Origin of the sequence: Christensenella intestinihominis, assembly GCF_001678845.1 — a bacterium.
Taxonomy (GTDB): Bacteria; Bacillota; Clostridia; order Christensenellales; family Christensenellaceae; genus Christensenella; species Christensenella intestinihominis.
Genome location: NZ_MAIQ01000004.1, coordinates 171362 through 229032, shown reverse-complemented (window position 1 = coordinate 229032; position 57671 = coordinate 171362). Strand labels below are relative to the sequence as shown.

Annotated in this window: 52 protein-coding genes and 1 tRNA gene (1 of these 53 cut by a window edge); 43 read left to right on the top strand and 10 right to left on the bottom strand. The window is 46.4% G+C overall.

The window, feature by feature from the left end; translation table 11 throughout:
* Positions 1 to 401 precede the first annotated feature (401 nt).
* The 10 genes from BBD38_RS07500 to BBD38_RS07455 all read left to right on the top strand — a co-directional run bounded on the left by BBD38_RS07500 (position 402) and on the right by BBD38_RS07455 (position 12596).
* Positions 402 to 1181, top strand: coding sequence for a glucose 1-dehydrogenase (locus BBD38_RS07500; RefSeq protein WP_066686349.1), 780 nt, complete (start codon positions 402 to 404; stop codon positions 1179 to 1181).
* A 90-nt stretch (positions 1182 to 1271) separates the two neighbouring features.
* Positions 1272 to 2267: an ABC transporter permease gene (locus BBD38_RS07495; RefSeq protein ID WP_066686348.1), complete on the top strand. Its 996-nt coding sequence runs from the start codon at positions 1272 to 1274 to the stop codon at positions 2265 to 2267.
* A gap of 70 nt (positions 2268 to 2337) precedes the next feature.
* On the top strand, positions 2338 to 3453 hold the full coding sequence (locus BBD38_RS07490) for a sugar ABC transporter substrate-binding protein (RefSeq protein ID WP_066686347.1): 1116 nt from the start codon (positions 2338 to 2340) through the stop codon (positions 3451 to 3453).
* A gap of 71 nt (positions 3454 to 3524) precedes the next feature.
* A complete protein-coding gene (locus BBD38_RS07485; protein WP_066686346.1) occupies positions 3525 to 5063 on the top strand; it encodes a sugar ABC transporter ATP-binding protein in 1539 nt (512 codons plus the stop codon).
* Positions 5064 to 5205: 142 nt separating this feature from the next.
* On the top strand, positions 5206 to 5973 hold the full coding sequence (locus BBD38_RS07480) for a GolD/DthD family dehydrogenase (protein ID WP_066686344.1): 768 nt from the start codon (positions 5206 to 5208) through the stop codon (positions 5971 to 5973).
* Positions 5974 to 5990: 17 nt separating this feature from the next.
* Complete coding sequence (gene deoC, locus BBD38_RS07475; protein WP_066686342.1) at positions 5991 to 6674, top strand: deoxyribose-phosphate aldolase; 684 nt, start codon at positions 5991 to 5993, stop codon at positions 6672 to 6674.
* Between the two features lie 127 nt (positions 6675 to 6801).
* On the top strand, positions 6802 to 7536 hold the full coding sequence (deoC, locus tag BBD38_RS07470; protein WP_066686340.1) for a deoxyribose-phosphate aldolase: 735 nt from the start codon (positions 6802 to 6804) through the stop codon (positions 7534 to 7536).
* Between the two features lie 37 nt (positions 7537 to 7573).
* Entirely contained in the window at positions 7574 to 9838 is a 2265-nt protein-coding gene (locus BBD38_RS07465) for an extracellular solute-binding protein (RefSeq protein WP_066686338.1), read from the top strand.
* 21 nt (positions 9839 to 9859) lie between these two features.
* Positions 9860 to 11392 (top strand): xylulokinase, encoded by a 1533-nt coding sequence (locus BBD38_RS07460; RefSeq protein WP_066686336.1) that lies wholly within the window; start codon positions 9860 to 9862, stop codon positions 11390 to 11392.
* Positions 11393 to 11543: 151 nt separating this feature from the next.
* A complete protein-coding gene (locus BBD38_RS07455) occupies positions 11544 to 12596 on the top strand; it encodes an aldose 1-epimerase family protein (RefSeq protein ID WP_066686335.1) in 1053 nt (350 codons plus the stop codon).
* A gap of 132 nt (positions 12597 to 12728) precedes the next feature.
* Here the strand turns inward: BBD38_RS07455 and BBD38_RS07450 are convergent, their stop codons facing one another.
* The 3 genes from BBD38_RS07450 to BBD38_RS07440 all read right to left on the bottom strand — a co-directional run bounded on the left by BBD38_RS07450 (position 12729) and on the right by BBD38_RS07440 (position 14224).
* Positions 12729 to 13085, bottom strand: a complete 357-nt coding sequence (locus BBD38_RS07450) for an Hsp20/alpha crystallin family protein (protein ID WP_207644637.1) — start codon at positions 13083 to 13085, stop codon at positions 12729 to 12731.
* 170 nt (positions 13086 to 13255) lie between these two features.
* Positions 13256 to 13939 (bottom strand): DUF2461 domain-containing protein, encoded by a 684-nt coding sequence (locus BBD38_RS07445; protein WP_066686331.1) that lies wholly within the window; start codon positions 13937 to 13939, stop codon positions 13256 to 13258.
* A gap of 93 nt (positions 13940 to 14032) precedes the next feature.
* Positions 14033 to 14224, bottom strand: coding sequence for a ferredoxin (locus BBD38_RS07440; protein WP_066686329.1), 192 nt, complete (start codon positions 14222 to 14224; stop codon positions 14033 to 14035).
* 205 nt (positions 14225 to 14429) lie between these two features.
* On the opposite strand from BBD38_RS07440, the gene BBD38_RS14495 reads away from it, so the two are divergent.
* The 26 genes from BBD38_RS14495 to BBD38_RS07315 all read left to right on the top strand — a co-directional run bounded on the left by BBD38_RS14495 (position 14430) and on the right by BBD38_RS07315 (position 42952).
* Positions 14430 to 14594 carry a hypothetical protein gene (locus BBD38_RS14495; RefSeq protein ID WP_156738177.1) on the top strand — a complete coding sequence of 55 codons (165 nt, stop codon included), beginning with the start codon at positions 14430 to 14432 and terminating at the stop codon, positions 14592 to 14594.
* 209 nt (positions 14595 to 14803) lie between these two features.
* Positions 14804 to 15406 (top strand): recombinase family protein, encoded by a 603-nt coding sequence (locus BBD38_RS07435; RefSeq protein WP_066686326.1) that lies wholly within the window; start codon positions 14804 to 14806, stop codon positions 15404 to 15406.
* A gap of 347 nt (positions 15407 to 15753) precedes the next feature.
* Positions 15754 to 16278, top strand: coding sequence for a transcription termination/antitermination NusG family protein (locus BBD38_RS07430; protein ID WP_066686324.1), 525 nt, complete (start codon positions 15754 to 15756; stop codon positions 16276 to 16278).
* Positions 16279 to 16353: 75 nt separating this feature from the next.
* Positions 16354 to 18252: a polysaccharide biosynthesis protein gene (locus BBD38_RS07425; protein WP_082989554.1), complete on the top strand. Its 1899-nt coding sequence runs from the start codon at positions 16354 to 16356 to the stop codon at positions 18250 to 18252.
* Positions 18245 to 18742, top strand: coding sequence for a VanZ family protein (locus tag BBD38_RS07420; RefSeq protein ID WP_066686322.1), 498 nt, complete (start codon positions 18245 to 18247; stop codon positions 18740 to 18742). The genes BBD38_RS07425 and BBD38_RS07420 overlap by 8 nt, the downstream gene beginning before the upstream one ends.
* Positions 18726 to 19943: a DegT/DnrJ/EryC1/StrS family aminotransferase gene (locus tag BBD38_RS07415; protein WP_066686320.1), complete on the top strand. Its 1218-nt coding sequence runs from the start codon at positions 18726 to 18728 to the stop codon at positions 19941 to 19943. Before BBD38_RS07420 ends, BBD38_RS07415 begins: the two co-directional genes overlap by 17 nt.
* Positions 19922 to 20947, top strand: a complete 1026-nt coding sequence (locus tag BBD38_RS07410; protein WP_235829112.1) for an NAD-dependent epimerase/dehydratase family protein — start codon at positions 19922 to 19924, stop codon at positions 20945 to 20947. Before BBD38_RS07415 ends, BBD38_RS07410 begins: the two co-directional genes overlap by 22 nt.
* Positions 20948 to 20959: 12 nt before the next feature.
* Entirely contained in the window at positions 20960 to 21565 is a 606-nt protein-coding gene (locus BBD38_RS07405) for a sugar transferase (protein ID WP_066686316.1), read from the top strand.
* Positions 21562 to 22743 carry an ATP-grasp domain-containing protein gene (locus BBD38_RS07400; RefSeq protein ID WP_082989552.1) on the top strand — a complete coding sequence of 394 codons (1182 nt, stop codon included), beginning with the start codon at positions 21562 to 21564 and terminating at the stop codon, positions 22741 to 22743. Before BBD38_RS07405 ends, BBD38_RS07400 begins: the two co-directional genes overlap by 4 nt.
* Before the next feature lie 18 nt (positions 22744 to 22761).
* Positions 22762 to 23982 carry a glycosyltransferase family 4 protein gene (locus BBD38_RS07395; protein WP_066686314.1) on the top strand — a complete coding sequence of 407 codons (1221 nt, stop codon included), beginning with the start codon at positions 22762 to 22764 and terminating at the stop codon, positions 23980 to 23982.
* A complete protein-coding gene (gene glf / locus BBD38_RS07390; protein ID WP_066686312.1) occupies positions 23979 to 25127 on the top strand; it encodes a UDP-galactopyranose mutase in 1149 nt (382 codons plus the stop codon). Before BBD38_RS07395 ends, glf begins: the two co-directional genes overlap by 4 nt.
* Entirely contained in the window at positions 25127 to 26293 is a 1167-nt protein-coding gene (locus tag BBD38_RS07385; RefSeq protein ID WP_082989551.1) for a glycosyltransferase family 4 protein, read from the top strand. The genes glf and BBD38_RS07385 overlap by 1 nt, the downstream gene beginning before the upstream one ends.
* Positions 26294 to 26308: 15 nt before the next feature.
* Positions 26309 to 27526, top strand: a complete 1218-nt coding sequence (locus BBD38_RS07380) for a lipopolysaccharide biosynthesis protein (protein WP_066686310.1) — start codon at positions 26309 to 26311, stop codon at positions 27524 to 27526.
* On the top strand, positions 27519 to 28787 hold the full coding sequence (locus tag BBD38_RS07375; protein ID WP_066686308.1) for an O-antigen ligase family protein: 1269 nt from the start codon (positions 27519 to 27521) through the stop codon (positions 28785 to 28787). The genes BBD38_RS07380 and BBD38_RS07375 overlap by 8 nt, the downstream gene beginning before the upstream one ends.
* Positions 28765 to 30069: a nucleotide sugar dehydrogenase gene (locus tag BBD38_RS07370; protein ID WP_066686306.1), complete on the top strand. Its 1305-nt coding sequence runs from the start codon at positions 28765 to 28767 to the stop codon at positions 30067 to 30069. Before BBD38_RS07375 ends, BBD38_RS07370 begins: the two co-directional genes overlap by 23 nt.
* 20 nt (positions 30070 to 30089) lie before the next feature.
* Positions 30090 to 30986: a DapH/DapD/GlmU-related protein gene (locus BBD38_RS07365; RefSeq protein ID WP_066686305.1), complete on the top strand. Its 897-nt coding sequence runs from the start codon at positions 30090 to 30092 to the stop codon at positions 30984 to 30986.
* Positions 30983 to 32062: a Gfo/Idh/MocA family protein gene (locus BBD38_RS07360; protein ID WP_066686304.1), complete on the top strand. Its 1080-nt coding sequence runs from the start codon at positions 30983 to 30985 to the stop codon at positions 32060 to 32062. The genes BBD38_RS07365 and BBD38_RS07360 overlap by 4 nt, the downstream gene beginning before the upstream one ends.
* Positions 32063 to 32101: 39 nt before the next feature.
* On the top strand, positions 32102 to 33202 hold the full coding sequence (locus tag BBD38_RS07355) for a DegT/DnrJ/EryC1/StrS family aminotransferase (protein ID WP_328585606.1): 1101 nt from the start codon (positions 32102 to 32104) through the stop codon (positions 33200 to 33202).
* The gene (locus BBD38_RS07350; RefSeq protein WP_066686303.1) at positions 33199 to 33897 is read left to right on the top strand and encodes a tyrosine-protein phosphatase; all 699 of its coding nucleotides are present in this window, start codon (positions 33199 to 33201) and stop codon (positions 33895 to 33897) included. Before BBD38_RS07355 ends, BBD38_RS07350 begins: the two co-directional genes overlap by 4 nt.
* A gap of 22 nt (positions 33898 to 33919) precedes the next feature.
* Positions 33920 to 34591 (top strand): YveK family protein, encoded by a 672-nt coding sequence (locus BBD38_RS07345; protein WP_066686302.1) that lies wholly within the window; start codon positions 33920 to 33922, stop codon positions 34589 to 34591.
* A 30-nt stretch (positions 34592 to 34621) separates the two neighbouring features.
* Complete coding sequence (locus tag BBD38_RS07340) at positions 34622 to 35515, top strand: CpsD/CapB family tyrosine-protein kinase (RefSeq protein WP_066686301.1); 894 nt, start codon at positions 34622 to 34624, stop codon at positions 35513 to 35515.
* 11 nt (positions 35516 to 35526) lie between these two features.
* Positions 35527 to 36816: a VanW family protein gene (locus BBD38_RS07335; RefSeq protein ID WP_066686299.1), complete on the top strand. Its 1290-nt coding sequence runs from the start codon at positions 35527 to 35529 to the stop codon at positions 36814 to 36816.
* An 18-nt stretch (positions 36817 to 36834) separates the two neighbouring features.
* A complete protein-coding gene (gene srtB / locus BBD38_RS07330; RefSeq protein WP_066686298.1) occupies positions 36835 to 37641 on the top strand; it encodes a class B sortase in 807 nt (268 codons plus the stop codon).
* Positions 37634 to 38818, top strand: coding sequence for an LCP family protein (locus BBD38_RS07325; RefSeq protein ID WP_066686297.1), 1185 nt, complete (start codon positions 37634 to 37636; stop codon positions 38816 to 38818). Before srtB ends, BBD38_RS07325 begins: the two co-directional genes overlap by 8 nt.
* A gap of 71 nt (positions 38819 to 38889) precedes the next feature.
* The gene (locus BBD38_RS07320) at positions 38890 to 39456 is read left to right on the top strand and encodes a hypothetical protein (protein ID WP_066686295.1); all 567 of its coding nucleotides are present in this window, start codon (positions 38890 to 38892) and stop codon (positions 39454 to 39456) included.
* Between the two features lie 373 nt (positions 39457 to 39829).
* Entirely contained in the window at positions 39830 to 42952 is a 3123-nt protein-coding gene (locus BBD38_RS07315; protein WP_066686293.1) for a hypothetical protein, read from the top strand.
* 155 nt (positions 42953 to 43107) lie between these two features.
* Here BBD38_RS07315 and BBD38_RS07310 read toward each other — a convergent pair whose 3' ends face one another.
* Positions 43108 to 44229, bottom strand: coding sequence for a clostripain-related cysteine peptidase (locus BBD38_RS07310; RefSeq protein ID WP_172807789.1), 1122 nt, complete (start codon positions 44227 to 44229; stop codon positions 43108 to 43110).
* A gap of 268 nt (positions 44230 to 44497) precedes the next feature.
* Between BBD38_RS07310 and BBD38_RS07305 the strand changes: the two genes are divergently transcribed.
* Positions 44498 to 45613 carry an acyltransferase family protein gene (locus tag BBD38_RS07305; protein WP_172807788.1) on the top strand — a complete coding sequence of 372 codons (1116 nt, stop codon included), beginning with the start codon at positions 44498 to 44500 and terminating at the stop codon, positions 45611 to 45613.
* Here the strand turns inward: BBD38_RS07305 and BBD38_RS07300 are convergent.
* From BBD38_RS07300 to BBD38_RS14680, 3 genes are all read right to left on the bottom strand, one after another.
* Positions 45599 to 47254 (bottom strand): recombinase family protein, encoded by a 1656-nt coding sequence (locus BBD38_RS07300; protein ID WP_066686283.1) that lies wholly within the window; start codon positions 47252 to 47254, stop codon positions 45599 to 45601. The genes BBD38_RS07305 and BBD38_RS07300 overlap by 15 nt on opposite strands.
* The gene (locus BBD38_RS07295) at positions 47251 to 47607 is read right to left on the bottom strand and encodes a helix-turn-helix domain-containing protein (RefSeq protein WP_066686281.1); all 357 of its coding nucleotides are present in this window, start codon (positions 47605 to 47607) and stop codon (positions 47251 to 47253) included. Before BBD38_RS07295 ends, BBD38_RS07300 begins: the two co-directional genes overlap by 4 nt.
* A gap of 231 nt (positions 47608 to 47838) precedes the next feature.
* Positions 47839 to 48282 (bottom strand): hypothetical protein, encoded by a 444-nt coding sequence (locus BBD38_RS14680; protein ID WP_172807787.1) that lies wholly within the window; start codon positions 48280 to 48282, stop codon positions 47839 to 47841.
* Positions 48283 to 48440: 158 nt separating this feature from the next.
* Between BBD38_RS14680 and BBD38_RS07285 the strand changes: the two genes are divergently transcribed.
* Positions 48441 to 48671, top strand: coding sequence for a helix-turn-helix domain-containing protein (locus BBD38_RS07285; protein ID WP_066686278.1), 231 nt, complete (start codon positions 48441 to 48443; stop codon positions 48669 to 48671).
* Positions 48672 to 48735: 64 nt separating this feature from the next.
* Here BBD38_RS07285 and BBD38_RS07280 read toward each other — a convergent pair whose 3' ends face one another.
* Entirely contained in the window at positions 48736 to 49374 is a 639-nt protein-coding gene (locus BBD38_RS07280; protein ID WP_066686276.1) for a helix-turn-helix domain-containing protein, read from the bottom strand.
* A 162-nt stretch (positions 49375 to 49536) separates the two neighbouring features.
* On the opposite strand from BBD38_RS07280, the gene BBD38_RS07275 reads away from it, so the two are divergent.
* The 3 genes from BBD38_RS07275 to BBD38_RS14675 all read left to right on the top strand — a co-directional run bounded on the left by BBD38_RS07275 (position 49537) and on the right by BBD38_RS14675 (position 51196).
* Complete coding sequence (locus BBD38_RS07275; protein ID WP_066686273.1) at positions 49537 to 49902, top strand: cysteine-rich VLP protein; 366 nt, start codon at positions 49537 to 49539, stop codon at positions 49900 to 49902.
* 128 nt (positions 49903 to 50030) lie between these two features.
* The gene (gene mobV / locus BBD38_RS07270) at positions 50031 to 50987 is read left to right on the top strand and encodes a MobV family relaxase (protein WP_066686271.1); all 957 of its coding nucleotides are present in this window, start codon (positions 50031 to 50033) and stop codon (positions 50985 to 50987) included.
* A 38-nt stretch (positions 50988 to 51025) separates the two neighbouring features.
* On the top strand, positions 51026 to 51196 hold the full coding sequence (locus BBD38_RS14675) for a hypothetical protein (RefSeq protein WP_172807786.1): 171 nt from the start codon (positions 51026 to 51028) through the stop codon (positions 51194 to 51196).
* 29 nt (positions 51197 to 51225) lie between these two features.
* Here BBD38_RS14675 and BBD38_RS15120 read toward each other — a convergent pair whose 3' ends face one another.
* Together BBD38_RS15120 and BBD38_RS07260 are read right to left on the bottom strand one after the other, a co-directional pair.
* Positions 51226 to 54942: a YecA family protein gene (locus BBD38_RS15120; protein WP_066686269.1), complete on the bottom strand. Its 3717-nt coding sequence runs from the start codon at positions 54940 to 54942 to the stop codon at positions 51226 to 51228.
* A 151-nt stretch (positions 54943 to 55093) separates the two neighbouring features.
* Positions 55094 to 55170 (bottom strand) — tRNA-Val (locus BBD38_RS07260).
* 133 nt (positions 55171 to 55303) lie between these two features.
* On the opposite strand from BBD38_RS07260, the gene BBD38_RS07255 reads away from it, so the two are divergent.
* A complete protein-coding gene (locus BBD38_RS07255) occupies positions 55304 to 56332 on the top strand; it encodes an aldose epimerase family protein (protein WP_066686263.1) in 1029 nt (342 codons plus the stop codon).
* A 142-nt stretch (positions 56333 to 56474) separates the two neighbouring features.
* On the top strand, positions 56475 to 57671 hold the beginning of the coding sequence (locus tag BBD38_RS07250; protein ID WP_066686260.1) for a cation-translocating P-type ATPase. It continues 1203 nt past the right edge of the window; 1197 of the gene's 2400 nt are visible here — the first part of the coding sequence; it begins with the start codon at positions 56475 to 56477; its stop codon lies beyond the right edge, outside the window.

Here is a 57671-nt window from a genome sequence, read left to right as displayed (position 1 = left end):
GCAAAAATCTATTGCTTTTAAAAAATCCGTGTGATAGAATACAACCAACAAAGCGAATGGAACGTTCCAAATAAACGGCCATTCGACAGTGAATCAGCATTTAAATTTTAAAAATTTTTATTTATAGAAAGAAACCAAGTAACAACAAACTGCATACCGGCTTTAAGGGAAAGCGAATCCGGGCCTCTTGTCCGAAGGGGCAACTGAATAATTAAGTCAATATTGTTTGCCGTGCCGAAATGCGCCGGAAACAAAAAAGGCGAATAAAAAAAGGCGAATATAAAAACGCAGGATTTTCCGCGATTCCTTATTACCCCGGAGCCTAAGGCCATGACGGCAAAAACGGTACCTTTTTGTCGGCCGGGCGGATCGCAAACGAAAACTTTTGGAGGTTTGAATCCATGAATGTAATCGATAAATTTTCAATGAACGGAAAAGCCAGCGTTGTAACCGGCGCTGCGCAGGGGCTTGGAAAGGCAATGGCGGAGGCGCTTGCTTCGGCCGGGTCGGATATCGTAATCGCTGAGATTAATACGGACCTTGCCCGGGAAACCGCAAACGAAATCGCGAAAACGTACGGTGTAAAAGCAGACGCTGTGAAGTGCGACGTCACCTCGCCGGAGGACAACCGGAAGCTGGTGGAATTCACGGTAAACACATTCGGTAAAATCGATGTGATGATTAATAATGCCGGAATTGTGAAGCATATCCCCGCCGAGGATGTAACGCCCGAGGAATGGCTTTCCGTAATCAATATTAACTTAAACGGCGTGTTCTTCGGCTCGCAGGCGGCGGGACGCGCCATGATCCGGCAGGGATACGGCAATATCATCAATACGGCGTCCATGTCCGGACTCATTGTCAATACGCCGCAGCCGCAGACTTCCTACAACGCGTCCAAAGCGGGCGTAATCCATCTTACCAAAAGCCTGGCATGCGAATGGGCGCCTTACAATATCCGCGTAAATGCAATCTGCCCCGGCTATATGCAAACGGAAATGACGAAAAAGTTTTTCGCGGACGGCGGCGAATGGGTCGATAAGTGGATGGCGATGTCGCCGATGAAACGCCCGGGCACGCCCGACGAACTGCAGGGCGTGGTTCTCTACCTTGCGAGCGACGCATCGACGTTTACCACGGGATCGGCCATTCCGGTAGACGGCGCGTATACCTGCTGGTAAGCGCGGGGATTTTATTGTTCATAATACGGCCTCGCGCCGTATATATGATAGATTGGGGCGATCTGCCCTGGCATTATAGGGAGGAAAATTATGAGTAATCAAACCGGAACGGAACTTTCCGCCAAGAAGAGCGGAAAATTCGGACAAGTAATGGCAAAGCCGGAAATGACGGCCCTTGTTGCATTGATTGCATTATGCATCGTTATGTGCATCCTGAGGCCGGAAACATTCCCGACGCCGACAAACGTATTCAATATTATGAGGCAGTTCTCACTGACGGCAATCCTCGCAGTAGGTATGGGCCTCATCATCATCACCACGGGCATCGACCTTTCGGTCGGGTCGGTCATCGCGGCTTCAGCGGCGTTCGGCACCTATATCGCACGTGCGAACGAGGGAACCCCCGGCATCATCGTGCTTCTCCTCATTCTGGGCTTCGGCGCGGGCATGGGCCTTGCGAACGGCCTGCTGGTCTCCAAGGTTGGCCTGCCGCCGTTCATCGCTACGCTCGGTACGATGAGCATCGGCAGCGGTATCGCGCTGCTGATTACCAACGGATCGCCGATCAGCTACCAGCCGACCTGGATTTCCGTATTCGGCGGCGGCTATATCGGGCCGGTTCCGATCTCCGTAATCGTCATGGCGGCGATCGTCGTACTTGGATTTATTTTTGCAAACAATACAATGACCGGGCGGAACATTTACGCGGTCGGCAACAGCGCCCCTGCGGCAAAGCTGTCCGGTATCAAGGTAGACAGGATACTGACCCTCGTATATGTGATCGAAGGTTTGCTGGCAGGCGTGTGCGCACTGCTCCTCGTGGGGCAGATGAACAGCGCGGACCCGTCCTTTGGTAAGAGTTACGAGATGGATGTTATCGCGGCGGCGGTTATCGGCGGCATCTCGATGTCGGGCGGCGAAGGAAGCATCCTCGGTACGGTGGTTGGCGCGGCGCTTATGGGCGTATTAAAGAATATGTTCGTACAGCTTGCGGTCTCCGGTTATTGGCAGACGGTTATCCTGGGCCTGATTATCATCGGCGCGGTTGCGATCGACAGTGTCCGGAAAAAACGCGCAACCCGGTAACTGCATTACTCATGTTGTATTCAAACCGGCCCAGCCGGTTGGATAATAAAAAAATCTGGGAGGAAAGATTATGTTAAAAAAGACTTTAGTAACCCTCGTTGCAGTGATTCTCTGCGTAGCGATGCTGGTTGGCTGCTCCGCACCTGCTGCGGAACCGAGCACGGAAGCATCTACGGAAGCTTCAACAGAAGCGTCCACAGAAGCATCCACGGAAGCTTCTTCCGACGCTGAACCCGCCGGCGACTTTACGCCCGCGGCGGACATCGAGATTCCCGCCGGGAAAACCCCGCTGTCCATGCCTGTAGACCAGGTTTCCGAAAAGCCCCTGAAGATCGCGACGATCATGGTGCAGAACAACCCGTTTGGCGCGGCTGTTCTCGTAGGCCAGAACTGGGCGAAGGAAGTCCTCGCCGACAGGAACTGCACGGTTGACTGCCAGTCCGTGGAAGACTTCGATCCTCAGAAATGGACGAGCATCATTGAAAACGATATCGCTGCCGGATATGATGCAATCTGCTACTTCGGTATTTCCGAAGCCCTGCAGCCGGTTACGGATAAAGGCGTTGATGCCGGTATCCTCATGTATGCGTTCAACACGGAGCCGGGCGAAAATTCCAAGCGCCAGGCGTACTATGGCCAGGATGGTACATACGGCGGCCAGGAATGCGGCAAGAAGCTCGAAGAGCTGATGGGCGGCGAAGGCAAATATGCCATCATCACCGGCGACTTCTCCGTACTCGGACATGAACTGAGAAGAAAAGGCGCGCACGAGATTCTCGACGCGAACGACAAGCTGGAGATGGTCGCTGAAGTTGAAAACAACGACAAGGCAGAGGAAGCTTACACGCAGACAGTCAATATCCTGACGGCGAACCCGGACCTCAAAGGCCTGTATGTAACGGCCGGCGGCCCGTCCGGCGCTGCGAAAGCTCTCGTAGACCAGGGTAAAGCAGACCAGGTTATGCTGGTATGCCACGACGTTCTTGCTGAAACCGCTCCGTACATTGCGGACGGCACAATCAAGGGCTGCATCGACCAGGACCCGTTCAACCAGGGTGCACAGCCGGTTATCGACGCGTTCAACCAGCTCGTCGCCGGCCAGGGACCGAAAGAAGAAATCAACTGGTACAAGGGCGTTATGGCAACGCCTGACAACGTGAAGGAACTGTTCCCGGAACTGTTCTAAGCAGAAGAGTGTTTGAGGATGGGACTGCACGCGGTGCAGTCCCCATCCTTCAAAAAACGGAGGTTATTAATATGAGCAAAGAGCTGATTTGCAGACTGAACGGCATATCTAAAATCTTCCCAGGTGTTAGAGCTCTTGACAACGTAAGCTTTGATATTTACAGCGGAGAGGTGCACGCGGTTGTCGGTGAAAACGGCGCGGGCAAATCCACGCTGATGAATATACTGTCCGGGGTTTATCCGGCAGAAGAAGGAACCGTGGAATTTGAAGGACGGGAAGTCCACTTCAAAGAACCAAAAGAGGCGCAGGAAGCGGGGATTGCGATGATCCACCAGGAGTTGTCCCTTGCGCAGCATATGACGGCTGCGGAAAATGTGTATATCGGCAGGATGCCCAAAAAAGGGATCATGATCGATCGCGCAAAAATGTATAAAGATACCCAGGATTTCCTTGACGAGCTTGGCATTGATTATATCAGTCCCAAGGCGATTGTTAAAAACCTGAGCGTATCCGAACAGCAGCTTCTCGAAATCGTTAAGGCAATGTCCTTCCGGTCCAAAATGCTGATTATGGACGAACCGACGGCGTCCCTCACGGAGGGGGAAATCAAGTTCCTGCTTAAAATTGTGGATAATCTCCGCAAGAATGGCGTTGCAATCCTGTATATTTCGCACAAGCTGGAAGAGATTATGGAAATTGCGGATAAAATTACGGTATTGCGCGACGGGAAGCATATTGATACGCGCGAAAAGAAAGACATGGACGAGCAGACGATGATTAACCTGATGGTTGGGCGCGAGTTCGACCAGTCCGCGCACCGTGAATTCATGAGCGACTACGAAACGCGCAAGCCGATCCTCGAGGTGGAGCATCTTTCCGATGCGCGCGGCCGCGTAAAGGATGTTTCCTTCAAGCTGTACGAAGGAGAGGTTCTCGGGCTTACCGGCCTTGTGGGCGCGGGGCGCAGCGAGCTTTTGGAAACGATTTTCGGCGCGCACATGAAGACAGCCGGGACCATCAAACTGGATGGAAAAGAAGTCAAAATTAAAAACACGGAAGACGCAATCAACCACGGCATGGCGCTGATTCCGGAAGGCCGTAAAATCCAGGGGCTATTCCTTAAGATGTCCGTGGAAGACAACATGACGATGGTATACCTGAAGAGGCTGAAGAGCACGCTCGGGCTCCTGAACAAAAATAAGGTAAAGGGAATCGCGGACGAATACGTCGATAAACTGAATGTTAAAACGCCGTCCCTCCAGCAATGCGTCAATAATTTGTCGGGCGGCAACCAGCAAAAAACAATTGTTGCGCGCTGGCTGATGAACGGGCCGAAAATCCTGTTCATGGACGAGCCCACGCATGGAATTGATATCGGCGCGAAATCGGAGATATACCACATTATCGACGACCTTGCAAAGGAAGGCGTATCGGTGGTGCTCCTGTCGTCGGAAATGCCGGAGGTATTGTCCCTGTGCGACCGGATTATGGTGATGCACCACGGAGAACTCCGGGGAGTTCTGGGGCATGACGAAGCAGACCAGGTAAAGATTATGTCTTATACGCTGGATTCGGCGGCAAACGACGCAAAAGAGAGTCAGACCGCTTAATCGATATAGGATTTTACAGAAAGCAAGGCGGTTCTATGACTTATTTTTCCACCGCCTTGTTTTTTTACGCCGCACGAGGCGGCGGAAAGTGAGCTTTAGCGCCTGCCTGGGGGCGGGCCGGGACCCATAAGGAGGATAACAAATGGCAAAAAGGAATTTCGATGAAAATTTTGACCTCGCGGGCAAACGGGCGATTATCACCGGCGCGGCAAGCGGCATCGGGTTTGAGATTGCGAAGATGTATGCACGCAAGGGCGCGGATATTATTGTGTTCGACCGTACGGAGTCAGATGAACTGAAAGCGTACGTGGAGGGCCTTGGACGCATATATATGGGTTACAAGGGCGACATTACCAAAGGGGAAGACCGCAGGGGCGTTACGGACGCGGCAATCGCGCGGTTTGGAAAGATTGACATCCTTGTCAACTGCGCGGGAGTCGGCCTTATTGACAAGGCGGTGGACATGACCGAGGAAATGTGGGACCTCACAATGAACGTAAACCTTAAGGGAATGTTTATGCTCAACCAGGCGGTGGGGCGGACCATGATTGAAAACGGAGGCGGGAAGATTATCAATATGGCGTCCCAGGCCGGTATCGTCGCGCTCGACAAGCACATCGCCTACGGCGTGGCCAAGGCAGGTGTGATTTATATGACAAAATTGCTGTGCTTTGAATGGGCGCAGTATAATATAAACGTAAACGCCATCTCTCCCACGGTGATCCTGACCCCTATGGGCGAAGCAGCCTGGGAAGGCGAGGTAGGGGAGGCTTTCAAAAAAACCATCCCGGCCCGCAGGTTTGGCTATCCCGAGGAAGTCGCGGCCTGCGCGGTATTCCTCGCGAGCGACGCGGCGAGCCTTATTAACGGGGAAAACCTCGTGATCGACGGCGGCTATACGATCCAGTAAAGAAAGCGGGGAAAATCATGAATAATCAGTTAACGTTTGAAACATTGCCGGGCATTGTGGATATCAGCGCCCTTTCCGTTCCTACTACGGAAGCGGATGTGGCGGAGCTTGCCCGGGCGGCGAATCAATACGGCTTTATTGCGGCGTTTGTAATGCCGTGCAATATTGAATATTTGAAGCGGGAGCTTGGGCCGGACACCAGGGTGATTATGGGCGCGCCCATCGGTTTCCCGACGGGCACGGACCTCACGCAGGACAAGGTGTTCCAGGTAAAGGAGATGAAAAAGCTTGGCTGTACCGAGTTTGATATGGTTTTAAGCGTATCGAAGCTGAAATCGGGAAAGCTTGGCTACGTGAAGGACGATATTGCAGCCGTGATTGAAGCGGCGGACGGGTTTCCGGTAAAAGTAATCCTTGAGGTGACATACCTGACGGACGACGAGATCAGGGCCGGAAGCGATATCGTGGCGGAATCGGGCGCGCAGTACGTCAAAACCGGTACGGGTTATTCCGCAAAACCCACCGAGGTGCGGCATGTGGAACTGATGAAACAGGCGGTGGGCGACCGGGTCAAGATCAAGGTGGCCGGCGGGGTACGCGATTTCGATACGCTGCAGCGGTTTTATGATGCGGGCGCACGGCGCTTTGGCATCGGCATGAAATCGGCGATCAACATTTTGGAATCTATCAGGAATCAGTAATTTTTTCATTTTTTCCTCTTTAGCGGGTGGGAGGGACGGCCCGGCCGTTCCTCCGGACCGCACATAACTTAACAGAACTATTTCCTTTTCTGAAAATTTAAAATATAATATATAGGAGAAAGATACCATGGAAAAGAAATCAATCACGGTACAGGAAATTGCAGACGCACTCGACCATTCCCTTTTGCGTCCGGACATCACGGTAAAAGAACTCAAAGAGGGCTGCGCCCTTGCAAAGCAATATCGATGCGTTTCGGTATGCGTACGGCCTTCCGACCTCCCGATTGTGGTCCGCGAGCTCGAGGGAACAAAAGTGCTTCCGACGACGGTCATCGGCTTCCCGCACGGCACATGCACAACGGAAACCAAGGTGTTTGAAACGAAGGACGCGATCGAAAAGGGCGCCGTGGAAGTGGATATGGTAATGAATATCGGCCGTTTCCTTTCCGGTGAATACGATTATGTGCTGGATGAGATCAAGCAGGTTGCAAAAGCGGCGCATGACGGCGGCGCACTGCTGAAGGTCATTTTTGAAAATTATTACCTGAATGACGACCAGATTATCAAAGCGAGCGAGCTTGCAAAGGCAGGCGGCGCAGATTTTTCCAAAACATCCACAGGATATGCGGGCGGCGGCGCAACCATCCATGACCTTAAAATCATGGTGGAGCACGCGGACGGCATGAAGGTAAAGGCCGCGGGCGGCGTAAAAACCCTGGATGCGGCATTGGCTGTCCTTGCGACGGGCACGGTGCGCATCGGCACGCGTTCCTCGAAGGATATTCTCGAGGAAGCGGTAAAACGCGCGGAAAAGGGCGAACTTTTCCTGAGCGACGAAGGAGAGCTCGGGACGGGGTATTAAAGCCCAAATAAATAATATAGGTTGGTGAAGAGGATTTATGGCAACGATGAAGGATGTTGCGAAGCTGGCAGGGGTTTCCCACGGTACGGTTTCCAATATTATTAATGGGGCAAAAGGGGTAAGCCTCGACAAGGTGAAGCGTGTCGAAAAGGCAATGAAAGAACTGGCTTACGAGCCAAACGCTATTGCACGCAGCCTGAAGCTGAGTAAATCCATGCAGATCGACGTGATTTTGCCAAATGTCGTTGCGGCGGCAATGGCCCAGATGTATACGAACCTGTCCGCACTGTTCGCGGAAAAAGGATATGTCACAAACCTGCATATTACCAACGAAGATTCCGAACTGGAAACACGGCTTTTAAATATGGCGCTCATGCACAATGTGGACGGCGTGATGCTGTCGACCTGCCAGCCCCAGAATACGGAGCTGTTTAACAGGCTGCGCCAAAGCGGGCTGAAGATCGTTTTTTTGCAGCGCGAGCCGGATGACGAAAAATGCCACTACGTGGGGCTTGACGCCCGGGAACAGGCCAAGAGCACGGTTTCACAGCTGCTGAAGGCGGGATACGAGGACATTGGAATCCTGCTGAGCCCTATCCAGTATACGCTTGAGCAGCAGACGTTCAACGGGTATGTGGAGGCGCACCGCAGCTACGGCCTGACGGTGCAGCAGCACCTGTGCGCGGTATCGAGCTACGACAGGGAAGGACTTTTAAAGGAAGCGCTGCGCCTCGTTGCGTCGGCGCGGCCGCCCCAGGTGATCCTGGTGATTTGTTCCCAGGCGATGGAGTCGATCCTGAAGGCCTGCGAAGTGCTTCACATCCCCAAGGAAGCCCGGCCGCTTGTGGTGGCCAATATGCCCACCTCGTGGACGCTTACCTCGCGCGAGGGTGTGATCTATGTGCCGCATCCTTACATCGAGCTGGTGGAAACGGCGTTCCAGATGATGCTGGATTATATCGACAAAGGGCCGAAATTTTCGGGCCGCACCGTTTTTTTGAAGGTAAAACCGGAGCATTTAAAGGAGCTCGACCCCAAACCGGAAATCAAGGTGACGGAGCCGCGGAGGAAGCTGCGGGTGCTGCTGACCATCGACAGGGCGCGGTATGCGATGGAGACGCTGAAGTCCGATTTCGAGAAAAAGACCGGATTTGAGCTTGAAATTGACGCCAAGGCCTATCCGAAAATGTATTGGGCAATCCGGGATGAATGGTATAAGGATAATTATGATGTGTTCGATGTGGACATCCCGTGGCTTGCGGAGCTCGCGCAAAAGAAGGTTGTAGAGAATCTGGACCGCTATATCGCGCGGGACCCGGATTATTACGACGATATGCTGCCCAATATTTTTGAAAAATATTCCGTCAGGCAGGATTCCGTTTACGCAATTCCCTTCACGTTTTGCACACAGCTGCTTTTCTACCGCAAGGATTGCTTCGCGGATATCCGCATGCAGCGTATGTTTTACGAGCAGTACAAAAAAGAGCTGCAGCCGCCCCACACGTGGGAAGAGTTCAACATGGTCGCCCAGTTCTTTACACGCAAATTCAATCCGGATTCCCCCACGGAATTCGGGACGACGCTCGGCAGCCGTATGTCGTCGGGCGGCGTGTGCGAATATTTGCCGCGGCTGTGGGCGTTCGGCGGGGACGTGCACGACGGCGCCCGGTTCACGCTCGACAGCGAGGAAGCCGTCTGCGCGCTGGAAAATTACAAGGAAAGCTTTCATTATGCCTCGGCAGAATCGTGCGACAACTGGTGGGGAGAGCAGGCGGTGGAATTCCGCAGCGGCAAAGCCGCCATGATTACCCTGTTTACGGACAATATGTTCACCGTAACGGAGTGGAGCAAGTCCAAGGTCAACGGAAAGATCGGCTTCGGCTTCATGCCGGGCAAGGTCAGCGTGGACGGCGGATGGGCGCTTGCCGTGAACGCCAGCAGCAGGCAGAAGGATGCGGCGTTTGAATTTATTAAATGGGCGACAGACCGGGAGATTTCGGTTTTGAGCACCATTCTCGGCGGCTTCGTACCCCGCCGGACGGCGGTGGAGAACCTCGAGGTGGCAAACGTTTATCCGTGGCTCCACAGGACGGCGGAGGCGAGTGAATTTGGCCGCATGAGGGAACTCCCGCTGAGGGAGGACGGCACCTGCCTTTCGGAGCAGATGTTCGAGGATATCCTCGGGAAAGCGGTATATGATACCGTAACAGGGCAGGCGGATGCGCGTACGGCGCTTACGGATGCAACCGACAGGCTGAACAGGCTGCTGCTCACGGAAGACGAGCTGAAGAAAGCAGAATAGGAAACAAAGGAGCCTAGAAAAATGGAACAGAAAATAATTGCATGGGACCTTGGAACCGGCGGAAACAAGGCGTCTCTTTATGATAGCGATGGAAACTGCATCGCGGCCGCTTTTATGTCTTATAATACGGCTTACCCGGCGCATGGCTGGCATGAGCAGAAGCCGGAGGACTGGTGGGATGCGATCGTAAAAAGTACGCGCCTCCTGCTGGAAAAAACGAAGGTAGATAAAAACGATATTACATGCTGCGGTATTTCGGGCCATAGCCTTGGCGCGGTGCCGATTGGCAGGGACGGCGCGCTCCTGCGGGAGTTTACGCCGATCTGGTCCGACGGCCGCGCGACAAAGCAGGTTGCCGGCGTTTTTAAAAATTACAGCGAAGAAAAATGGTATATGACAACGGGAAACGGCTTTACCCCAATGTTTTATTCCGCGTTTAAAATTTTATGGTACAAAGACAACGAGCCGGATGTGTACCGGAATATCGGCAAGGTAATCGGCACGAAGGATTATGTCAACTATAAGCTGACGGGCCGTTTGTGCACGGACCCCTCGTATGCCTCGGGAAGCGGCGTATGGGACCTTGAAAAATGGGAATATTCCCCCGAGCTGATGGATGCGATGGGACTGCCGGCAGAAATTTTCCCGGAGGTCGTGGCCTCTACGGATGTGATTGGGCAGATATCAAAAGAAGCGGCCGATGAGCTCGGCCTGACGACTAATGTCAAGGTTGTTTCGGGCGGCGTGGATAATTCCTGTATGGCGCTCGGGGCAAAGGCGTTTAAGGAAGGCAGGGTGTATAACTCCCTGGGCTCGTCCTCGTGGATTGCGGTTTCCTCGCAGAAGCCGCTGCTGGAAGCAAATTCCCGGCCATATGTGTTCTCGCACGTGGTCCCCGGCTATTTTGCCTCCGCCCTGTGCCTTACGGCGGGCGGTACCTGCTTCCGCTGGATGCGTGACCAGATGTGCCGGGAATTTGCGGAAGAGGCGGAAAAAACAGGGGAAGACGCCTACGACCTGATGACACGGGAAGCGGCGAAATCCCCGGTTGGCTCCAACAAGCTGCTCTTCAATCCGAGTCTTGGCGGCGGAATGCCGATGGACAGGAGCTATAACCTGCGCGGCGCGTTTATGGGCCTCGACCTGATCCACACGCGTGCGGATGTGATCCGCGCCTCGATGGAGGGAATTTCCATGGGTCTTCGCGCGTGCCTCGATAAGCTGCGCGGAATGACGGATATCGCGGACGAAATGCTCCTCGTGGGCGGCGGCAGCAAGAGCGCGCTGTGGCGGCAGATTTATGCGGATGTTTATAAAATGCACGTCCTAAAGTCCAACATCGACGAGCAGGCTGCGGCGCTTGGGGCGGCGGCTTGCGCGGCAGTCGGGACAGGAATCTGGCCTGATTTTGATAAGATTGACTCGCTGCATAAGATTGAGGAAAATGTTGCTCCCATTCCGGAGAACATGGAGTATTACGACAGGATGATGAAGGTATACCATAAAGCCTCGGACAGCCTTTCCGATATCGGCGATATGCTTATGGAGGTTTAGGCCCCGGGATTTATGCCGGGAACAGGCTGGCGGCGTAAATAAAGGCTTATCCATATGTGCCGGTACAAAGCACAATGCTGCCGCCTTGCAGGGCTTCCGCCCGGGCTGGAACAAATTGTACCCATAAAAAGTTTGGAGGAGACGACGGGCAATGGAATTGTTTGGAAAGAAAGTGACGAAAAAGGAACTGACCAAATATGTGGGCGATATGTCACAGATTGCGGATGCGCGCGAGGGCATGCTGACTGCGGGCAAGGCGGACGGCGTCCGCGTAATTGACGTAAAGACGGGCGGGGGCTTTTCCTTCTCGATCCTTCCCTCGCGGGGCATGGATATTGCGTGGGCGGAATACAAGGGAACGCCGGTCGCGTATATCGGAAAACCGGGGGTTGTAAGCCCGGCATATTTTGAAAAAGACGGGCTCGGCTTCTTTCGCGGATTTTTTGCAGGCCTGATGACCACGTGCGGCCTCACCTATATGGGCGCGCCGTGTACGGACGCGGGCGAGACCCTCGGGCTGCACGGAAGGATCAGCAATACGCCCGCCTATGATGTGGGCGTGAGCAAAGAATGGGAAGGGGACGATTATGTAATCCGCATTCGCGGGAAGGTTGCCGAAAGCGCGGTGTTTGGCGAAAATATGGTCCTCACCCGTGAATTTACGGTGAAATTGGGCGAACCGTGCGTCCACATCCACGACCGTGTGGAAAATTGCGGGCATACGCAAGCGCCGTTGATGCTGTTGTACCACTGCAATTTTGGCTATCCGCTCATAAGCGAAGACACTGTGCTGGTTGAACCGGAAGGAACAAAGGTGCGGGCGCGCGATGCGGAAGGCGAAAAGGGCATCGACCGCTATATGGAGTTTGAGCCTCCTGTGCATGGCTATAACGAGCAGGTGTTTTACCACGAGCTTCCGAGGGTAAAGGGCGATGAAAGCTATTCCTGCCTCTATAATGAAAAACTTGGGCTGGGAGGATATGTAAAGTTTAGCCGCGAACAGTTCACTTATTTCGGCGAATGGAAAATGATGGGCGAGGGAGATTATGTGGTCGGCCTCGAGCCGACGAACAGCCTGCCGGAAGGCCGGGCGGCGGCACGCGAGCGCGGACAGCTGGTAATGCTTGCGCCCGGGGAAACAAAAGATTTCGGGCTTACGATCGGCGTTGTCGAGGGCCGGGACGGAATCGCAAAAATTTTGTAAAAAGACAAGGTTGTTCGAGGCGGGGCGAATACCGCATAATGAATATGGCACGCCCCCAATCAAGAACCTTTTGTATCGCCTGATGTAAAAAAAGACCTGCATCACATTCGTGATGCAGGTCTTTTTTGTTTGTCACCTGATGTCGATCTTTTTGGATTTTTTCTTTTCCTCGCCGCTCTTCGGGAGAACGACCTTCAATACGCCGTCTTTGTATTCCGCGGAAATTTCGTTTTCCTTTACGTCGTTTACCGAAAACGAACGGGAAACGCGGCCCATACGGCGCTCATTCACCACATAATTGTCTTTTTCCGTCCTGGATTCCTCATTCATATCCGCACTGATCGTAAGGATTCCGTCGTCATAAGAAACGTCGATCATCTCCCGGTGAAGCCCCGGAAGATCGGCGTCAACCTCATAGCGGTCGTCCAAATCCCTGACGTCCACCTTGAAGTTGGTGAATCCATCCGATCCGTTCAAAAAATTGCGCATGAAACTGCCATCCCAGAAGCCGAGATCATCAAACCCTCTCGAAAGACCATGACGGTGACCAAATGGAATTAATCCTGCCATTTTTATCCATCTCCTTTTCTTACTTTATATTTAACTAATACCAACGCGGCAGGTTTTTAAACATATGAAATTGTAAAAAAAATATGAATTCAGGCTTCGGTTAAAAGCCGTTCCTCCACCTTGCATAGAAAGGCATAAAAAGGCGCGAGGAGCGTAAATCCTTCGGCAAGCGTTTTAAACAGGTCCGGTGAAAACAGGAGTCCGGCGTCCGTGCTGTTCCTCATCCAGTCAAGGTTTTTGCGGTCAAGCCAATTACGCAGGTCTTCCGGCGCATCGGGGCATTTGCTCCGCTTATAGAAATCTCCTTCCAGGACAAAAACATCCTGCTTTTTCATAACCTGGAAAGCCTTTTTAAAGCTTTTGTCCCCCTGGAGGGCCATTTTCCGAATCATTTCCATAGTACGCGGCGGTGCGCCATAGTATCCGCAGCCATAGCGGAAACCCTGGGGCGAAAACTCGAGGACAAACCCGGGCGGACACCCGAATTCCTTTTTTCCGCGCGAAAAGACGATCCACATCACCTCGCGGTACAGGGACTTATCGTGGGAAAACCGCGTGTCGCGGTAGATACGCGAAATCGCCTTGCCAACCTTTGGCTCAGTGATCAGGCGCGGATCGATTTTCAACATGGCCGGCGCGAGAAGCTCTACCAGTTCCGCCATGGGCGCAAGCACATATTCCTGATATTCCGGCTTATGCGCATGGAACCATTCGCGGCTGTTATTAAATTTATTTTGCGCTAAGAAGTCAAGCGTCTGTTTTGAAATCGGCATAAAAATTTCCTCCCATACCTATTTTAGCACAGGAATGGGCAAAACCGCAAAAGCCTGCCTGGAAGCGGCAGGCTTTTGCAGGGGTTCCCGGGTTTAATTGCCGCTGATGGAAATGACGCCGACCGGGCAGCTGCTCTCCGCCTCGGAAGCGCTCTCCTCGTTTTCCGGCGTAATCCCGCCGTAGACCTCCGCAACGTTACAATCCGTCATGCGGAATACTTCCGGGCATATGCCTTCGCAAAGGCCGCAGCCGATACAGCCGTCCTTGATTACCGCTTCTTTCATTTTTTTTGACCTCCTTATTATTATATTCCTTTCTCCGGGAATTCTGATGGCAGGAAACTGCCATCATCGATGCATGTTTCAGCTTCATTTTATTCCCTTTCTTTTGATAAGCCTTTTTTGACGGCGCAAACCGGACATTTTGTTAACCGGTTTAACGGTGCGAAATCCGTTTAACAATATACCACAATCAAAGGAGGTAATGATTATGGATAAAAGAGATATTAATCCCGGTGAATTCGTGGAAGAAGATGATGTTGTAATGACGGATACAAAGCCTGCGGATGTGGAAGAATTTAAAGATGACGGCGTATCGGCAGCTTTTTTGCGCTTTGACGATATTGATGAAGACAAAACAAAAGCCGACCAATAAAGCATTATTACCCGGAGACCGGTCCGAAGCTTCAAGCGGACCGGCCTTTTTTTTGTTCGGAATTTGTATAATTCCATCCGTTTTCCTGCATATTCATAAATTTTAATCTAATTAAAACCATTTTTAATTAGATAGGGGGCGATGTTCCTCTACAATAAATATATGTGAAAAAATATCAAAAAATACAAATTCGTAAACGGGGGTACAGAATGAAGGAAAAAGTGTATGGATATGCACGCGTATCGACAAAAGAGCAGCATGAGGACAGGCAGATTTCCGCCTTGCTGAAGGCGGGTATTGAGAAAGAAGATATCTTTATTGATAAGCAAAGCGGAAAGGATTTTAACCGGCCAAAATATAAGAAGCTCTTAAGGCGGCTGAAAAAGGGGGATGCGGTTTTTATCAGCTCTATCGACCGGCTGGGAAGGAACTACGCCGAAATTATGGACCAGTGGCGCATTATGACGCGTGAAAAAGAGGTGGACGTTGTGGTGCTGGATATGCCTCTTCTGGATACGCGCCAAAAGGGAGACGACCTGACGGGAATCTTTATTGCCGACCTGGTCCTGCAAATTTTATCTTATGTTGCACAAAAAGAGAGGGAAAATATCCGGGCCCGCCAAGCGGAGGGAATCGCAGCCGCTAAGGCTCGGGGCGTAAAATTCGGCAGACAAAAAATGGCGGTTCCGCCGAATTTCCGGAAAGTGGCAATTCGCTGGAGGAGAAAGGAAATTACGCTCAAAGAAGCACTGGAAGAACTGAAAGTAGGGCGCACTTATTTTTTCAAAAAAATAAAAGAATTAGGAATATAATCAATCACGGAATAAAAAAATAGCGTGATATTAAATGCTGGCAAGTCACGAAATAATACCTAAAACTATACTTTAACGTACTGCCAATATCACGGTTGATTAGCGCGCCACTTTCGCATAAAAAGCGGCTTTGCTTATATTCTATTATAACGAAAATGTTTAAAAATACAAGTATGTATGTCTATACTTTTATGTACGGACAATACCAGACAATAGGTACTCATCAGGGGAATTTACAGAAGTTTGTGAGGTTGATAAATTACGGTACAATCCATGTGAGGGAGCGTACAACGCAGACAGCGTGGCGTGGTCCCTGCACGGACTTATAGGCGGTGTAGGCTAGGGTTATGGAATATCCCTATTGTTATTGCGTATCCTGTTATGCGGGGGAAGAAGAGAAAGTGGCGACTAAAATCAGCCGTGTTTGCGGCTGTTATTCGCTTGTCCCGAAGTATGAACGGGAGGAGAAAAAGAAGAGTACATGGATGAAATACCAGCATGTACTTTTACCGGGATATATTTTCCTGTATTCGGAAGCTCCTTTGAATTTCGGATTGTTTTATGGAATCAGCCAGCTAACCGGCTGTTTAAAATACGACGACGGGTTCGAACTGCGCGGGGAAGACTTGAAGTTTGCCAGATGGGTATTGCGTTATCATGGGGTGATTCGCTTATCCCAGGCCGTAATGGAAGGCGACCGTATTAAAATTATCGACGGTCCGCTTCAGGATTATGAGGGTGTGATCAGAAAGGTAAATAAACACAGGCGCAGCGCCATGGTGGAAATTAAAGTCGGGAGCCATGTCAAGGAAGTCTGGATGTCGTTCCAGTGGTTCGACGCACCGCAACAGATACAAAAGAAGGAAAGCTGAAGAAAGCTGAACGCAGGTTCGGCTTTTTGTTTGGCTGAAAATATTAATAAATTGTAGACAGGGGGTGAGGCCATAATGAAGGCAGCGGAACACGAAGAAGAACACGGCGCATCTAAAAAGCGTAATTCAGTGATTGTATTCCTGGTCCTTTGTGATATTGTTTCCGTGTTTTTGTCGCTTTATTTCGCGGTATGTATTCGTTTTGAAAGCCTCGTCCCAACCCCGGCGGTTTCCAATATGATGTGGGCGGCATGGCCGGTTATGTCCGTGCTGTTCTGCGTCCTGTTCTACCTGCTGCGGCTCTATCACAGCATGTGGAGGTACAGCGGCATTTCAGAGGGGCTGCGTATCCTTGCGAGCGTGGCGATTGGCTGCGCAATTTGTTTCGCATGCAACGCGGTGTTTGGCCTTGGCATACCGCTTTCCATACAGGCGCTTTTTTGCCTGCTGATGCTGATGTTTTTATGCGCTTCACGGTTTGGATACCGGACGATCCGTTATCTTTCCATCAGAAAGAGCGGCAAAAAGGGTCCGGCGCACGCCGGATTGCTCATTGTGGGGGCTGGGTCCGGCGCGGCAATGATTATTGCGCAAATACGCGGGTCCGGCAGGTACCGCAGCATTGTCGCGGTGGATGATGATCCCAATAAGCAAAAAATGCGCATTCAGGGGGTAGAAGTCATCGGTCTCACTAAGGATATCCCCAAAATTGCTACGCAGCGGAGTATATCGGATATCATTGTAGCAATTCCTTCCGTTAAGGGGGAAAAGCTGTCGGAAATTTTGGATATATGCCACCAGACCGGGTGCCGGGTCAGGATACTTCCGCTTATCCAGGAGATGGATGTAGAAAAGAAAAAGGGTGCGCCAGCGCTGCGGGAAGTGCAGGTGAACGATATTCTCCAGCGCGATGAAGTGAAACTGGATGTCGGCGGAATCGGGGCGTACCTCAACGGCAAAGATATTCTTGTAACGGGCGGAGGCGGCTCCATTGGCTCCGAGATATGCCGCCAGGTATCGCGTTTTGATATCAGGAGCCTGACAATTTTCGATATTTATGAGAACACTGCGTATGAATTGTATTGCGAGCTAAGGCAGCAGTACGGCGACCAGCTAAACATACAGATACGGATTGGCTCCGTGCGGGAAAAGGAACGGCTGGAACAGGTGTTTCGTGAGGTGTGCCCGCAGATCGTATTCCATGCGGCGGCGCATAAGCATGTGCCGCTGATGGAGGACAGCCCGCTCGAAGCGATTAAGAACAACGTGATGGGGACGGTCAATACCCTTCAGGTGGCAAGCGATATGGGGGTGGAGCGCTTTGTGAACCTTTCTACGGACAAAGCCGTCAATCCCACCAACATCATGGGGGCGACCAAGCGGCTTACCGAACTCGCGGTACAGTCGTTTGCGGGAAGGACGCAGATGAAATGTATGAGCGTGCGGTTTGGAAATGTTTTGGGCTCGCACGGCAGCGTTATTCCGCTGATGGAAAAGCAGATCAAGAATGGCGGTCCCGTGGCTGTGACGCATCCGGACATTGTCCGGTACTTCATGACAATTCCGGAAGCCGCCCAGTTGGTGTTGCAGGCGGGAGCCCTCGCCGACAGCGGCGCGGTTTACGTACTCGACATGGGAAAGCCGGTTAAAATTATGGAGCTGGCAAAAACGCTGATTCATTTTTACGGATATGAACCGGACGTGGATATCCCGATTGAAATTATCGGCTTGCGGCCGGGAGAAAAGCTGTACGAGGAACTCGCGATGGCCGAGGAAAAGGAACGGCTTGACACCACGACGCACGAGCGCATTTTCAAGGTCGATCCGCCGGTAAATACGGATTTTGCGGAAGTGCGCAAGCTGACGCTGGAAATGATAGAGCTGGCCCGCCGGAATGACAGCAGTGCGCTGACGCTGCTTTATGAGGCGGTTCCCAATTATAAACCGTGGACAGCGGCCGGGCAAGATGAATAATGGAAGCATTTCAAAAAAACGCGGTATCTGTCTGGTATTACTGATTGCATGGATGATATTTATTTTCAGTATGTCGTCGATGAATTCGGATGATTCAGCCGGTTTAAGCGGGGAAATTACAAGGACCGTTGTCCGTATTACGACGCCGGATTTCGACACGTTGTCGCCGGAACGGCAAACGGAAGTGTGGGCCAGTACGGAAACGGCCGTGCGCAAGACGGCGCATGCGGCAGAATACCTGATATTGGGTATCCTTGCCATGCTTCTATTGTCCACCTTCCGGCGAAAGGCACAGATACAGGTTGTGCTGGCGATCTTACTCTGCGCGGCATATGCGGCGACAGACGAGTTTCACCAGTTGTTCAGCGCGGGGCGCAGCTGCCAGGCGACGGATGTGCTGATCGATACGGCGGGCGCGGCGGCAGGCGTGCTGGCTACGGCAGGAATTTTGAAAACAAGAAAAGGGAAAAAGAGTGCGGCAGGAGTTTAAAATACCGTTTTCACCACCGGATATCACGCAGGAAGAAATAGATGCGGTTGCGGAAACGTTGCGGTCGGGATGGATAACGACCGGGCCCAAAACAAAGCAATTTGAATATAGAATCGCCGAATACTGCGGGACGAAAAAGTCGGCGTGCCTGGGATCGGCGACGGCGGCGCTGGAGCTCACGCTTAGGGTGCTTGGAATCGGTCCCGGCGACGAAGTTATTACCAGTGCATATACCTACACGGCAAGCGCAAGCGTCATCGCCCATGTTGGCGCCAAAATTGTGTTGGTGGATACGGCGAAAGATTCATTCCATATGAATTATGAAGCGCTTGCAGACGCAGTCAGTGAAAAAACAAAGGCGGTTATCCCGGTGGATATCGCCGGAGTAATGTGTGATTACGACAAAATTTTCCAAATTGTCAACGAGAAAAAAAGTCGATTCCATGCGGCAAACGAAATGCAGGAAAGGATTGGCCGGGTTGCCGTTGTTGCCGATGCGGCGCACTCGTTTGGGGCGGAATATAAAGGCCGCAAAAGCGGAAGCGTTGCGGATTTCACCTGTTTTTCTTTCCATGCCGTCAAGAATTTGACCACCGGGGAAGGCGGCGCGGTTACGTGGCGGGAAATTCCGCAGATTGATGACAATGAATTATACAAGCAATACATGCTGTTATCCCTGCATGGGCAGTCGAAGGATGCGCTGGCGAAAACGACGGCCGGCGGCTGGGAATACGATATCTTATGTCCGGCATATAAGTATAATATGACGGATATTTGCGCGTCTATCGGGTTGGCGCAATTAGACCGTTATGGCGCGTTGCTGGATAAACGCAGGGAAGTGATCGGGTATTATGACCGCGCGCTTTCGCAGCTTCCTGTGACGATGCTCAGGCATTTTACACCGGAATATACCTCGAGCGGCCATTTATACCTGATGAGGCTTGATGGAAAAAGTGAACAGGAACGGAATGCATTTATCCGCAGGATGTCAGAAGCCGGGATTGCAACAAATGTACATTACAAGCCGCTTCCCATGCATACCGCTTACCGGAATATGGGATTTGATATCAAAGATTTTCCGAACGCATATGAAATGTATGAGAATGAAGTGACGCTCCCGTTGCATACGCTATTGGATGATATGCAGGTCAAGTATGTAACAAATAGTATATTGAAAATATGGAGAGAAAACTGGCGATGATATTGGTTATTGGCGGATCGAGTTTTATTGGGGTGCATGTAATTGAACGGCTGCGGAAGGATGGATTCGAGGTCGCAACGACTGGAAGGCGGGATACATTTAAGGATTACTATAGTCGACTGAATGTACCGTATTACAAAATAGATATTACAGATAAAGAAGCATTTAATTCTTTGCCGCAAAAGGATATTGATGCGGTAATCTTATTAGCGGCCTTACTGCCCGCCAATACATGTGCGGATTTACAAACCGTTGATAATGCTGCCGATTATTTTGAAGTAAATACGATAGGGACAATCAACGTCCTGGAATATTGCAGGAAAAACCGAATCGGGCGGATGATTTCGACTTCTTCCTATGCCGATGTATCTAAAGCATGGAAAAAGAACGTTCCCCTAACGGAGGAGGAACCAAGAAATTATGGTTATTTGGGAGACCACGCAGCCTATGTTTTTTCAAAGAATGCAGCTTCGGATATAATGGAATATTACAATCAACAGCATGGCATGAGTAATGCCGTTTTCCGTTTGCCGCCTGTTTTCGGCGTCGGGCCTCATGGGTCACTGCATGTGAATGGAAAATTAGTTAAATCAGGAATACAAATATTTATCGACAACGCCATAAAGGGAGACGATATATGTATTCATGGGGATAAAACCCTTAGCAGGGATATTGTATATGTAAAGGACGTGGCCCAAGCTTTTTCCAAGGCTTTAAAAAGCGACGAGACCCGTGGGTTATATAATATAACCTCGGGGAATGCCGTTACCTTGGAAGAACAGGCGAGCGCAGCGATTGAGGTTTTTTCAAAGCCCTCTAAAAAATCGCAAATCACATATGCGCCGGATATTAAAAACAGTACGCCTTCATTTTTATTCAGTATAGAAAAAGCGCATCACGATTTTGGATATACCCCAGATTACCCTTATTTCAAGGATATGCTTCAAGATTATAAAAATGAGTTGGGGAATAAAAAGTATCGTGAAATATTTGGACTGCTTTAAGGATTGAATAATATGTATAAAGCTGTAAAAAGATTTTTAGATATTCTTTTTTCCCTGTTGCTCTTTCCTGTTTTGGCGATCCTTTGCATAGTAATAGGAATCTTGATTAAACGGGAAGATAAAGGTAATTTGTTATACATTTCAAAACGCATTGGGCGTAATGGAAAAACTTTTGATATGTACAAATTTCGAACCATGAAAATGGACGCGCCGGACCTGAGAATGGCGGACGGTTCTACTTTCAATTCGGAAGACGATGAGAGGGTAACTAAAGTAGGAAGAGTATTGAGAAAAACAAGTTTGGATGAAGTGCCGCAAATAATTAACATATTGAAAGGCGAGATGAGTTTCATTGGCCCCAGGCCTGACTCGGCGATGTGGCTTGATAATTATACGGAGCAGGAAAAAGTCATATTGTCGGAGAAACCGGGAATCACCGGATACAACCAGGTGGTCAACCGGAATAACGCAACAACAAAAGAAAAGCTGAGAAACGATATTTATTATGTTCAAAACCAATGTTTCAAATTAGACTTTTGGATATTTATACAAACAATTAAAAATGTTGTGCGTAAAAAGAACGTTTATCGCAACCAAGAACGTGTGGAGAAGCAATGAAAAAATTAATGATTCTGGGGGCGGGAATATTACAATTACCAGCCATCCTCAAGGCAAAAGAGATGGGACTGGAAGTAATAGCGGTTGATCAGGATAAGGATGCGGTTGGCTTTCTTCATGCAGATGTAAAATGCGTTGTCAGTACAATCGATATTGAAGGCGTGGCAAAAGCCGCGGATCACTATGGCGTGGATGGAATCATGACCCTGGCAACCGATATGCCGGTGCGCTCTGTCGCCGCAGTCTGCGATAAAAATAATTTGCCCGGACTCCCGGGCGAGGCAGCGCTTTTAGCCACCGATAAATCATTTATGCGGGAACGGCTGCGAGAAAAAAACATTGATATTCCTGCGTTTTATACGGTTTCGGATTATGAACAATATTTACAGGCTGTTGAAGCGCTCAAAACAAAAATTATCGTAAAGCCGACGGATAATTCAGGAAGCAAGGGTATATATTTGCTGCAGTCGCTGAGTGACGCCGGGAAAGCTTACAGACATGCAATGTCTTATTCAAGATCAGGGAAAATATTAGTTGAAGAATATATGCAAGGACCGGAAGTAAGCGTTGAGGCAATTACCCAAAATAATAGGACTCATATTATAGCGATCACAGACAAAATTACAACAGGACCGCCTAATTTCGTAGAGATGGGACATTCGCAGCAATCAAGACTCGATAAGGCAACGAAAAACCAAATTGAGGCCGTTACCATAGAAACGATACAGGCAATCGGTATCAATCAAGCGGCATCACATACCGAGTTAAAGATAACAGAGAACGGTGTGAAAGTTGTAGAAATTGGAGCGCGCCTGGGCGGGGATCATATTACTACTAAATTAGTTCCCCTGTCTACGGGAATAGACCTTGTAAAAGAGTGCATTAAGCTGGCACTGGGGGAAGAAGTAGATGTGGCGAAACAATACTGCAAGGGCGCAGCCGTCAAATATATAAAAAGCAAGGTGGGAACCCTGCGGGGCGTTCATGGATACCAGCAAGCAATAAGCATCCCGGGTGTACAGGAAGTCCAAATGTATAAACGGGAAGGAGAACATATAGGGGAAATATGTTCCAGCGGAGATAGGATAGGGTGTGTAATTTCCCAGGGCTGTGATGCTGAAGAAGCCTTAAGGATATGTGATAAAGCACTTAACACCCTGGAGATAGTGACTGATTAAAAGAAATGGTGAAGATAGATGAAAAGAGTAGCACTGATCGGTAATAGCACGGCCCTGCCGGGAGAAAAGGGATATACAAGGTTTTGCTATTTGGCTAATTTTTTGGCTACCCATGGATTTGATGTGGAAATGATCACTAGTACATTCCAGCATTGGGAGAAAAAGCAACGGGATATCAGCAAAGTTTCCGATATTGAATCGACCTACAAAATAACTTGTATATATGAACCCGGATATAAGAAAAATGTAGATATTCGGCGGATTAACAGCCATAAAGTGTTTTCAAAAAATCTTGCGGAATATCTCAAAACACAAAATTACGACCTTATTTATTGTGTCATTCCTCCAAACAATATGGGAAAAGAAGCAGCGTTATATGCCAAGGCGAAAAATATTCCATTTGTCATAGATGTTGAAGATTTGTGGCCCGAGGCAATGAAAATGGTGTTGGATATTCCGGTTATAAGTTCCCTGGCTTTTGCAGGAGTGGCCAAAGATGCAAGGGAGATTTACCTTAGCGCCGACGCGGTTGTGGGCTCGTCGGATGAATATAGGGATCGGCCCCTGAAAGATAATCCTGATATTAAAGAGCATATTACCGTCTACGTTGGGAATGAGATTGACAAATTTGATGAAGGAATCCATAAATACGAAGATATGATAGAAAAAGCCCAGGATGATTTCTGGGTTACCTATGCGGGAAATTTAGGGACCAGCTACGACATAAAAACTCTTATTTTGGCGTCGGCCCAACTGAAGCGCCGGGGATATTCAAATATTAGAATTATGATTTTAGGCGGAGGTCCATTAGAAGAAGAATTTAAACAAACGGCTCGGGATTGTGATTGCAACGTAAGTTTCGAGGGATATATAGAATATCCTAAAATGGCGGCCTATCTTTCAAAATCCGATATTTTAGTGAATTCGTTTGTGAAAAAAGCGCCCCAGAGTATTGTTACTAAAATTGGAGATTATTTAGCAGCGGGAAAGCCAATGATCAATACTTGTATGAGCCCTGAATTTAGGGGGAAAGTTGACAATGACGGATTTGGCATAAATGTTGAACCGGAAGACCCGGCTGTATTAGCCGATGCGATTGAATATTTATATAAAAATCCGAATTTATGTATCGATATGGGGGCAAAAGCAAGAAATATTGCCAAGACACAGTTTGACCGAAAAGAATCAAACAAAAGAATTGTAGAGTTGCTGGAAAGACTGCTGGAGAAAGACGTATGAAAACGGCGATTGTTGTAGGAGCGGGGTTAGCCGGTATTACTGCTGCGCAAAAACTGTCTGATGATGGATATCAGGTCGAATTGTTGGAGGAACGGCCCCATATTGGGGGAAACGTATATGATTTTAAAAGTGATGCAGGAATATTAAATCAAAAATACGGAGCGCATATTTTCCATACAAAATCCAGGACGGTAATGGAATATTTGAAAAAATATTCGGATTTTTTTGAGTATCGCCATAAGGTATTGGGCGAAATTGATGGGAAATTGGTACCGATTCCCTTTAATCTGCAGTCGCTATCACTTCTTTTCCCAGAAAAAGAAGCAGCCATAATACGCGAATTATTGCTACAGTCGTATGGATATGGAGCCAAGATACCAATTAGCGATTTAAGAAAGAATATCAATTGTGAAATACAAAAGTTAGCTGACTTCATATATGAAAAAGTATTTTTGCATTATACCGAAAAACAATGGCAAATGAAGCTGGAAGAATTAGACCCTGATGTGGGAGCAAGGGTGCCTGTAGTGATATCCGATGAAACAGGATACTTTGATGACGAATACCAGTGCATGCCAATACAGGGTTTTACGGAAATGTGCAACAGGATGCTGCAATCACCGCTGATACATACAACACTTGCCTGCGATGCATTGGATTTGATATCGATGGACGCTTCCGGAAATATGTATTTCAAAGGGGAAAAATGTGAATGCCCCGTGATTTATACCGGCTGTTTGGATAGATTGTTTCGCTATCAATTGGGGACATTACCATACCGCTCGCTTGACTTCGAGTATGTGGAACTCCCGAAAGGTGAATATCAGTCCATCGGCGTAATTAATTATCCGAATGAACATCGATATACGCGCATTATTGAATTTAAGCATTTTACGGGGAAATACGATAATCAAAGCACGGACATTGCTTACGAATATCCCTGCAATTTTGATGATGGTAAAATTCCTTATTATCCTGTGCCACAAAAGAAAAATCGGGATTTATATGATAAATATGCGAAAAGAGCACAAGCGTATCCAAATCTTATCCTGCTGGGAAGACTGGCAGAGTATAAATATTATAATATGGACCAGGTTATTTCTTCCGCTCTCAAGACAATTTCGCAGCTTTTGGGGAGGAGATAATGAAAATGAAAGTATGCTATTTGTGTTTAAACGCCAATCCTTTTTTCCCAAGTTGGAGCTATCAAGAAAATTGCTTGCCGGAGCAAAATGTTAAAGATGGGCATGAAGCGGTTGTAATTGCCTGTAAACGAATAGAAAAAGAGTTTAAAAAATTTGCCGAGACAGAGAAATATATGAATGACGATATAGCTTTATTGGAAAATGGAGTCAAGCTGTATCGTGTAAAAGATAAGTATAAACTTCCGAGTGTTATCAACCGCAGAATTGGTTCGCATAGAGGGGTTTATGAAATAATTTGCCGCGAAAAACCCGACGTTATATTTGTTCATGACCCACAAGGAAAAGATACCGACTCAGCAGTACGCTATAAAAAGAAAAATCCGGATGTGCGCCTATATGTAGAAAGCCATGCAGATTATAATAATAGCGCGCATTTTTTATTAACTGAAAAAATTTTGAATCGAGGAATTTACAAGCGGCGTATTCGGAAAAATTTGCCTTATTTCGATCGCTTTTTCTATGTCTCCCGGGAAAGCGGCGAATTTACCAAGGACTTATATGGGGTTCCGGAACAGTTGATGGAATTTTACCCGCTGGGCGGCTATATCGTTGAATCGGATGAAAGGGAAAATATCCGGACAAAGTTCCGTGAAAAATACAAATTAAACGAAGACAATATTGTCATGGTTCATTCGGGAAAAATGGATGGAAAGAAACGTACGCTCGATATATTAGAAGCTTTCGAGAAGGTGCAGGATTCAAGATTTCGACTATTCATCATTGGTTCCTTTACTGAAGATGTGGAAAAAAAGGTAATGCCAATTATTAACAACGATTCAAGAATACTCTATTTGGGGTGGAAAAGCAGCGACGAACTGCACGAATATTTATGTGCTGCGGATATTTACCTGCAGCCGGGAAGCCAATCTGCAACAATGCAAAATGCCTTGTGCTGTGGCTGCCCCGTTATGCTGTTCCCTTATAAAAGTCATGAAGTATATGTAAAAAATAACGGCTTTTTTGTAGAAAACGCACAAGATATACAGGACGCTTTTGAAGAGATTGCGGATAAGCCGGAATGCCTGAAAGCAATGAGCGAAGCTTCCTATGTAATAGCGCGTGATTTGTTGGATTATAGAAAATTAGCAGCTCGCCTGTATGAATAAGGATATTGGTTAAAAGTGAAGCAGAGAAAGAAAAAAATAGTAGCGGATTTTGGCATTAATATCATTGCCTCTGGAATTTTGACTATTATGCTGCAAATAGTCATTTATCCTCTTCTTGCCAGCCGGTACTCAGACCTTGAATATGGTACGATTCTGACGATCATGGGAATCATGAATATTATTATTGTAACATTAGGAAATAGTTTAAATAATGTTCGATTGATCCAGAATAAAGAATATTTGGACAAAAATGTCACCGGGGATTTTAATCTGTTGGTGATCTTTGCCCTTATTAGCGCATCCATTGCAGCCATTATTGCAGCAGCCTTTTTTAATAGCTCTATTGACGGGGCAACTTTTAGCGCGCTGATTATTTATGTGCTATTTGGTACGCTGCGCGCGTATTATGTTGTAGCCTACCGGTTGATACTGAATTTTAAAAAATTGTTAATAAGCAACGTCATTATGTGTGGCGGTTATTTGCTGGGGATTTTTATTACGATTCAAACCGGAGTATGGCCGCTGTCTTTCGCGCTGGGGGAAATTGCCGCGAGTATTTACATTCTGACCACGACTTCATTAGTAAAGGAACCGTGCAAGAAGACAGAGCTATTTAAAACTTCCTTTAACAAGTTCATGATTTTGATTGGGACCACGCTCATTGCCAACCTTATCCAGTACCTGGACCGGTTACTGATTTATCCTGTATTAGGAGCAGATTCGGTTTCAGCCTATACGGTGGCGTCTTTTTTCGGGAAGAGCCTTGGGGTCGTTATGGTTCCCATTGCAGGCGTTTTATTGGGATATTATGCTCAGAAAGATTTTAAGATGTCTAAGAAGCGCTTCTGGAAGATAAATATTACAGTATTAATATTATCGGGTGCATTTTATGTATTTGCATTCTGGATTTCCCCGTGGTTTACAGGGCTATTATATCCAACACTGATGGAACAGGCAGGGCCCTATATTGCCTTGGCAAATTTAGCCGCCATTATCAGTGTAACCGGAAATATCACGCAGCCTGCAGTATTGCAGTATGCACAGACTTATTGGCAAATAGTAATCCAGGTTATATATGGGCTTATTTATGTAGGCGGAGGGTTGCTGGCCCTGCTTAACTATGGGTTGACGGGATTCTGCTACGCGGCAATTAGCGCAAGCCTTATAAGATTAATATTATTGTACATTATAGGGCATCGGGGAATACGCAAGATGGAGTTGGCAAATGTATAATGAAACAGTCCTTCGATCGGGGGCCTCTGAAACGATTCGAAGTGAGAGAAAAATATTTTATCCGATATTTGCTTTTTTTATTAATATAGAGATTGTTATAGAAATAATCAGGTTATTAGAAAAACAATTTTTTTCTGCAGAAACGCTGGTGTTTTATACAAGAGTCAGAATGGTATTGTATATCTGTCTGGCCGCTTATATCATTTTCTATATATTAAGAAATGAAATCAAGCTTGATATTATTTTTATCACTTTGGCATTTGTAATCCTTATAGGAATTAGTTTAATAGTCGAGCCAAAAGTTAAGTTGGTATTGCAAGACTATATATTAAATCTATTTTCGCGGATATTGCCGGCCTATTTTTTTGCAAGATATGTTACGGATTATTCGGAATTATTGCGGTGCCTGAAACCGTATATTTATATTTCATTAATATACGTTTGTATTGCTGCGTGGGTTGGGCTAGAGCCGTTGGAATACATGGGGTTTTCCTACAATATTTTGATACCCACATGTGTTGCGCTGTCTTATGCGTTACTAAAAAAAGAATATATAAATTGGCTATGGGCAATTATTTTGATGATCAGTATTCTTTTGATGGGAGCCCGCGCGGCCTTTTTGTGCAGTGTAATCTATATAGCGGCCATCCTGGTGATGAAGTTCAAGGAAATGGGCCTTTTCAAGACGATCGTGGTACTTGCAGTCATCGCATTCGGCGTGTTTATCCTTCTGTATTATATGGATAGAATCTTATATGCATTATATAGCGCAATGCCCAGTTCGCGAACTCTAAAGCTGCTATACTATGATGATTTGCTTGATCTGAGCGGAAGAAACGTATACTATGACAAAGCATTTTTTGCGATTGCAGAAGACCCTTTGAAGTTCCGGGGATTGCTGGGCGACAGATTTTTAATGACAACATCCACTGATCCAAATGTAATATTTGGAAGTTACGCACATAATATGGAATTAGAATTCACAATACAATTCGGAGTTATTCCGGCAATTGTGGTGTTTTTTGTATTGTTTTATTGCCTTATATTGTCGGTGAAAAAAGCCACGATTTTACAGAGCAAGGATTTTAATATCATTTATTGCATGTTTTGGGTGACGACCTTAGTCAGGCTTCAGATTTCAGGAAGCTATCTGACGACAAGTAATTTATGGATCGCAATAGGGTTAATGGTCTCGGTTCTGCATCTCCAGAAAAACAAGAACAGGAAATGGATAAGACATGAAGCAAAAGTTATTAAATAAAATTGCAAACAAGGAAATCAAGGTAGGTGTAATCGGCCTTGGGTATGTTGGCCTTCCGCTTGCTGTCGAAAAGGCAAAAGCAGGATTTAAAACAATTGGATTTGATATACAGCCGCAGAAGGTGGAGATGGTCAATCAGGGACGGAATTATATTGGAGATGTTGTCGAAGGCGATTTAAAATCCTTGGTGCAATCTGAAATCCTTTTGGCAACAACTGATTTTTCTTTCATCAAAAATGTAGATTTTGTTGCGATTTGTGTACCGACGCCCCTTGACGAGCACCAGCAGCCGGATATCAGTTATGTGGAAGCATCCGCAAAGGAGATTGCCAAATATTTGACAGAAGAAACCATTGTAGTGCTGGAATCAACAACCTATCCGGGAACAACGGAAGAGCTGTTAAAGCCGATTCTGGAAGAAGGATCGGGCCTGGTGTGCGGACAAGATTTTTATCTTGGCTTCTCGCCCGAGCGGGTTGACCCCGGTAACCTGATCTACAAAACGAAAAATACGCCCAAAGTGGTTGGGGGCATTGGGCAGGATGCGACAGAAGTGATTGCCGCTATGTACCGGGCCGTTCTTGACGGCGAGGTAAAAGAGGTATCCTGCCCGGCTGTGGCCGAAATGGAAAAAATATTAGAGAATACGTATCGAAATGTCAATATCGGTCTAATCAACGAGTTAACGATGCTTTGTGACCGTATGGGAATTAATATTTGGGAAGTAATCGATGCGGCCAAGACCAAACCGTATGGGTTCCAGGCGTTCTATCCGGGACCGGGATTGGGAGGGCACTGTATCCCGCTTGACCCATATTATCTTTCGTGGAAGGCGCGGGAATATGGCTTCCACACTTCCATGATTGAAAGTTCGATGATGATTAACGACAGGATGCCGGAATATTGCGTGATGCGGGCATCCAAAATTTTGAACCGTCACAAAAAAGCTATGGGCGGCGCACAAATCCTTGTGCTTGGGGTTGCGTATAAACAGGATATCGACGACTGCCGGGAAAGCCCGGCATTGCGTGTCATTGACGTATTGCAACGTGAAGGAGCCATAGTAAGCTATTACGATCCATGGGTTCCCAAAATTAAGACAGGAATGGAAAGCATACCTGAATTAACAAAAGATGTATTGGGAAAAATGGATTTGGTTTTAATTACAACTGCGCATACAAATGTGGATTATGAACTGGTGCAGAAATATGCAAAAGCAATTTTCGATACCAAGAATGTAATGAAGGATATCAAGGCAAGAGACAACATTGAAGTACTATAGTTGTTTAGGCGGAGGGGAATATGATTTCGGCCCATGATTATGATAAAAACTATCATTTTGAGATAAACGGCGCTTCCTATATTGCAAAGCCGGTCAGCAATACGGTTCTGTTCGTCGGCAAAAAATTAGGGACGCTGCTCGGTAATCTGGATACGGTTCAAAATTGCTTGGTTTTTGTGGAAACAGGAACGGTATTTCCACAGGAATTGAAAAAAGAACATTGCCTGATAGAAACAGACGATCCGGCGAGGGCCTATGGTGAGGTTGCGCGGCAGTTGCATGAAAAAAGAAGCCTTGCAGATCGAACGCGGAAATACAGACTGACGGAGGAAGGCTATACAATTGGTGAAAATGTGAGCCTTGGGAAAAACATACTGATTGAACCGGGGGTGGTTATTGGCCACGATGTTTCCATCGGGGATAATTCGGTTATTCTGAGCGGCGCTAAAATAAAAAATTCCATAATCGGGAAGAATTGTGTTGTAAAAGAGAACGCAATCGTTGGTTCCTGGAGTTTTTCTATGTATAAGGATCAAAATGGAAATTATATGCGCACCTATAGCTTGGGAAGGGCGATCTTAAAAGATTATGTAGAAGTAGGAGCAATTACGACTGTGTGCAGGGGTATGGGAGGAGATACCGTGCTGGGTGAACATACCAAAACAGACGATCATGTGCACATCGGGCACGACGTCCAGTGCGGAAAAAATGTTACGCTTGTCGCTGGGACAATCCTTGGTGGATTTTGCATTTTGGAGGACAATGTTTATATTGGACTCAATGCGACATTAAGAAATCGCATTACAATCGGTGAGAATACCCTTATTGGTATGGGAAGTGTCGTGACAAAGAGCATTCCAGCCAACCAGGTTGTGATGGGAAACCCGGCAAAAAGGAAAGAGGAGGCCGGTAAATGAAATATGCGTTAATCGGCTGCGGCAGAATTGCAGTCAATCATATAAAAGCAGTTCAAAATAACAAATTGGAACTTGTAGCGGTATGCGATATTGTCCCCGAGCATATGGAAGAGTTGCTGAAGCATTCCGCAATGGCGGAAGATAAGGGAATTCATCGGTATACGGATTATAAGGAAATGCTTGCGAAAGAACAACCCGAATTGGCAGCGATCGCGACAGAAAGCGGAAAACATGCTGAAATTGCGTTAGAATACATCAATCATGGAGTTCACACAATTATTGAAAAACCGATTGCGATGAGCATAGCGGATGCAGAAAAAATCATTCAACGGGCACAAGAAAAAAATGTCAAGGTAGCAGCCTGCCATCAAAACCGGTTTAACCTGGCGGTGCAGGAAACAAGGAAGGCGCTTGAAGCAGGACGCTTTGGAAAATTATCGCATGGTTCGATCCATGTGCGCTGGAACAGGAACAAAGGTTATTATGACCAGGCAAAGTGGCGCGGCACATGGAAGCAGGACGGCGGCGCGCTGATGAACCAGTGCATCCATGGAATTGATTTGCTGCGTTGGATGATGGGAAATGAAATAGAAGAGGTATATGGACAGACGCGGCAGCGGTTCCACCGCTATCTGGAAGCCGAAGATGTCGGGCTTGCGGTAGTTAAATTTAAAAACGGAGCAATTGCAACCATCGAGGGAACAACCAATGTTTATCCGCAGAATCTCGAAGAGACCTTATATCTATTTGGTGAAAAAGGAACGGTAAAAATTGGAGGAAAATCCACCAACAACATTGACGTGTGGGAATTTGCCGATGGAGAAAAAGAAGACGACCGGAATAAACAGCTGCAGGAAGTAACGAGCAACGTATATGGCAATGGGCATACAAGTCTTTATGCCGATATGATTGATGCCATTGAAAAAGACCGAAGGCCTTATGTTGATGCTGTTGCCGGTAAAAATGCTCTTGAACTTGTACTTGCGATCTATAAGAGCCAGAAAGAGGGGAAGCCTATCAAATTACCCTTAGATCATTTTTCGACAATGGATATGGCCAAAGAATTTGGTAAATAAATGATGGAATTTCGAGATTTAAAAGCACAATACCAAAAATTGAAACCCAAAATCGACGCGGCGGTTGCCGGCGTGCTCGAAAGCAGCCGCTATATCATGGGAACGCCTGTTGCGGAACTGGAACAGCAGCTGGCGGATTATGCGGGCGTTAAATACTGCATTTCCTGCGGAAACGGGACGGATGCCCTGCAATTGGCGCTGATGGCCTGGGATATCGGCCCCGGCGATCTGGTTTTTGTTTCGGATTTCAGCTTTTTCGCGTCGGCGGAGGTCATTGCGCTTGTGGGAGCAACGCCTGTTTTCGTGGACGTGGATGCGGACACTTTTAATATGGATGCAGCTGCGCTGGAACGTGCGGTAAAGCAGGCAAAAAGAGAAGGCAAGGGAAAGCCAAAGGCCGTAATTTCCGTAGACCTTTTCGGACAGCCCGCGGATTATGCGGCCATTCGTCCGCTTTGTGAAAAATATGGTCTTAAGCTGCTGGAAGATGCAGCACAGGGATTTGGCGGGCGTATTGGCAGTCAAAAGGCCGGCAGTTTTGGCGATATTGCCGCCACGTCGTTTTTCCCTTCCAAGCCCCTTGGCTGTTACGGAGATGGCGGTGCGGTATTTACTGATCATGACGAATGTGTAGAAATCGTAAAATCGTTACGTGTTCACGGGAAAAGCCCGTCGGATAAGTACGACAATATAAGGATTGGAATAAATTCACGATTGGACAGCCTGCAAGCGGCGATTTTGCAAGTGAAGCTTCAAGCGTTCCGGGATTACGAACTGGAGCAGGTCAACTCTGTGGCAGATACTTATTCTGCCCTGCTGAAAGATGCGGTCAAAATCCCCAAGATCAAATCCGGCTTTTATTCCAGTTGGGCCCAATATACGATTATGCTGGAGTCGCAGATACAGCGGGACAGCCTGCAGCGGTATTTAAAGGAACAGGGAATTCCTGCCATGATTTTTTATCCGAAACCGCTGCATAAGCAGAAGGCCTTTGAAAACCTGCCCCAGGCGAGATGCCCTGTTACGGAAGAATTATGCGGCAGGGTTTTATCGCTTCCCATGCATCCATACCTGCGGGAAGACACTGTGGAACAAATTGCGAAGATAATAATACAATATATAGGAAAAATGAAAAAATGATTACAGACCTCCACTCCCACATCATCCCTTATATCGACGATGGCGCGGACGACATCGAAACCAGCATCGAAATGGCCGGAATTGCCGTTTCCGAAGGAATCGAACGTATTGTCTGCACACCGCATGCGATTTCGGGATATGATGAATTGATACCGGAAGCGAACCGGCAAAGGGAAGAATTGCAGCGGCAGCTTGATCACCGCGGCATATCCCTCCGGCTTTACCAGGGCTTTGAAGTGTATGTAAACGAAGCCTTTTTAGATTACGAACATCCGGAGCGCCTGGCGCTGAACGGCGGAAGGCATATCCTCATTGAAACGGGATTTGAACGGGTTCCAAGATGCATGGAAGAGGTGCTCTACCTGCTGCGCATCACGGGACTGCAGCCCATTCTGGCCCATCCGGAGCGGTATCTTTACCTGAAAAAAGATTTTGAAATGTGCGATACGTGGAAAAACAGCGGTATGCTGTTCCAGGTCAATGCGGGCAGCCTTACGGGCCTTTACGGAAAAACAGCGCAGAAAACAGCGCGCAAACTCTTTAAAAAGGGGTATGTGGATTTTATCGGAACGGACGCGCATTCGGCGGGCAGGCGGGCACCGCTCATGAAAGACAGCCTTACGGAATGCCGGAAACGGTATGGGCAGGATTTGATGGATCAATTATTGGAGAATAATAAAAGTTTAACGGAATAGAAAAACAGAGGAGAATTTGCAAATGGAATTTACAATTCGCGATGTCGGGAAAATGCTCAAAAAGAGTTGGATCATTGTGGTGGCGCTCACAATACTGGCGGGGATAGCGGGATATTTTGTCTCCGAATATGTGATCGACAAAAAATATGAGGCAACCGCGATGATGATCGTGAGCTCCACGAATACGGGCAGCGAAACGGGAAGCCAGATGACAATCAACGATTACAACCTGAACACCAAGCTGGTTAATTCATACAGCGTGCTGTGCAAGTCGGAAAAAGTGCTGTCACAGGTGGAAGACAAGCTCAACATTGACACCGGGAAGAAGGACCTTTCCCAAATGATCGCAGTCAGCGCGAAATCTGATACGGATATCATTAATATTTCCGTGACGGATACCTCGCCGCAGTTTGCGCAGGAGGTTGCCAACACGCTTGTGGACGTATTCCAGCAGGAAGTAACGAACATCATGAAGATGGATAACGTACAGGTGATCGACTATGCGACCGTCCCGAACGCGCCCTCAAGCCCGAATGTGATGCTGAATACGGCGGTCGCGGCCCTGGTTGGGCTGATTATAGGGCTCATTATCGCGGTGCTGCGATATATCCTCGACGACACGGTCAAGGACGTGGACAGCATTACGGAAATTATGGATGTGCCGGTCATCGGGAATATCCCCAAGTTTAACTGACCGCCCGGATTTGCATAAGGAGAAAAAATTATGGATATCGATTACAAAAAGCAGGCGCTTGAAGCGTTTAACACAATACAGACCAACATTGGTTTCCTGGGAATCGACCGCGATATCAGGACGATCATGGTAACCAGCTCCATCAAAGGCGAAGGAAAATCCACAGTGACAAGCAATATTGCCAATTCCTATGCGTTTTCCCAAAAGAGGATATTGCTGGTGGATTGCGATATGAGGAATCCAACGGTGCACCGGGTTCTGGAATTGCCTAACCGCAAGGGCCTCGCGGATTTAATCATGGCCGGGCGGGAAGGCCTTGTTGCGGAAGATTATATTATCCACTATGCGCCGTATTTTGACGTTTTAACGGCGGGACACCGGCCGCCTAATCCGACGGAGCTGCTTGGCTCCAAGCGAATGAAAGCCCTGATCAATGCGTTCTCGGAGCAATACGATTATGTCATACTGGATACCCCGCCGGTGCTCCTGGTGCCGGATGCGATCGCTCTGCATCCGTATGTGGATGGAATCCTTTTGGTCGTGCGGCACGGATATACGACCAAAGAAGTGCTGGAGGATTGCAAGAAAGCGTGGGAGGTAGCGGGCACCAAGCCGTCAGCCTGCATCCTGAATGCAATCCCGGATATGCAGAAGCGGTATTCCTATTATGGGTATTACGATTACGAGGAAACGCGGCCTGCGAAAGGAAGAAACAAGAAGAGCCGCAGGCATACCGTGATTAAGCAGGAAGAGCGGCAGGAAAAGGATATGTATATGTCCGCGGCCAAAGAGACGAGAGAAGCGGGCAGCCGCAAAAGCGCCCACAATCCACCGCCTGCGGAGAAGGAATTTGCACGGAAATCGGATATCGCGGGACAGGAGTTCCAGCGGCCGGTTGACAGGACAAAAAGGAAATTACATTAACGGGGAGCGCTATGACAGAACAAGAAAACAGAACGCCGGAACTGCTCGTTTTGCAGGAAAGGGAAAGAGGATTCCGGGGAGGAGGGCCTTCCCGGAAATGGATATGGATCGTAATTGGAGCGATTGCCGTGGCGGCAGCTCTTTTTATTATACTGAAAATATTTCCGGGGATGCAATCGGCGGACCCGAACACCTTTGCCAAGGGAGTTACCGTGCTTGACTGCGACCTCTCCGGCCTCAGGTATGCGGAAGGGGAAGCGGCGGTGCAAAACGCGGCGGACCGCAGGATAAGCGGGCAAACCGTGACCTATGAAATTGCGGGGAAACAATATACGATTACCGGGAACGATGCGGGGATGACCATCGATTACAGCCAGGCGCTGGCGGATGCGTTTGCGTATGGGAAAAACGGGGACGCCCAACCGGGCGGCCCGTTCGATTGCCCGGTTTCAACAGATGCGGCCCTGATTCGGGAGGAAGTCTCGAAAAACATCCCGGACACCGAAGCAAACGACATCGGGAACGCGTTGGAAAAAACCGTGGATGAAGAGAACCAAACGACGGGATATGAACTTAAAAAGCAGTCGGAAGCCCCGGTTATCGATACGGATAAGCTGGTGGAAGGAATCGCCGCGGAAATGGCGGTTTTCGGAAGCGGACCGGTTATTGCGGAGGAAGCGGACGACGGCGGACAGGATGCGGCGCTGAAAACGCGGGGCAGTTATGAGACGGCAATAGAGCATCCGGAGTTGGACAGCGCCTATAATATCTGGAAAGCAAGCGATCTTTTAAATACGACGGAAATTGGCCCGGGAGAAACATGGTCGATGAAAGAAGCGCTTGGGGCGCTTGAGGAAGCGGACGGTTGGCGACAGGCCAATGAGCTGATTGACGGACAGATTGTGAAGACGCCGGGGGGCGGCCTCAACCATCTGGCATCCACGATTTATGCGGCGGCCCTCGCGTCCGAACTGGAAATTGAAGACCACGCGTCAAGGCCGTGGCCCGCGGATTATATCGACGCTGGGCTGGATGCGGATATTTTTTCGGACGGAGCGGACCTGGCTTTTAAAAACACATCCGACAGCCCGGTTTACCTCGTGATCGAATGCAATGCGGAAGGGAAAACACTGACCGTATCATTTCTGGGGCAGCCCTTTGAAGACGGGCTGAAACGGCAGGTAGTAAGCGAGACGGTAACGGAAAGTAACGATTTGGGCGGGGTAACCGCCGAAGTCTCGCTGGAAAAAGGAAGCAGCTCGGAAAAGCTGTTTGAAGTGGAATATCAACCGGCAGCATAAAGGTAAAGGGATTTTTATATGGAGAAAGATACGAAGAGACGTTCGGGAAAAAGGAAAACACTGATTGTGGTTTTGGTGGTCGCGCTGGTTGTGCTGGCCGCGGCGGTCGTGGGAATCCTTGTCCTCTCAAACTGGGAACAGCGGGATAAGGAACTCAATGAACAAATGCAGCAAATTGCGCAAAAGACAGCGGAGCCAACGCCTTCCGGAGAACCGGAAGCGACGGCGTCGGTTTCCAAGGCCCCCGATATTCCAATTGATTTCGCGGCGCTTAAAACCCAGAACCAGGACATTTACGCATGGATCACAATTCCGGGGACGGATATCGATTATCCGGTTGTGCAAAATCCGCTGGATGATTCGTTCTACCTCACACATAACCTGGCAGGACAGGAGTCGGTGGAGGGATCGATTTATACGGAGCAGTTTAACAGCAAGGATTTTACAGACCCCAACACCGTGATCTATGGGCACAATATGAAAAACGGTTCGATGTTTGCGGGGCTGCACCAATATGAGGACAAAGCGTTTTTTGACGAAAACAGGGAAATCATTATTTATACCCCGGAGGAAAAACTGACCTACAGGATTTTCGCGGCTTATCCGTCGGGAAACGAACATATTATGCAGTCGTACGATTTTAACGACGCCAATGTTTTTGCGCGGTATCTTGCCGGAATTTTCAATACGCGGGATATGAAAGCAAACATTGACGGCAATATGGCGGTAACAGAGGATAACAAAATATTGACGCTTTCCACCTGCGTCAAAGGGCAGGATGAAAAGCGTTATTTGGTACAGGCGGTGCTAGAGGAAGATGAGTAAACAGGATGTTTTGGTGCGGAAAAGTCCGCACAACGATAAACGGTATAACAAACGGTACAACAAGAACAAGGATTATCACCATAAGCACAGGAAAAGCAAAAAGAAACGCATTATTTTAATTTGCGTGCTGTGCCTGGTGGGCGTGCTGGCCGTACTGATCGGCTATGCCGCTTCCATCCTGATTAATTCGGATAAATACGATTCGCGGACAATGTTTAATCCGAAAGAAAATAATATAGTGGCAGGCGCCGCGGGAGACAGAGCGGACGCAAATGCGGGCGGGCCGGATATCGGCGAAAACGCGGTGCTGTACAACGGCGAAGTATATCAATACAACCAGGATATGGTCAACGTGGTTTTCATGGGGATAGACTATGAAAAGCACGAGGGAGCCGAAGGGGAAACGCTCGGCGGCGGACAGGCGGATACCATCCTGCTCATCGCGATTAATACGAACAACAACAAAATGACATTGTTCAACATCCCGCGCGACACCATGACAGAAATAAAGCTATACGATTTGAACCGGAATTATGCGGGAAATACAGTAGCGCAAATCGCTCTTTCCCATGCATATGGGGACGGCGCGGAGCTCAGCAACCAGCTTACGGTGGATGCCGTGAGCAACCTGTTTTACGGGCTTCCCATTTACCGGTATATCACGCTTGACGTGGCGGGAATTCCTGCCGCGACAGATGCGGTGGGAGGCGTCACGGTAACCCCTCCGGAGACTGTGGAAGTCGCCGGGAAAACGGTAGAAAAAGGAACGCCGGTTACGCTTGACGGAAAGCAGGCGCAGTCCTATGTGAAGCAGAGGGATGAATCGGAGCTGACGTCCAACCTGTCGCGTATGGACCGGCAGGTAAGCTACCTGAAGGGTTTCTTCAACGCGGTAAAGGAAAACACCAAAAATAACGTACTCTTCCCGGTCAGCCTGTATCAGGAAATCGGGAGTTATGCGTCCACGGATATGAGCCTGAGTGAAATTGCCTATGTGGCACGGGCGGCTCTTGATTCCGGGCTTGCGGACGAAAATATTATGACAGTGCCGGGGGAAATGCAGCAGGGGGAAGTATACGCGGAATATATCGCGGATGACGAAGAATTATATCAAATGATTCTGGATACTTTCTACCTGAAACAGCCCTCCGCCGCGACTGCAGGAACGGCGGAATAATTATATTGCTTGATTACGTCCGGTTTTCCGGGCGCTAATTAAAATATTTGGGAAAGGAGGTAAATTATCCGATGGTAAAGAGAAAGATGTTGGTTGTGGCAGTGATCGTTGTGCTGTGCCTGGCAATCGGAAGCGTTGCTTTTGCGGCTCCCAGCCCGACGGGCGGAAGTGTAGTTGCGAAAGATGCAAACGGCAATCCTGTCCAGGTTACGGTATCGGCAGTCAGCAATGCAGACGAACTGAAGGCCCAGATCGATTCGGCCAAAGCGCCGGGCACAGTTGCCTGGTTGCAGGATGTAACGGCTGAAAATTATGACGGAGGTCCGATTACCCTGACACTCGCTGTCAACGGCGTAAAAGCGGGAGACGAAGTAACCGTAATCCATTATGTTAATGGTGCATGGGAATACGTGAAACCCGATTCCGTCAGTGACGGCCAAGTTGTTGTCACGTTGTCCTCCCTGTCGCCGGTTGGCGTTGTTGTAAAACAGGCTGACGGCGCTGGTGCGGCAACGACGGGCTCTACGTCCCCGAAGACGGGCGGCGCTGATTTGGCGATGATCCTTACGCTGATCGCGATCGTTGCTGCGGGAACGGTCTTCGTTACTGGCAGACAGTTGAAGAAGTCCGAAAGATAATGTTCCCCGGGAATATTATCTAAGCATGAAAATGCAAAAAAAGACCTATCCTTTTGGATAGGTCTTTTTTTATCCCTGCAAAGCCTGGGGATATAATTTTATCCGCCTGAATAGCAAATATTAATCAGGGGAGGAGTCGATTTCGAAACGCAAAAACAAAAATAAAGCAGACATTTTTACATAGAAAATATACCAAACATGTTTTTGATGGTATAATTTCAATAGTAAAGTATCACAAAGGGGCGGCTTTCTGTTACGCACACCGTGTGTAAGCAGGATGTATCACACGGAGCCTTCGTGGAAATGGCATATACGTTGCCATTTAAGGAACCGCTGCAAAATATGCTGTCATTTATTTTGATAGGGGGATTATATGAAAAAAGTAACGGCACTGATCGTTTTTTGTTGCATGGCGTTGACGGTGTTTTTAGGATGTGCGCAAGATTCGATTTCCAATGAGAATTCTGTTTCTCTTAATGTATTGAAATATCCGTCGTACTCGGACGCGGGAAAATATTCGATTGAACTGACTTCGGATGCGCTGACCTTTAAAGGGGATAAATTGGCGGACGCCGCAACGGTCAGTGCCATTCGTTTAAAAGATGATCGAAAAGAGGATGTAAGCGGGGAAGATGCGTTTTCTTTGGATAACGATGACTTTGAAACCGTCGGGCTTCCCTGTACAGCCAGCCTTAAGGAGAATAATGTCTTGCAGCTGGATTTTGAAGATGAAAGCTATTCCCGTGCGGTTAATTATGAAGTAAAAATTGCCGCGGACGCAACGGCCGAGCGGCAGGTCTCCTATGCAACCGTGCCTTTCCTGGAAAAGGAAACATATGACATCGACTGTGATATAAGCGAAATCAATGCCAACAGCACGTCTTTCCGCGCAGCATTGACATTTTCCGGCACAAAGCTCAAGGAAGGGATCGGCGCAGGGGATTTACAGCTTGAAGACGGATTTTCAGGGATGCGTATTACCAACGTCGAGCGAAAAGACGATACCCACTTGGATGTGTATGCAGAGGGAAGCGTTGTGCAGCAGGAAAGCGGCGCGCGCTATGCCGCGGGAGATATCCGGGTTCTTTCCACCGCAACCGAAAGGCCGTCAGAGGAACAGGCCGTGGCAATCGATATTATTTATCCCTCGATCAATATGACGAACGAGGCAATGCATTATGAAAACGGGATATTCGAGGTCTATCTTTCCCTTTACGGAATGGATTTCGCAGACCGGCTTTCCACGGATTTGTTTGCGATCACAACCCCGAATGGCGAATATACGGTAACCGGCGTTGAAAAGACTTACGCCACGGAGGCCAAGCTGCAAATTGCCATGGAAGCCTCGGGGATAGACGACGCGATCGCAAAGCTTGAGGACGGTTCCATGACAGTCCGGGCGGAAGCCTTTAAAGAAGGCTGTGAGATGAGCTGTTCGACCGATATACCTTCGGGCTGGATAGACGGCTATATTACAGACGTAGCGACATCCGGCGGAAATACCCTTGTCACAGCGGAGTTGGTTAATTATTATTCATATTTCGATAATGCCGCTGCTGATAATATCGAATTCCAGGACGGGTTTGAAGACGCGAAGGATGTAACCTTCACCCAAACGGACAGCGGAGCAACACTTGCGTTTACCTTGCCTTCCGTGATCGATGTTGAAAGCGAACCTTTAAGCGGAACAATCTTATTTGGCGAAAATACTGTCAAAAACATGTGGGGAACAAACGCTTCCAGTAATACCGTAGCCCTATCCTATCAGCTTACAGACAATGGAAAAGGCGTCGCCGATACGGTAAAAGACCTCTGGGGCAAATATGGTGACACGCTCAAAGACCTTGGAAGCAAAGCGGGAACCGCCGCCAATGTAGCGAAAAGCGTGCTGGAATATTTCGGCGTTATCGAATCGACCGACGCCAAGCTTGACAAAATATACGATGAGATGAAGGCGGAATTTGCGAACGTCAATGGAAAGCTCAGTGAAATTCAAAGCGGAATCGGCACGCTGAACCAAAAAGTCGATTCACTCTATGGATCCGCATATACGCAGGCCCGCAAGACCGAAATCGGAAACGCGAAGAAAAGTTGGCAGGCGTTCTATAAAGATTTGAAATACCTGGATATTATGGCGACTGCTTTTCAAAATACCTATCTCAGTAATTGCACAAAGTATATTCTCCACGAGGAGGTTACGGTCTATAAGGATAAGCAGGGAAATATCTGCGTTCCATCGCCTTCCAACACAAAATATAGCACAAAGGGCAGTGTGATTGCCGAGGAAAATACCTATCCGCTGCCGGAGGATTTTGTAGGAAAAATTGTTGCCGCAAATAAGGTTGCCGAAGGCGATTTTGAGGAGCTCGGCACAGCGCTTGCCGCGATGTATGGCGAACAGATTTCCGGCGAAATAACGGACAGCCTGATGTTTCAGGCAATGAACGAGGCGGCAGCCTCAAATGCCTTTTCAGAATTTGGCACAAAGTATGAAGACGTTTGCTCTAGAATCAGCATCGCGCCCAGCGATTTCTTTACAGACTCGCCCATCAACGATTTGGACCTCGTCATCGAATTCAATTACAATTGGGATTCCTCTACCTATGCGGAAAAGGATCGAATGCGCCTGTATGTGGCGGATATCATCACAAAGGCAACACCATGTGTGCTCGGCGCGATTTCCTGTACGCAAAACGGCACGATGAAATCCGACACGGCAGCATCCGACGCGGCGCTTGCCGCGTACAGTGACGCGATGGAAGCACTCTCAAATAACGGCAGGCATAATGTCAGCGACGGGTATGCCTACAGCACCGTTGTCAGGAAAGCCGTTACGCTGAAAAGATTGAGCGGTGTACCGGATACAGTGCCTATCCATTACAGCAACCATGCGCTCCAAACTGCCGACATGGGGAAAAAAGAGAACGCCTTTTCAGAGGAAGAGATAATCGCTATACTGAAAGACGACACCATCTTTACCGATTCCCAAGAGCTGAACGGCGCAATGGGCTGTAAGTTTGAAATAGACAGTAATACGGACGCTTCGGGACCGGGCTTGAGCCGGGTGAGCGGCGTCATGGGTGATTTCAGGAGCCGTTCATACCTTAAAAACGATACAATGAGCCTTATTCCAGAATTGTTTAACGACAAAGCCGTGGTCAATGCAATCGATATGCATATTATGACGGAAAATGCAAAGCTCCGGAATATGACCCTGGAGGATGAAATGATCGAAATAGGCATCGGGAACGACAGCAGGAGCGGGACTTCTTATCCCTTTAGCGCAGATATCTGTTTGGGCAATGCAAATTTTGTGACCTATGAGGAAGGCGGTCAAAAGAAATGGGGAATTGAAGCCGATTACTTTGCGGAGAATAAAGACGGCTATACCGTAAAGAAGAAGAAACAGGCGTTTATCAACATAAATCAGGGAACTTTTTCCGCCGTTTCGAATTATTCCCAGATGCCCGTACTCGTCTATTTCCAAGCTGCATAAGGAGAGATTGACAGGCCTTGGGCAGGTATAAAAATGTAACAGATAAAAGTCCCGGTTCCCAAAATATGACCGGGGCTTTTATTTGTTTTCAAAGAAATGGATGCGGCGCGACATGAAGAGCCAATATCTTAAGTACGGGAGAAGAAATATACTGTTCAGCTTTGCAAAAGCTCATAGTATGCCTTTGATGGAGAAAGTGATCGGTACCATTTAAAAAATGCGCCGTCGTATTCTTTTGCAAAGCATATTGAAAGGCCGCTTAACTTTTTATCATTGTTCATATTAAGAACAACAGCGTTTTGCAACAATTTCATTATTTGGCCTGTGTGCGTTTCGCTGGGAACAGCTGACAGAAAATCAGCAAAATCTATCATACGTATGGAACGCTTGTCGTACTGCGCGTCGGCTTGCGCCAGCGCATCAAAAAAGGCCGCCTGTTTATCCACGTCAAGTGTCGCGATTGCGGTATCAAGTTCTTTACAAAGGTTGGGAATCCGGGATAAATCTATCATGCTGACGGCGGCCGCTTTGCCGTTTTCCGTGGCCTTTTGAATATAATCGCTGCACAACAGCCGGCAGAACTCCTCCGGTGTTTCGGATGCGGCAAGCACATCTCCTATCCGGCTGTAATTCCAGCCTGTTTCCGGTTCTTCCAACTGTGAGGCGATCATATAATCGGCAAAGTCGCAGACCGCATTTGCAGCCTCGACTGTCGCCATGCTGCAGGAGTCAAAGCCGACAATATCCAGCTTTCGTCCCAAATCAAGCTCGCCCAGCGCGGCGTTAATTTCGGCGAGGTCCAGCCAGTCGTCCGAAAACTGTTCATCCGCGCAAATCCCGTAAGCACCGCCGTGTCCCCAGAAAATAAGCGCGGTTTTTTCAGCGGGATAATTTTTGGTGCAATATTCAAGGAAATCACGAAAGGTGCCTTTACTGCCCATATTTTTCAGCTTGCCTTCTTCAATTAGCTTGAGATTTCCATGCGAAACCTCCCATCTTTGGGATTTTTCCGAATCAATGCCGTCTGTATGCCATCTGTTTGCACCGCCTGTCTGTATGACAATGTGTACATTTTCATCAAACCGGCAGGATATCAGTTCCTGGAGGTTATTGCTGGCGCGCCGGTTAAACGTTTCCAGATCACCGCCGCAGAGATACAGGTAAACAGCCCATTGCACGCCTTCTGCTTTTTCGTTCGCAGAATTCGACCGGTTGGCCTCCTTATCCGCAGCGCTGCTTATTTGCGGCGTGGGCGAAAGCGGCGCGGGAGCGTTCACTGTGCATCCGGATGTTATAAAAAGCAGAAATATTATTGCAAAAATGGCTATGGTCATGTTCCTTTTCATGGCTCAATTATAGCATGGATGCAATAAGCATGCTTTAAAAAAATGCAGATGCAAATTCCCCGCGAATTATATGCCGTTTTCGCACCTTGTATGCCATCCGTATTGACTGTGCGGCATATAAGCTGTTACAATAAAATACATACCAAAGAAGATATCATTAATTCATCGTTTTTCCATAAATAATATGGAGGATTTTGCGGTGCAAAGTACAAAAAGGGCGACCTCGATTGAACTGATCCGGTTTATCGCGGCCTTCGTTGTCATGCTGTATCATTTCTTCACGATCTATGTCGACGGTAACGGCATGGTGCCGTTCGCCTATATTTTTGTGGAATTTTTCTTCCTGCTCTCCGGCTTTTTTATGATGAAGCACATTGCCGAGCGCACCGATTCAATGAATCCGGCAGCATATGTGTTCCATAAGGCAGTCTCGTTTTATCCCGTATTTATCATCGCGTTTGCACTGCAATTCGTCCTTTTCGTATTTATGAACCATATTGGTTCCCCTTCCGAAGCGGTGGGAAGCCTGTTCCATTTCAAGTGGGAGGCGCTTTTGCTGCAAACGGCGGGCTTTATTCCCAATCCGCAGTTTAATTCGGATTATCTCCTAGGCCAGGCATGGTATTTGTCAGCCATGCTGCTGTCGCTGCTAATTGCGTATCCTCTCGCGAAGTATCTGAAAAAATGGTATTTGGCGCTCGTTTGCCCATTGGTCATTATATTTGTTTATTCCTATATTATGCAAACGTTTGGCACCATGAATGTTGGGAATGAATACATGGGCGTCGTCATGTCCGCTGTTCTGCGGGGATTGGCCGGAACCTGTGCCGGAAGTTTATGCTATGTCGGCTATGCCCGCCTGAAAGAACATCCGCTCCAGCGGAAAAAAACAGCGGCGCTGGTAGAAATCGTTTGTTATGCAGGCCTGGTGGGTTTGTTTTTCATTCCGGACGCCGCGGACGATGCCGACAGCCTGTTCTTCATTCTCGTGTTTGCCCTTTTGATCGTTTTCGGGTTTACAAACCAAACCCCTGTTTCCAAATTTCTGAACGCGCACGGCAGGAAGCTCCTTACCTACCTCGGTTCGCTCAGCCTGTACCTGTATTTACTGCATTGGCCGGTCATGAGCGCCCTGCAGCTATGGGCGCCGGATATGGAACCGGCAGCGGCGTTTGCCTTGTTCTTCGGTGCCACCGCCATATTGTCGGCGCTTTTGAAATGGCTCAATGACAAACGGAAAAATGCGTTTCCCGTAATAATTATTGTATGTGCATTGTTTGTCTTCGCCTTTTTTGTCCCGTTAATTTCGGGATAAAAGACGCCGTTCGGATAGGACCGATAAAATCAATGCGGGCCAAATACCAAAAGGGGCCCCGGCAAAGCCCAACAAAGCGAAGCGGAGTGGGTTTGTTGTAAAAACGTGTAAAAATCGTGTATGAGAAAAAGAACACCCGCTATTTAAGCGGGTGTTTTGGGTATTTGGTGGAGCACATCCAATCAAATCCGAACCGCTATTTTGTTCGAGGATTGCTTGTATTTCTGCAAGCGTAACGGTTTGCGTCCCGTCCTTGAAATTGTAAGTGAATACGACCTTATCGTCATACAGGTAAACAGAATTTACGAAACTATCAATCAACCGCTGACGAAAAGCCGGGCTATTGATATCGCCGCTCTTAAAACGGCTCATCCAAAAGACAATCTTTTCTTTGTCGAGCAACGGCTTTTCTAATTCTGCCTGCAAGATACTTAGGTTCAATTCTTCCCGTGTTGCTTCCAGTTCTTCAAGTCGTTCTTTCGTGGAGCTTGTTAAAACTCCTTGCTGTATTGCATTCAGCATATTATCAATGCCTTTTTGCGTGGCCTCTAATTGTTGGCGGAAGGAGGGCAGTAATAAATTCTCCCGACTTTGCAAGTCCACAATATCGTTTGAAATTCTGTCAATGGTACGATCAGCCAAAGCGTGCTTCATGGTGAATAGAACGACAAAATCCTCAATCCATTCTTTTTTAACGGATTTTTTATCACACACTTTGCGCCGTTTGACATTCGAGCACTTGTAATAGTAATGAGTATTGCCATTCCTGCTTGTACCACTTTCGCCAACCATATACGCCCCGCATTTCCCGCAAAACAGTTTCGTTGTAAGCAGATAATTTACTTTAGCTTTTTCCCGCGCGGGCGCTTTCTTGTTCTTTTCCGTACGTTCCTGCACACGGGCAAACAATTCCGGGGATACGATAGCGGGAATACCTCCCTCAATTTTCACCTCGCCATGCGAATATACACCTTTGTATCGTTCGTTTCGCAGCATCCAGCTTAAGGCATTTTCCTTAAAGGGAATTCCCTTGTTGTTTTTCAAGCCTCTGTCGTTCAAATCTTTGCATATTTCCCGGACGGTTTCGCCCTCCGCATAGCGAACAAATACCTCGCGTATGATCGGCGCTTTTTCTTCGTCGATCTCAAACTGCTGTTGTTCGTTGGCCTTATAACCGATACACATTCCGCCGCCGTTATATTTGCATTTCAAAGCATTTTCTTTTAAGCCTCGCAATATCTTTTCAGAAAGTTCGGCAGAGTAATATTCTGCGTATCCCTCCAGCATTGATTCTAATATGATTCCTTCCGGCCCCTCGGAAATGTTTTCTTTGGCGGAAACAACTTTAGCTCCATTTTTACGAAGTATCATTTTGTAGTGCGCGGAATCATAACGGTCGCGGGCAAAACGATCTAATTTCCAAACGAGAACAACATCAAAAAGGCCCTTTGCGCTGTCCTTTATCATGCGCTGGAATTCCGGGCGGTTATCTGTCCGGGCGGATAATGCCCGATCAATATACGAGCCTAGAATCGTGATGCCTTTATGCGTAGCAAATTCCATACATTCCCGAATTTGGCCTTCAATAGATTCTTCGCGTTGGTTATCCGAGGAATAGCGGGCATAGATTACACCATTCATTTCTTTACCTCACTAAGCATTTCAATAAGCGTTTGTTTTAATCGCTCGTTCATTGGGGATGCAGGGTCAAAGCACATTTCCACGAACTGTTTCATTTCCACACTGTTTTCGGAGATTTTAGGCTGATATTGAAATAGTTTTCCCTGTGGTTTGTCAGTACGTCCAAAAATGTAATCAAGCGACACGTCAAAATAATCGGCATATTTTAAAAGCGTTTCAAGGGTTGGTGAAGATAGCCCCAATTCATAGCGGTTGATACTCGATTGTTTCATTCCTAAAATCGCCGCCATTCTGACTTGTGATAGCTTTACACTCTCCCTTAAATTTCTTAACCGTTCTCCCACTATTTGCATATAAAAGCCCTCCAATAGGTTAATCTAATTATACCAACAATAAGCATAATATTCAACCAATATATAGCATATAATTTGACGAATAATAGTAATTAAATAACCGCAAATATGCTGGTGAAAATAATGAAATGTTAATACATAATGGGCTAAAAAGGATTCCAAAGGGTTTCCCTTTGGCACACGACTTTGCGAAGCAAAGTGTAGTGTGTTATACCTCCACCATAAGAGCAATCAGTAAATGAGGTTGCTTTCGATATGAAACTCCATATCGCCCGTATGAAGGAGGATCACATCACGGTGCTTGTCTCGCGCAAAATTTACTGCCTGCATTGTACTGCTGACTAAATTGGTCGGATTACACACTGCAAGCAAAATTTGACTAGAGCTTATCATGTCTCTGTTTCTCGCGTTTTCATAATCGGAATCCTGTAAATCATTATATTGAGATAAGAGGCAGCAAAGTTGTATACCTCTATGTTTTTTTCGTAAATCTAAAATGCCTTGGGAAGCCAGCATATCAAATCTGTTACTCCCGCCGATCATAAATTTCTTATAATCACATTGATATAGCATATTAAAAATGGCCTCTAACTGCTGTTTGAGATGAATACTTCCTATTTCGTTTCCCAGTAAAGGCGATATGTTTTCGTGATCACCAATGACCGCACAAGTCAAACACATTTTATAAAATTCCCCCTTTTGTCACATCAGGTATGTGTAACTAATCTGACAAGACTTATTAGAACTTATAAACTCATATATGCTGTCATAAACTTGAAATATCAAACAAGATAAACCAAATCTGATAAATCAATTTTGATAGGAGTGTTACGATGAGGGAAGAATACGGGACGATCCGCATAAAATTAGATGAACTAATTGAAAATGCAGGACTCAGCAAAAATAAACTTAGCCATAGAGCGGAGATGCAGCGCTCACAAATCAATCATTATTGCAATAATGAGATTACGAGATTGGACATTGACGTGCTGGCAAGAATTTGTACGGTGTTGGAATGTAGCATTGGTGATCTTTTGGAATTCATACCACCTAAAAAGGGATAATCCAAAATTATAAAAATAGAGCGCATGGGTTTATCTTCCATGCGCCTTATTGTTATTGAGAAAACTATTTTCTGTTCTTGAGGCCGATTGATTTTTCATACTGTTCTTCCGGCAAACTCCGTATGATTCCATTCAATTTTTCCAATGCGCGATATAAATGGAATTCCGACATTTCATCCGCTCCGATTACTGCTTTACCAAAAGCGGTAAATTTTGCGTTTTCGTCGCGTTCGGCTCCCGTTACATCATCCATACCGATGTTCTCTTCCTGCTTCATGTAATTGTGGTATTCAAAAATGCTTTTTTGTATCAATTCCAGTGCACGAACAAAATCGTAATTTTCAAGCATGAGCGAAACGACTTTTGATAAGGCAATGTAGTTATCCTCTGTCTGCATATTTGATAAGTGTTCCAGTGTTGTTATTGCCTGATCCGACAGGCCGAGTTTAGATTCCAGCGCGATATTATCTTTGACCTTGCTATCTGTCTCGCCCAAAAGATATTCATACGGTACGTTAAAATACTCTGCAACCTTCTTGAAATTATACATATCGGGAATCGTCTTTCCGTCTTTCCATTGTGCTACTGCCTGACGTGATACGCCGACAAAATCGGCAACCTCCTGCTGGCTCCTGTGCGTCTCGTCGAGCAATGATCTTAACCTTTTCGGAAACGGCATATTGTAAGTATTTCTTTCCTCCATGTGGATTTTCTCCTCCCGTGTTATCTATGGTTGCACTTTGCTTGAAGCAGTATATTTAACTTGCCATAGCAAGCGGAAATAACTATAATTAAATTATAGCAATTATAATTGCACGCGTCAAGAAAAAGCAAATAAACTACACAAAAGAAATGGAGGAATTGAATGATCGAACAAGAGAAAATTTTACATCTGAACGAGGTACAAAAGCGAAAGGTCTGTAAACTGATTAAATTGGAATGTGCTAATTATTTCGAGGGCAATTGTGACCTGCTGGATCGGGGCGTAGAAGTCCCCTGCCCGCAAATGATTTCCTATTCTGTTCTTTGCAAATATTTCCTAAGTTCAGTATTGCCCGGAGATAATGCGTTATATGCTGAACTTTTAGAGCCTGATAAGGTCAAAAAATGCGTAAGGTGTGGAACAGCGATCGTCTCTTATTCCAATAAAACAAAATATTGTAAGAAATGTGCCCGATTGGAAGCAAATCGGCAAAAAGCGGAATATGCCCGGAGACGGAGGCAAACGTAGAAAAATAGGGAATAAAAAAGCCTTTTATAATGCGACTTGGAGGACGTTGTTTTGAGCAGCGCGTATGTTATCATCTAAAAGGCCAAAAATGGATTCTATTTTTCTACAAAACGGTGAAAGGAGGTTCAATGCCACAATACGCTATTTTAAGGTTTGCAAAGCATAAGGGTGGATCGGCGGGAGCGTTGGAGGCGCACCATGAACGGCGAAAAGAAAGATATGCCAGTAACCCGGATATTGATATAACCCGGAGTAAAGATAATTTCCATTTGGTACAACCACAAAGTCGGTATAAACAGGAAATAGAAAAGCGCATACAAACTGCGGGCTGTAGGACACGCAAAGACAGTACCCGCTTCGTTGATACCATGATTACCGCCAGCCCCCAATTTTTTAATGGAAAAAGCAAAAAGGAGATACGGACTTATTTTATGAAAGCCGTCAATTTCATTGCTCAAAGGGTCGGCAAAGACAATATTTTTTCTGCGGTGGTACACATGGATGAAAAAACGCCTCACTTACATTTATGTTTTACGCCGATTACGGAGGACGGGCGGTTATCAGCAAAAGAGATATTAGGTAATCGGGCCCAGTTAAGCAAATGGCAGGATGATTTTTATGCTTATATGTTTCAATCTTTTCCAGACCTAGAGCGTGGCGAGAGCTCACTCAAAACAGGAAGAAAACATATTCCTACAAGTGTTTTTAAACAGGCCGTTCACTTAACAAGGCAAGCCGCAAAAATACGGATGTTGCTTGCCGACATTGGCCCGCTTAATGTAAGGAAGCGGACAGAGGAAATTTCCGCTTTGCTGATAAAATGGTTTCCTCAAATGGAGAGCTTTGAAACGCAGCTGAAAAGATATAAAAAGGGCTTTGCCACATTGGAGAAGGAAAATACAGAGCTCGCAAACAAGGCGGCTATGAATAAGGATGATAGAATGAAACGACGGATTGAAGTAGCGAAACTTGAAAGCGATTATCTTGATTTGAAACGCTTTGTCGAGGCAATACCAGAGGATATGAAGAAGCAGATTCAAGATATGCAGCGTAACGCAGGAAGGATACAGACACGAGGACGATAATGGGTGATTGTTCCTTAAAATATGCAGAAAGGAATTGAATGGCCGAAAAAGAAAAAGATAATGAAGCATGGGAAATCCCAGACCATGTGATTCACACGTTAGCGCGATGCCTTCTCCCCGAAATCCAGAACTATTTCGAGAGCGAGGAAGGCAAAAAGGAATTTGAGGAGTGGAAGAAGCGGCAAAATAGATTGCTAAAGTGGAGATAATAGTTGTCTCCACTTTTAGTTTGGAATCTTTAATCAGTAAGTAGACATTTTAATTCATAATAACTAATAATCGGGAAATCGATTTTTTTATAGCGTGAGGCAAAAATTTTATTTGTTACCATAAAAGGCTTAACAATAGTATTAGAATTAGCTTCAATTTTCTGTGACATAAGAAACGAATGAAGATTTTCAAATTTGCTTATATAATCTATCCTTTTCTGAAACTTTACGTCATACTTATTTTGTTGAAAATAGTTCCTCTGCTGCATTTGATCTTCATATACGGAGCCTACTTTATTCATAACTTTGCTTTCAATAATCCATAACTCATTTCTTTTTTTATCATAAGCAATTACATCATAATCTCCTAAATCACGAGGATGGTTGCCTTTTCTATCCAATTTATACAGTTCGGCTTCTTCCAAAACCTTAGTGAAGCCAGCCAAACGAAACAAATCAGCAATATCAGAGACCATTTTCTTTTCATGTTTTCTTTTCCACTCTTTTATGGACTCCATGGTCAAGGGCAAGTCATTTTCATAGGGAGGATAAAATTCGTATAGTCCATATTGCCAATTATTTTGTAATGTTTTTGCCATTATTGGTGAATAGATAATATTCTGGTCTGATTCAAATAATATTTTAGTTTCAAAACGATTCGGCCGCTTCTCGCGTTCTGAAATGGGCAAGAAAAACTGGAGTTCACCTTTCCATTCTTTAAGTTTTTGGGGATCAACTAATAAAAAATTTATCATTTTTCTATATGTTGTAGAAGCAAGCGGCTTATCAAGACATAAGTTAAAATTTTTCTCTAAGGAATTTTTATCATATGAAATAACATTTTTTTCACATTCAATCCAACCTTTATCCTCCACAAATACTACCTGTAAATATTGCAGAAAATCAATCAAATCCATAAAATCAATATCCGTATCATCTTTAAATGATTTCAAGACTTTTTCGAAATTTTCTTGTTCATTTGAACTAGTGATAATATAATCATTATTATTATAAATTCTCTCATTCAATTTTATTACATATTCATCATCATTATCGATTGGTATAATATTTACTAAATAGTCTGCATCTACCTCAATATGAGCATCATGTTCATTAAAGTTACATAGATCAGATACATCTTGCAATTTTACAAGCCAGTTTGAGAAAGCCAGTAGGTAAGCAATGTTGTCCTTATCTGCCTTTTTTTCTTTTTCACGAACTAAAAAAAGGTTAGTCTCGATTAAATAGCGCAGGATTCGCAGGTTTTCTTTTGCTTTTTCTCGATATTCTATAGTTTTAGAATGAATTTCATTTGTAACTTTATCGTCCATGTTCTCTGGTAATAAATCATATCTTTGACGATGTAATAAAACTTCATGTTGACATGTAGAATATAAGCTAAGCAAATGTATATGAAGGTCTAGCCTATTATATTTTGAAACCTCGTTTTCAAAGTTAGTTATTAACTCTTTTTGCATAGTACGCACTAAATGGGTTGCTGACTCTCCTTGATACTCACCAATTGCAAATTCGTTTTTTTGGCAGATTATTGAGATTTCTTTTCTTACCTTTGTATACCATTTATCTTCTACTTTAAATTGCGGTGAAGGAGAATTAAAATAGTAGTCTAATTCGTACTGCATTACGTTTACTTCTTTTGGAAGTGAAGAATCAGCAGTTATTTTTTGACTAAATACTTTATATTCTTCTGGGTATGCTTGCGCCAACGGCCGGAATAATTCAATCAAATATTTACATTCAATACGTTTATCTGGAGCGGTCTTTATATCATTTAACAAATTATCAGACTTAGGGGTATACCGAAAATGGATTTCATTGTTCAAAATTAATATATCACTATAAACATATTGTATATCAGGAGCAAATATAAAGTCATTACCATCTATAGAAGATGCATAAGAGTAAGGCATATAAAGAAATTGGGCAATCTTGTTTTTAAAATTGAAGCAATTTACAATGGTGCTATTATAACGCCTAAATAATCTTGTATTCAAATCATCAATTGTAATAGCAAGTTGTGATTCTAACTGAAAATTATGTTCTTCATCGAAGAAGCTCATATTATGTGTCAAAAGGACATAATTATTATTTTCTAATTTGTAAGCAAAAAATCCAAATCCATCATTATTTTTTTCGCTAAATTGTGGGAAAGAACTTTCTTCTATTACTGTGCTCCATGCAAATGGATTATTATAGAACTGTGAAATTATGCTAAATGGGTAATTCTCTAATTCGTTACAGAAATAATCGTAAATGTAGCTATCAATTGTTCCATAGGGAACAAAAAGCATTCCAATTCGATTCGCGCCAGGATTTATCTGCTGATTATTTTGCTTCCAAACAAGAAAGTGGCTACTTATTCCACCAAATACAAAACGTTTATCTTCTCTTGCTTCCTGTTCGGAGGCAATATATTCAGCAATTTCTTCAATACTATCAGCTATACAAAGAATCGAAACCAAATCGACGGCAGAACATCTCAATGCTATCTTATTATCGTCAGGTTCCCCAAGCCTAATTCTGGGTTCATTCGCATTGGTAAAGGAATCATATATTATTATACTATTTTGTGATTCTTTAGAAATTCCAATTCCAATATTTTCGTTTTGATTTTTTTGCTTATATAGTTGCACAAATGCTAATTTATTCTGCCTATGTAATTCGGTTATTTCTTTGGCTATTTTAGAAAAATTTACTTTGCTTGAAATAATTGCATCTTCATTTATGGCGACGATTGATTTTTTGTTAGTAGAAGCAAAAAATGTGAAAACTAGTGACGATATTACTTCTTTTTTGCTACTATCGGCAAAGGAAACCGGATATAGAACATTGGGACATTCTTTTCGAAGACGACGTGTTGAATATATTTCGTTAACTAGCCTAGAAATTGTCATATCAATAGCAATTCTTTTCTGTTCTTCTGTTGCCATAGATAATAGTATACTGTAAAAGTCAATAAGGAGAGAGCTATTAAATAACGGGTATGTTTGTTTATTATATATAAAAAAATGCAACCTATCAATTGGATATCGACTATCAGATAACATATTAATTAGCTCATCATTATTTGGAAGGAATGTGCTACAGCCCAATAATCTTTTAACTTCTAGATAGTAGTCCTTGTTTGGCAAAGAAAAAACTATTTTTTCGATCTCACCATGAAAATTTGAGGAACTCAATTGTGATAGTAATTTTTCATTGTATTCGAGCAACTCCTTATAGAGAAAGTCTTTTTTAAGAATTTTGGCCAATTCCGGAATAAATTGTAAAGTAGCATATACTTGTTCATGTCCGGTTCCCAATATGACAGGGTAAAATTTATCATGAAAGCTAATTTTAACTTCGCCAAAATCTGAAAGAGTGAAATCATCTGATGAAGAAATTGGTAATAGTGGAAAAACTAATTCATACAATTTTTTAAAGTCTTCATATGTAGTGATGCTTTTAGGCCCATCGGTATTCTGCAATCTGACTGCATTATTTATTGCTAAGCAATTCTCTAAACAAGATCGATTAATAGTCCAAGAGGCGATACAAAAGGCGAAAGTTACTAAGTCTTTTATTTTGTAGTCTTTAAAAATCACTGCTAGTTTCTTCGATTTGCTCGTTAAACTTTCATTTTCATCAAAAACAGAAGATGAAAATGAAATCTCTTTATTTAAACAACATTTTTTATATTTTTTACCACTACCGCAAGGGCAGGGGTCATTACGCCCAACTTTCATAATACTACCTCCATATATTTCTCCATTTAATTATACTACATGAATTAGCTAATATTGGGTAAGATTTGAACTTTAACTACATTTGCTTTTTTAAATAAATAATAAATCCGAACCCTTCACCGATTGGTATAGGGTTCGGATTATATTGGTTTGGTGGAGACAGCTGGGCTCGAACCAGCGACCCCCTACATGTGAAGCAGGTACTCTGACCAACTGAGCTATGCCTCCACTGGTAATTATTATAGCACACCTCCCCCATATTTCAAAATAAAATTTCACAAAAAATTGATCGATAACGGATAGGAAAAAAATTACTTTTGATGTAAAATAGTAATAGCAAATCAAAAGGGCGGTAAAAATCATGATTGAAACTCAAAAGACGGGTATAAAAGACGGGAAAGATATTTTTGTTTATACGTTTTCAAATGAATCCGGCGGACGTATGAAGGTCACGAATTACGGCGGAACCATTATGTCCATTGAAATGCCGGATACCGGCGGTAATCCGGCGGATGTTGTTCTCGGCTTTGAAACCCCGGAAGAATATTTCGGCGATCATCCATTTTTCGGCGCGACGGTGGGGCGTTATGCCAACCGCATTGCGGACGGCCGGTTTACAGTTGGCGGAAAAGATTACTCTATTCCGTGCAATGAAAACGGGGCAAACCTCCTTCATGGAGGAGATAACGGCTTCAACCGGAAGGTATGGGACGGCGCTGTGGGCGAAAACAAGCTGACCCTCACTTACCGCAGCCCGGACGGGGAGGAAGGCTTCCCGGCCGCGGTGGATGTCAGGATTGAAATGACCCTTACGGACGACAACGTGGTGCGTCTTGAATACTTTGCGGAATCGGATGCGGATACGATCCTGTCCCTTACGAACCATTCCTACTTCAACTTGCGCGGGCAAGGGGAGGTCGGCGACCATGTGCTGACCATTGACGCCGGGGAATATACGCCCGTTGACGAAAACCTGATTCCCACCGGAGAGATTGCGGAAGTGGCGGGCACTCCCCTCGATTTCACCCATCCGCACCTGATCGGCGAACGGATCGAAGACCCGTTCCCGCAGATGAAATTATGCGGGGGTTACGATCACAACTTTGTTTTGTGGGGCGAAGGCTTCCGGCGCGCGGCCCGGGTGGAAGACCCGCAGAGCGGACGCATCATGGAGGTCTATACGGATAAGCCGGGAATGCAGCTTTATACGGCGAACTTCGTACCGGAGATGGAAGGAAAGCATGGCGTGGAATACGGCCCGCGGACGGCCTATTGCTTTGAGACGCAGCTCTTTCCGGACAGCGTACACCATGACGAGTTTCCCTCCTGTATTTTGCAGAAAGGGAAAACCTACCATGATGTGACGGAATACCGTTTCCTCACGAAATAGCGGAATTCTTAAGACTTTCGAAACGGCGGATGAAAAAATCCGTCGTTTTTGTTAGGAATTTATAAAATTTACCGGATAAGCATTGGAGCACAGGGTAAATATGATATAATAAGGTCATTATATCAGGCAGGAAAGGGACGACATGGACGACGGGCAACAGCGCTATGATTCGGATTGCCGGACAGGGCTTACGGACGAGCAGGTCAAAAGCCGTATTGATGCAGGCCTCACGAATGCGTACAATACAAATACGACAAAGTCATACAGGCAGATTTTCAAGGATAACCTTGTAACCTTTTTTAATATCTTAAACATGGTGTTTACGGTTCTCATCGTTATGACGGGCTATATCAAGGAACTCGTTTTCCTGCTCGTTGTTGTCGGGAACCTTGTTATTGGTATTGCCCAGGAAATTGTAACCAAAAAGACACTCGATAAGTTATCCGTCATTGTGGCGGCCAAGGTCACCGTGGTGCGGAACGGAACCGAAAAGGAAATCAGCGTAGCGGATATCGTCCTCGACGATGTGATGCAGCTTATGCCCGGCAACCAGGTGTGCGCGGACGGCATGGTTCTCGAGGGTTCGGTGGAAGTCAACGAATCCCTCATAACGGGCGAGTCGGACGTTGTCGTCAAGGGCCCGGGGGATTTCCTTTATTCCGGCAGCTTTATTGTGTCGGGCAACGCCTATGCGCGTGTGGAACGTGTGGGCATTGAAAATTATGCGAATAAAATCTCCTATGACGCGAAGGTATCCAAAAAGCGCACGTCCGAGCTGCGGAATTCCCTGAACCGTATCCTGAAAATCATCAGCATCATCATTGTCCCGGTGGGAATATTGCTGTTTTTGAAACAAGGCCTTGTGGTGGGGCTGCCCGTGCCGGATAATACGGTCAAAACGGTGGGGGCCCTCATCGGTATGATTCCTGAGGGGCTGATCCTGCTGACCAGTATTTCGCTGGCGACCAGCGCCGTAATCCTGGCGACAAAACGCACGCTGGTGCAGGACCTCTATTGTATTGAGACGCTTGCGCGCGTGGATATCCTGTGCCTTGATAAGACGGGAACGATCACCGAGGGAAAGATGCATGTGGAAGAGGTGATTCCTGTCGATGAAACAAAAGATATTGACAGGATTCTTTCCAACATGGCGGGGGCCCTCCAGGACGACAACGCAACCTTCCACGCCGTTGTGGAAAAGTTCGGCAAGAGCTTTGACCATGAAATAAAAACCATTGTGCCGTTTTCCTCGGCCCGTAAATACAGCGGCGTAAGCTTTGAAGGGGAAGGCACCTATTTCCTCGGGGCGTTTGAGTTCATTTTCCCCAACGGATACGAG

Excerpts from the sequence above, each read along its gene's own strand:
- BBD38_RS07500 (WP_066686349.1), top strand. The coding sequence starts at position 402 with ATGAATGTAATCGATAAATTTTCAATGAACGGAAAAGCCAGCGTTGTA.
- BBD38_RS07495 (WP_066686348.1), top strand. The coding sequence starts at position 1,272 with ATGAGTAATCAAACCGGAACGGAACTTTCCGCCAAGAAGAGCGGAAAA.
- BBD38_RS07490 (WP_066686347.1), top strand. The coding sequence starts at position 2,338 with ATGTTAAAAAAGACTTTAGTAACCCTCGTTGCAGTGATTCTCTGCGTA.
- BBD38_RS07485 (WP_066686346.1), top strand. The coding sequence starts at position 3,525 with ATGAGCAAAGAGCTGATTTGCAGACTGAACGGCATATCTAAAATCTTC.
- BBD38_RS07480 (WP_066686344.1), top strand. The coding sequence starts at position 5,206 with ATGGCAAAAAGGAATTTCGATGAAAATTTTGACCTCGCGGGCAAACGG.
- deoC (WP_066686342.1), top strand. The coding sequence starts at position 5,991 with ATGAATAATCAGTTAACGTTTGAAACATTGCCGGGCATTGTGGATATC.
- deoC (WP_066686340.1), top strand. The coding sequence starts at position 6,802 with ATGGAAAAGAAATCAATCACGGTACAGGAAATTGCAGACGCACTCGAC.
- BBD38_RS07465 (WP_066686338.1), top strand. The coding sequence starts at position 7,574 with ATGGCAACGATGAAGGATGTTGCGAAGCTGGCAGGGGTTTCCCACGGT.
- BBD38_RS07460 (WP_066686336.1), top strand. The coding sequence starts at position 9,860 with ATGGAACAGAAAATAATTGCATGGGACCTTGGAACCGGCGGAAACAAG.
- BBD38_RS07455 (WP_066686335.1), top strand. The coding sequence starts at position 11,544 with ATGGAATTGTTTGGAAAGAAAGTGACGAAAAAGGAACTGACCAAATAT.
- BBD38_RS07450 (WP_207644637.1), bottom strand. The coding sequence starts at position 13,085 with ATGCGCAATTTTTTGAACGGATCGGATGGATTCACCAACTTCAAGGTG.
- BBD38_RS07445 (WP_066686331.1), bottom strand. The coding sequence starts at position 13,939 with ATGCCGATTTCAAAACAGACGCTTGACTTCTTAGCGCAAAATAAATTT.
- BBD38_RS07440 (WP_066686329.1), bottom strand. The coding sequence starts at position 14,224 with ATGAAAGAAGCGGTAATCAAGGACGGCTGTATCGGCTGCGGCCTTTGC.
- BBD38_RS14495 (WP_156738177.1), top strand. The coding sequence starts at position 14,430 with ATGGATAAAAGAGATATTAATCCCGGTGAATTCGTGGAAGAAGATGAT.
- BBD38_RS07435 (WP_066686326.1), top strand. The coding sequence starts at position 14,804 with ATGAAGGAAAAAGTGTATGGATATGCACGCGTATCGACAAAAGAGCAG.
- BBD38_RS07430 (WP_066686324.1), top strand. The coding sequence starts at position 15,754 with ATGGAATATCCCTATTGTTATTGCGTATCCTGTTATGCGGGGGAAGAA.
- BBD38_RS07425 (WP_082989554.1), top strand. The coding sequence starts at position 16,354 with ATGAAGGCAGCGGAACACGAAGAAGAACACGGCGCATCTAAAAAGCGT.
- BBD38_RS07420 (WP_066686322.1), top strand. The coding sequence starts at position 18,245 with ATGAATAATGGAAGCATTTCAAAAAAACGCGGTATCTGTCTGGTATTA.
- BBD38_RS07410 (WP_235829112.1), top strand. The coding sequence starts at position 19,922 with ATGGAGAGAAAACTGGCGATGATATTGGTTATTGGCGGATCGAGTTTT.
- BBD38_RS07405 (WP_066686316.1), top strand. The coding sequence starts at position 20,960 with ATGTATAAAGCTGTAAAAAGATTTTTAGATATTCTTTTTTCCCTGTTG.
- BBD38_RS07400 (WP_082989552.1), top strand. The coding sequence starts at position 21,562 with ATGAAAAAATTAATGATTCTGGGGGCGGGAATATTACAATTACCAGCC.
- BBD38_RS07395 (WP_066686314.1), top strand. The coding sequence starts at position 22,762 with ATGAAAAGAGTAGCACTGATCGGTAATAGCACGGCCCTGCCGGGAGAA.
- glf (WP_066686312.1), top strand. The coding sequence starts at position 23,979 with ATGAAAACGGCGATTGTTGTAGGAGCGGGGTTAGCCGGTATTACTGCT.
- BBD38_RS07385 (WP_082989551.1), top strand. The coding sequence starts at position 25,127 with ATGAAAATGAAAGTATGCTATTTGTGTTTAAACGCCAATCCTTTTTTC.
- BBD38_RS07375 (WP_066686308.1), top strand. The coding sequence starts at position 27,519 with ATGTATAATGAAACAGTCCTTCGATCGGGGGCCTCTGAAACGATTCGA.
- BBD38_RS07370 (WP_066686306.1), top strand. The coding sequence starts at position 28,765 with ATGAAGCAAAAGTTATTAAATAAAATTGCAAACAAGGAAATCAAGGTA.
- BBD38_RS07365 (WP_066686305.1), top strand. The coding sequence starts at position 30,090 with ATGATTTCGGCCCATGATTATGATAAAAACTATCATTTTGAGATAAAC.
- BBD38_RS07360 (WP_066686304.1), top strand. The coding sequence starts at position 30,983 with ATGAAATATGCGTTAATCGGCTGCGGCAGAATTGCAGTCAATCATATA.
- BBD38_RS07350 (WP_066686303.1), top strand. The coding sequence starts at position 33,199 with ATGATTACAGACCTCCACTCCCACATCATCCCTTATATCGACGATGGC.
- BBD38_RS07345 (WP_066686302.1), top strand. The coding sequence starts at position 33,920 with ATGGAATTTACAATTCGCGATGTCGGGAAAATGCTCAAAAAGAGTTGG.
- BBD38_RS07340 (WP_066686301.1), top strand. The coding sequence starts at position 34,622 with ATGGATATCGATTACAAAAAGCAGGCGCTTGAAGCGTTTAACACAATA.
- BBD38_RS07335 (WP_066686299.1), top strand. The coding sequence starts at position 35,527 with ATGACAGAACAAGAAAACAGAACGCCGGAACTGCTCGTTTTGCAGGAA.
- srtB (WP_066686298.1), top strand. The coding sequence starts at position 36,835 with ATGGAGAAAGATACGAAGAGACGTTCGGGAAAAAGGAAAACACTGATT.
- BBD38_RS07325 (WP_066686297.1), top strand. The coding sequence starts at position 37,634 with ATGAGTAAACAGGATGTTTTGGTGCGGAAAAGTCCGCACAACGATAAA.
- BBD38_RS07320 (WP_066686295.1), top strand. The coding sequence starts at position 38,890 with ATGGTAAAGAGAAAGATGTTGGTTGTGGCAGTGATCGTTGTGCTGTGC.
- BBD38_RS07315 (WP_066686293.1), top strand. The coding sequence starts at position 39,830 with ATGAAAAAAGTAACGGCACTGATCGTTTTTTGTTGCATGGCGTTGACG.
- BBD38_RS07300 (WP_066686283.1), bottom strand. The coding sequence starts at position 47,254 with ATGAATGGTGTAATCTATGCCCGCTATTCCTCGGATAACCAACGCGAA.
- BBD38_RS07295 (WP_066686281.1), bottom strand. The coding sequence starts at position 47,607 with ATGCAAATAGTGGGAGAACGGTTAAGAAATTTAAGGGAGAGTGTAAAG.
- BBD38_RS07285 (WP_066686278.1), top strand. The coding sequence starts at position 48,441 with ATGAGGGAAGAATACGGGACGATCCGCATAAAATTAGATGAACTAATT.
- BBD38_RS07280 (WP_066686276.1), bottom strand. The coding sequence starts at position 49,374 with ATGGAGGAAAGAAATACTTACAATATGCCGTTTCCGAAAAGGTTAAGA.
- BBD38_RS07275 (WP_066686273.1), top strand. The coding sequence starts at position 49,537 with ATGATCGAACAAGAGAAAATTTTACATCTGAACGAGGTACAAAAGCGA.
- mobV (WP_066686271.1), top strand. The coding sequence starts at position 50,031 with ATGCCACAATACGCTATTTTAAGGTTTGCAAAGCATAAGGGTGGATCG.
- BBD38_RS14675 (WP_172807786.1), top strand. The coding sequence starts at position 51,026 with ATGGCCGAAAAAGAAAAAGATAATGAAGCATGGGAAATCCCAGACCAT.
- BBD38_RS15120 (WP_066686269.1), bottom strand. The coding sequence starts at position 54,942 with ATGAAAGTTGGGCGTAATGACCCCTGCCCTTGCGGTAGTGGTAAAAAA.
- BBD38_RS07255 (WP_066686263.1), top strand. The coding sequence starts at position 55,304 with ATGATTGAAACTCAAAAGACGGGTATAAAAGACGGGAAAGATATTTTT.